The organism is Hyphococcus sp. D3-15 (genome assembly GCF_055809375.1).
Genome location: NZ_CM147910.1, coordinates 1,341,326 through 1,398,996, shown reverse-complemented (window position 1 = coordinate 1,398,996; position 57,671 = coordinate 1,341,326). Strand labels below are relative to the sequence as shown.

The 57,671-nt window shown below is 58.7% G+C and carries 48 protein-coding genes, 2 tRNA genes and 3 pseudogenes (2 of these 53 running past the window's edge); 32 read left to right on the top strand and 21 right to left on the bottom strand.

From position 1 onward, the window contains the following. On the top strand, positions 1-1,738 hold the 3' portion of the coding sequence (locus AC0L8G_RS06905) for an ABC transporter ATP-binding protein (RefSeq protein ID WP_473387918.1). Its footprint begins 23 nt before the window's first position; only the last 1,738 of its 1,761 coding nucleotides appear in the window; its start codon lies beyond the left edge, outside the window; it ends in the stop codon at positions 1,736-1,738. Between the two features lie 239 nt (positions 1,739-1,977). Here the strand turns inward: AC0L8G_RS06905 and AC0L8G_RS06900 are convergent, their stop codons facing one another. Next, entirely contained in the window at positions 1,978-2,439 is a 462-nt protein-coding gene (locus AC0L8G_RS06900; protein WP_473387917.1) for a hypothetical protein, read from the bottom strand. Between AC0L8G_RS06900 and AC0L8G_RS06895 the strand changes: the two genes are divergently transcribed. The 7 genes and pseudogenes from AC0L8G_RS06895 to AC0L8G_RS06865 all read left to right on the top strand — a co-directional run bounded on the left by AC0L8G_RS06895 (position 2,438) and on the right by AC0L8G_RS06865 (position 12,090). Continuing rightward, entirely contained in the window at positions 2,438-3,229 is a 792-nt protein-coding gene (locus AC0L8G_RS06895; protein WP_473387914.1) for a hypothetical protein, read from the top strand. The genes AC0L8G_RS06900 and AC0L8G_RS06895 overlap by 2 nt on opposite strands. Continuing rightward, positions 3,169-5,591 (top strand): annotated as a pseudogene (gene nirB / locus AC0L8G_RS06890) (nitrite reductase large subunit NirB). Before AC0L8G_RS06895 ends, nirB begins: the two are co-directional and overlap by 61 nt. 17 nt (positions 5,592-5,608) lie before the next feature. Continuing rightward, positions 5,609-5,968, top strand: coding sequence for a nitrite reductase small subunit NirD (gene nirD, locus AC0L8G_RS06885; RefSeq protein ID WP_473388823.1), 360 nt, complete (start codon positions 5,609-5,611; stop codon positions 5,966-5,968). A gap of 51 nt (positions 5,969-6,019) precedes the next feature. Continuing rightward, the gene (locus AC0L8G_RS06880) at positions 6,020-8,695 is read left to right on the top strand and encodes a nitrate reductase (RefSeq protein ID WP_473387913.1); all 2,676 of its coding nucleotides are present in this window, start codon (positions 6,020-6,022) and stop codon (positions 8,693-8,695) included. Continuing rightward, positions 8,688-10,142 carry a siroheme synthase CysG gene (cysG, locus tag AC0L8G_RS06875; protein ID WP_473387911.1) on the top strand — a complete coding sequence of 485 codons (1,455 nt, stop codon included), beginning with the start codon at positions 8,688-8,690 and terminating at the stop codon, positions 10,140-10,142. Before AC0L8G_RS06880 ends, cysG begins: the two co-directional genes overlap by 8 nt. Positions 10,143-10,249: 107 nt before the next feature. Next, positions 10,250-10,810 carry an ANTAR domain-containing response regulator gene (locus AC0L8G_RS06870; RefSeq protein ID WP_473387910.1) on the top strand — a complete coding sequence of 187 codons (561 nt, stop codon included), beginning with the start codon at positions 10,250-10,252 and terminating at the stop codon, positions 10,808-10,810. 11 nt (positions 10,811-10,821) lie between these two features. Beyond that, positions 10,822-12,090 (top strand): CmpA/NrtA family ABC transporter substrate-binding protein, encoded by a 1,269-nt coding sequence (locus tag AC0L8G_RS06865; protein ID WP_473387909.1) that lies wholly within the window; start codon positions 10,822-10,824, stop codon positions 12,088-12,090. Between the two features lie 102 nt (positions 12,091-12,192). Here AC0L8G_RS06865 and AC0L8G_RS06860 read toward each other — a convergent pair whose 3' ends face one another. The 8 genes from AC0L8G_RS06860 to AC0L8G_RS06825 form a co-directional block, all read right to left on the bottom strand. Then, positions 12,193-12,846, bottom strand: a complete 654-nt coding sequence (locus AC0L8G_RS06860; protein ID WP_473387908.1) for a VPLPA-CTERM sorting domain-containing protein — start codon at positions 12,844-12,846, stop codon at positions 12,193-12,195. A gap of 217 nt (positions 12,847-13,063) precedes the next feature. Continuing rightward, positions 13,064-15,463: a serine/threonine-protein kinase gene (locus tag AC0L8G_RS06855; protein WP_473387907.1), complete on the bottom strand. Its 2,400-nt coding sequence runs from the start codon at positions 15,461-15,463 to the stop codon at positions 13,064-13,066. Then, a complete protein-coding gene (locus AC0L8G_RS06850; protein ID WP_473387906.1) occupies positions 15,453-16,046 on the bottom strand; it encodes an ECF-type sigma factor in 594 nt (197 codons plus the stop codon). The genes AC0L8G_RS06855 and AC0L8G_RS06850 overlap by 11 nt, the downstream gene beginning before the upstream one ends. 276 nt (positions 16,047-16,322) lie before the next feature. After that, entirely contained in the window at positions 16,323-16,763 is a 441-nt protein-coding gene (locus AC0L8G_RS06845; RefSeq protein WP_473387905.1) for an SRPBCC family protein, read from the bottom strand. An 11-nt stretch (positions 16,764-16,774) separates the two neighbouring features. Next, positions 16,775-17,821 (bottom strand): aromatic ring-hydroxylating oxygenase subunit alpha, encoded by a 1,047-nt coding sequence (locus AC0L8G_RS06840; RefSeq protein ID WP_473387903.1) that lies wholly within the window; start codon positions 17,819-17,821, stop codon positions 16,775-16,777. A 23-nt stretch (positions 17,822-17,844) separates the two neighbouring features. Further along, positions 17,845-18,318 carry an SRPBCC family protein gene (locus tag AC0L8G_RS06835; protein WP_473387901.1) on the bottom strand — a complete coding sequence of 158 codons (474 nt, stop codon included), beginning with the start codon at positions 18,316-18,318 and terminating at the stop codon, positions 17,845-17,847. After that, complete coding sequence (locus tag AC0L8G_RS06830; RefSeq protein WP_473387899.1) at positions 18,306-20,627, bottom strand: TonB-dependent receptor; 2,322 nt, start codon at positions 20,625-20,627, stop codon at positions 18,306-18,308. Before AC0L8G_RS06830 ends, AC0L8G_RS06835 begins: the two co-directional genes overlap by 13 nt. Positions 20,628-20,779: 152 nt before the next feature. Next, the gene (locus tag AC0L8G_RS06825; RefSeq protein ID WP_473387897.1) at positions 20,780-21,352 is read right to left on the bottom strand and encodes a TetR/AcrR family transcriptional regulator; all 573 of its coding nucleotides are present in this window, start codon (positions 21,350-21,352) and stop codon (positions 20,780-20,782) included. A gap of 192 nt (positions 21,353-21,544) precedes the next feature. Between AC0L8G_RS06825 and AC0L8G_RS06820 the strand changes: the two genes are divergently transcribed. The 4 genes from AC0L8G_RS06820 to AC0L8G_RS06805 are packed head-to-tail and all read left to right on the top strand — an operon-like array spanning position 21,545 to position 24,230. Beyond that, positions 21,545-21,937 (top strand): RidA family protein, encoded by a 393-nt coding sequence (locus AC0L8G_RS06820; protein WP_473387896.1) that lies wholly within the window; start codon positions 21,545-21,547, stop codon positions 21,935-21,937. A gap of 45 nt (positions 21,938-21,982) precedes the next feature. Further along, positions 21,983-22,969: a thiamine pyrophosphate-dependent dehydrogenase E1 component subunit alpha gene (locus AC0L8G_RS06815; protein ID WP_473387894.1), complete on the top strand. Its 987-nt coding sequence runs from the start codon at positions 21,983-21,985 to the stop codon at positions 22,967-22,969. 7 nt (positions 22,970-22,976) lie between these two features. Continuing rightward, complete coding sequence (locus AC0L8G_RS06810) at positions 22,977-23,993, top strand: alpha-ketoacid dehydrogenase subunit beta (protein WP_473387892.1); 1,017 nt, start codon at positions 22,977-22,979, stop codon at positions 23,991-23,993. Between the two features lie 15 nt (positions 23,994-24,008). Further along, positions 24,009-24,230, top strand: coding sequence for a biotin/lipoyl-containing protein (locus AC0L8G_RS06805; RefSeq protein WP_473387891.1), 222 nt, complete (start codon positions 24,009-24,011; stop codon positions 24,228-24,230). A gap of 248 nt (positions 24,231-24,478) precedes the next feature. Here the strand turns inward: AC0L8G_RS06805 and AC0L8G_RS06800 are convergent. Further along, positions 24,479-24,554: transfer RNA gene (locus tag AC0L8G_RS06800), tRNA-Phe, on the bottom strand. 280 nt (positions 24,555-24,834) lie between these two features. Here AC0L8G_RS06800 and queF point away from each other — a divergent pair. From queF to AC0L8G_RS06755, 9 genes and pseudogenes are all read left to right on the top strand, one after another. Further along, a complete protein-coding gene (queF, locus tag AC0L8G_RS06795) occupies positions 24,835-25,332 on the top strand; it encodes a preQ(1) synthase (protein ID WP_473388822.1) in 498 nt (165 codons plus the stop codon). Positions 25,333-25,342: 10 nt separating this feature from the next. After that, on the top strand, positions 25,343-26,251 hold the full coding sequence (locus AC0L8G_RS06790) for a peptidylprolyl isomerase (RefSeq protein ID WP_473387889.1): 909 nt from the start codon (positions 25,343-25,345) through the stop codon (positions 26,249-26,251). Further along, complete coding sequence (locus tag AC0L8G_RS06785) at positions 26,248-26,856, top strand: NUDIX domain-containing protein (protein ID WP_473387888.1); 609 nt, start codon at positions 26,248-26,250, stop codon at positions 26,854-26,856. Before AC0L8G_RS06790 ends, AC0L8G_RS06785 begins: the two co-directional genes overlap by 4 nt. 27 nt (positions 26,857-26,883) lie before the next feature. After that, positions 26,884-27,732 carry a serine O-acetyltransferase gene (cysE, locus tag AC0L8G_RS06780; RefSeq protein ID WP_473387886.1) on the top strand — a complete coding sequence of 283 codons (849 nt, stop codon included), beginning with the start codon at positions 26,884-26,886 and terminating at the stop codon, positions 27,730-27,732. Positions 27,733-27,795: 63 nt separating this feature from the next. Then, positions 27,796-28,788: an LLM class flavin-dependent oxidoreductase gene (locus tag AC0L8G_RS06775; RefSeq protein ID WP_473387884.1), complete on the top strand. Its 993-nt coding sequence runs from the start codon at positions 27,796-27,798 to the stop codon at positions 28,786-28,788. An 18-nt stretch (positions 28,789-28,806) separates the two neighbouring features. Beyond that, positions 28,807-29,867 (top strand): annotated as a pseudogene (gene queA / locus AC0L8G_RS06770) (tRNA preQ1(34) S-adenosylmethionine ribosyltransferase-isomerase QueA). Further along, positions 29,864-30,205 (top strand): tRNA-binding protein, encoded by a 342-nt coding sequence (locus AC0L8G_RS06765; RefSeq protein WP_473387882.1) that lies wholly within the window; start codon positions 29,864-29,866, stop codon positions 30,203-30,205. Before queA ends, AC0L8G_RS06765 begins: the two are co-directional and overlap by 4 nt. Beyond that, entirely contained in the window at positions 30,202-31,329 is a 1,128-nt protein-coding gene (tgt, locus tag AC0L8G_RS06760; protein ID WP_473387881.1) for a tRNA guanosine(34) transglycosylase Tgt, read from the top strand. Before AC0L8G_RS06765 ends, tgt begins: the two co-directional genes overlap by 4 nt. A gap of 156 nt (positions 31,330-31,485) precedes the next feature. Further along, positions 31,486-31,561: transfer RNA gene (locus AC0L8G_RS06755), tRNA-Lys, on the top strand. 113 nt (positions 31,562-31,674) lie between these two features. Here the strand turns inward: AC0L8G_RS06755 and AC0L8G_RS06750 are convergent. The 4 genes from AC0L8G_RS06750 to AC0L8G_RS06735 all read right to left on the bottom strand — a co-directional run bounded on the left by AC0L8G_RS06750 (position 31,675) and on the right by AC0L8G_RS06735 (position 38,504). Beyond that, the gene (locus AC0L8G_RS06750; RefSeq protein ID WP_473387879.1) at positions 31,675-32,157 is read right to left on the bottom strand and encodes a MarR family winged helix-turn-helix transcriptional regulator; all 483 of its coding nucleotides are present in this window, start codon (positions 32,155-32,157) and stop codon (positions 31,675-31,677) included. 36 nt (positions 32,158-32,193) lie between these two features. After that, positions 32,194-33,771, bottom strand: coding sequence for a BCCT family transporter (locus AC0L8G_RS06745; protein WP_473388820.1), 1,578 nt, complete (start codon positions 33,769-33,771; stop codon positions 32,194-32,196). 17 nt (positions 33,772-33,788) lie between these two features. Next, on the bottom strand, positions 33,789-35,732 hold the full coding sequence (locus AC0L8G_RS06740; protein WP_473388819.1) for a tetratricopeptide repeat-containing sulfotransferase family protein: 1,944 nt from the start codon (positions 35,730-35,732) through the stop codon (positions 33,789-33,791). A gap of 141 nt (positions 35,733-35,873) precedes the next feature. Then, the gene (locus AC0L8G_RS06735; RefSeq protein ID WP_473387878.1) at positions 35,874-38,504 is read right to left on the bottom strand and encodes a TonB-dependent receptor; all 2,631 of its coding nucleotides are present in this window, start codon (positions 38,502-38,504) and stop codon (positions 35,874-35,876) included. Positions 38,505-38,934: 430 nt separating this feature from the next. On the opposite strand from AC0L8G_RS06735, the gene AC0L8G_RS06730 reads away from it, so the two are divergent. From AC0L8G_RS06730 to AC0L8G_RS06715, 4 genes are all read left to right on the top strand, one after another. Continuing rightward, positions 38,935-39,366 (top strand): hypothetical protein, encoded by a 432-nt coding sequence (locus AC0L8G_RS06730; RefSeq protein WP_473387877.1) that lies wholly within the window; start codon positions 38,935-38,937, stop codon positions 39,364-39,366. A gap of 77 nt (positions 39,367-39,443) precedes the next feature. Further along, a complete protein-coding gene (locus AC0L8G_RS06725) occupies positions 39,444-39,953 on the top strand; it encodes a copper-binding protein (protein WP_473387875.1) in 510 nt (169 codons plus the stop codon). Positions 39,954-39,977: 24 nt separating this feature from the next. Then, complete coding sequence (locus AC0L8G_RS06720; protein ID WP_473387874.1) at positions 39,978-41,774, top strand: copper resistance system multicopper oxidase; 1,797 nt, start codon at positions 39,978-39,980, stop codon at positions 41,772-41,774. A gap of 2 nt (positions 41,775-41,776) precedes the next feature. Then, the gene (locus tag AC0L8G_RS06715; protein WP_473387872.1) at positions 41,777-42,574 is read left to right on the top strand and encodes a copper resistance protein B; all 798 of its coding nucleotides are present in this window, start codon (positions 41,777-41,779) and stop codon (positions 42,572-42,574) included. Between the two features lie 18 nt (positions 42,575-42,592). Here AC0L8G_RS06715 and AC0L8G_RS06710 read toward each other — a convergent pair whose 3' ends face one another. Continuing rightward, on the bottom strand, positions 42,593-43,660 hold the full coding sequence (locus AC0L8G_RS06710) for a DUF481 domain-containing protein (protein ID WP_473387870.1): 1,068 nt from the start codon (positions 43,658-43,660) through the stop codon (positions 42,593-42,595). Positions 43,661-43,753: 93 nt separating this feature from the next. After that, entirely contained in the window at positions 43,754-44,740 is a 987-nt protein-coding gene (gene yghU / locus AC0L8G_RS06705; protein WP_473387867.1) for a glutathione-dependent disulfide-bond oxidoreductase, read from the bottom strand. 391 nt (positions 44,741-45,131) lie between these two features. On the opposite strand from yghU, the gene AC0L8G_RS06700 reads away from it, so the two are divergent. The 3 genes from AC0L8G_RS06700 (at position 45,132) to AC0L8G_RS06690 (ending at position 49,802) form a co-directional block, all read left to right on the top strand. Next, the gene (locus AC0L8G_RS06700) at positions 45,132-46,811 is read left to right on the top strand and encodes a hypothetical protein (RefSeq protein WP_473387865.1); all 1,680 of its coding nucleotides are present in this window, start codon (positions 45,132-45,134) and stop codon (positions 46,809-46,811) included. Between the two features lie 23 nt (positions 46,812-46,834). Continuing rightward, complete coding sequence (locus tag AC0L8G_RS06695) at positions 46,835-49,045, top strand: AAA family ATPase (protein WP_473387863.1); 2,211 nt, start codon at positions 46,835-46,837, stop codon at positions 49,043-49,045. A gap of 163 nt (positions 49,046-49,208) precedes the next feature. Beyond that, the gene (locus AC0L8G_RS06690) at positions 49,209-49,802 is read left to right on the top strand and encodes a hypothetical protein (protein ID WP_473387861.1); all 594 of its coding nucleotides are present in this window, start codon (positions 49,209-49,211) and stop codon (positions 49,800-49,802) included. Between the two features lie 3 nt (positions 49,803-49,805). Here the strand turns inward: AC0L8G_RS06690 and AC0L8G_RS06685 are convergent, their stop codons facing one another. Beyond that, positions 49,806-50,699: a sulfotransferase domain-containing protein gene (locus AC0L8G_RS06685; protein ID WP_473387859.1), complete on the bottom strand. Its 894-nt coding sequence runs from the start codon at positions 50,697-50,699 to the stop codon at positions 49,806-49,808. Positions 50,700-50,910: 211 nt separating this feature from the next. Between AC0L8G_RS06685 and AC0L8G_RS06680 the strand changes: the two are divergent. Continuing rightward, positions 50,911-51,754, top strand: a pseudogene (locus tag AC0L8G_RS06680) (ATPase). 6 nt (positions 51,755-51,760) lie between these two features. On the opposite strand, the gene AC0L8G_RS06675 reads toward AC0L8G_RS06680, so the two are convergent. Next, entirely contained in the window at positions 51,761-52,834 is a 1,074-nt protein-coding gene (locus tag AC0L8G_RS06675) for a helix-turn-helix transcriptional regulator (RefSeq protein WP_473387858.1), read from the bottom strand. Between the two features lie 179 nt (positions 52,835-53,013). Beyond that, the gene (locus tag AC0L8G_RS06670; RefSeq protein ID WP_473387856.1) at positions 53,014-53,445 is read right to left on the bottom strand and encodes a hypothetical protein; all 432 of its coding nucleotides are present in this window, start codon (positions 53,443-53,445) and stop codon (positions 53,014-53,016) included. A gap of 234 nt (positions 53,446-53,679) precedes the next feature. On the opposite strand from AC0L8G_RS06670, the gene AC0L8G_RS06665 reads away from it, so the two are divergent. Continuing rightward, entirely contained in the window at positions 53,680-53,964 is a 285-nt protein-coding gene (locus AC0L8G_RS06665) for a GIY-YIG nuclease family protein (protein ID WP_473387854.1), read from the top strand. 168 nt (positions 53,965-54,132) lie between these two features. Here AC0L8G_RS06665 and AC0L8G_RS06660 read toward each other — a convergent pair whose 3' ends face one another. Together AC0L8G_RS06660 and AC0L8G_RS06655 are read right to left on the bottom strand one after the other, a co-directional pair. Further along, positions 54,133-54,633 (bottom strand): GNAT family N-acetyltransferase, encoded by a 501-nt coding sequence (locus AC0L8G_RS06660; protein WP_473388818.1) that lies wholly within the window; start codon positions 54,631-54,633, stop codon positions 54,133-54,135. Continuing rightward, entirely contained in the window at positions 54,633-56,177 is a 1,545-nt protein-coding gene (locus tag AC0L8G_RS06655) for a UbiD family decarboxylase (protein ID WP_473387853.1), read from the bottom strand. The genes AC0L8G_RS06660 and AC0L8G_RS06655 overlap by 1 nt, the downstream gene beginning before the upstream one ends. Before the next feature lie 269 nt (positions 56,178-56,446). On the opposite strand from AC0L8G_RS06655, the gene AC0L8G_RS06650 reads away from it, so the two are divergent. After that, entirely contained in the window at positions 56,447-56,716 is a 270-nt protein-coding gene (locus tag AC0L8G_RS06650; RefSeq protein WP_473387851.1) for a PGPGW domain-containing protein, read from the top strand. A gap of 75 nt (positions 56,717-56,791) precedes the next feature. Then, positions 56,792-57,671: the 5' portion of an amidohydrolase family protein gene (locus tag AC0L8G_RS06645; RefSeq protein ID WP_473387849.1), read on the top strand. It continues 119 nt past the right edge of the window; only the first 880 of its 999 coding nucleotides appear in the window; the start codon lies at positions 56,792-56,794; the stop codon falls past the right edge of the window.

Genomic DNA, 57,671 nt, shown 5'->3' with positions numbered 1-57,671 from the left:
CGTCACCAAGTCTTATGGCGGTGAAACGATCCTCAATGACATCAATATCGATATTGAGGAAAACGAGTTTGTCGCGATTGTCGGCTTTTCAGGCAGCGGCAAGACCACATTGATCTCATTGATCGCCGGCCTTACGGAACCGGACCAGGGTGAAATCAGCTTTGACGGCGCCGCCATTTCCGGCGCATCGCCAGACCGCGGCGTGGTGTTTCAAAATTACTCTCTGATGCCGTGGCTGTCCGTTGCCGGCAATATCCGCCTCGCCGTCGACGCGGTGTTTCCCAAAATGCCGGCGGAGGAAAAAGCCGAACGCATCGCGCATTACATCGACATGGTCGGTCTCTCCCATGCGAAGGACCGGCGTCCGTCGGAATTGTCCGGCGGCATGCGCCAGCGGGTGAATGTTGCGCGCGCCCTCGCCATCCAACCGAAAATGCTGCTGCTCGATGAACCTTTGAGTGCGCTCGACGCCCTGACGCGCGCGAACTTGCAAGATGAGATTGAACAGATCTGGCAGAAAGAACGCAAAACCGTCATCCTCATCACCAATGATGTTGATGAGGCGCTGCTGCTCGCCGACAGAATCATCCCCCTCACCCCCGGCCCCGCGGCGACTTTCGGACCGGAGTTCCGAGTCACGCTCAACCGGCCGAGAGATCGCAAAGCCGTCAATCACGACCCGGAATTTATACGCCTGCGCAAAGACATCACTGACTATTTGATGCAGATCGGCATGTCTCGTCCCTATGACGCATCGAGAGCCATCCTGCCTGATGTTTCGCCACTGACCTCCACAAAGGGCGGATTGAAGAACGGCCGCAAAGAAGCAAACGCCGCGCGCGCGCAAAAAACCGCCGAAGTGATTCCGCATCCGGCCGCCGACACGACGGACCCCAATCTGCCGACGCCGGTCAAAGAAGCCGCACGCCCGCACACGCAAAATCTAGCCAAATATGTCGAATTTTTCAAAGCCACTAAAATCTATCCGACGCCAAAGGGCCCATTGACCGTTGTTGACGATTTCAATCTCGACTTGCGCAAGGGTGAATTTGTTTCGCTCATCGGGCATTCGGGATGTGGCAAATCAACCGTGTTGTCCATGGCGGCCGGGCTGACCTCGATTTCAGGCGGCGGGATCGTGTTGGACGGGTCGGAAATTGACGGCGCAGGACCGGACCGCGGCGTCGTATTTCAATCGCCAAGTCTCTTCCCCTGGATGACAGCTTTTGAAAATGTCGCGCTGGGCGTTGAACGTGTCTATCCGCACGCCTCCAAATCCGAACGCCGGAAAATCGCGGAATATTATCTGGGCAAGGTTGGCCTGGGGGACGCGATGAAGAAACGCGCCAGCGACCTTTCCAACGGCATGCAACAACGCGTCGGCATCGCCCGCGCCTTTGCGCTGTCGCCGAAACTGTTATTGCTCGATGAGCCTTTTGGCATGCTCGATTCCCTGACGCGCTGGGAATTGCAGGAAGTGCTGATGGATGTCTGGACGCGAACCCAGGTGACGGCGATCTGCGTCACCCATGATGTGGACGAAGCAATCCTTGTCGCCGACCGCGTCATCATGATGACAAACGGACCGCATGCGCGCGTCGGCAAGATCATGGAAGTCGATCTGCCCCGTCCGCGCTCGCGCAAAGCGCTGCTTGAGCATCCAGATTACTACAAATATCGCGAAAAGCTTCTGACCTTCCTTGAGGAATACGAAGTTCACGACAAGAGCGCCGCCTGATCAGCGACGCCTATGGGTCAATGGCGACCCTTCAAAATCCGCGACGCAGCGGACTCCGAATGAAACAGGCGCTTCGCGCCAGGGTTTATTTTTGAAGGGATAAAACCGTGCCTCGATCCAGGAGACTTCTAAAATCCAGCTTGTCCGCCGCCTTGCTCGCTCTTGCGCCGTTCGGCGCAGCATCCGCAGAAGAACCGGTCACGCCCGAACAATCCGCACTTGTAAAAGCGATCGCGGAATCAAAAATTCTGTTTAACGGCCGGCTTCGCTATGAAGCAGTGTCGCAGGATGGGTTCGCCCAGAATGCAGACGCCCTCACCTATCGCATTCGCGCCGGGTTTGAGACCGGAAAATTGTGGGACACATCGTTCCTCATCGAATTCGATCATGTCGATGACCTCGTCGACGACTTCAACAGCACAATTAATGGCGCCACGCAGTTTCCTGTCGTCGCCGATCCTGACGCCACCGAACTCAATCGCCTGCAATTGACCAACACATCCTTGCCGGACACGAAAATCACGCTCGGCCGCCAGCGCATCAAAATCGACAATGACCGCTTTGTCGGCAATGTCGGCTGGCGCCAGAACGAACAGACATTCGATGCAGTGCGGGTCGAGAACGCCAGCATCAAGGGGTTGAAACTCGACCTTACCTATATTGATCAGGTCAATCGCATTTTCGGCGACGATCTCGCCCATGGGACGCTGGGAAAGCGACAGCTGGCTTCTCAATGGCAAATACACATTGCCGATCGAAGGTGTGAAAGTCGCGCTGGGCGGCTTTGCCTATCTTCTGGATTTCGACAATGCGCCGGGTGCGTCGTCGCAAACCTATGGCGTCAACGCCTTGTTGTCGAAAGGTCCCGTAAATCTCAAAGCGAGCTATGCGGCGCAAAGCGAATATGCGAGCCAGCCTGTCTCTTACAATGCTGACTACTACAATATCGAGGGCGGCGTTTCCAAAAACGGCTTTAGCGCAGGCGTCGGCTATGAAGTTCTGACCGGAGATGGCGTTATTGGATTCTCTACGCCGCTCGCCACGCTCCACGCTTTCAATGGATGGACCGATGTCTTTCTGGCGACGCCCGCCAATGGTCTCAAAGATCTTTATGTCAACGCAGGGTACGCGACGAAATCGGCAGGCCCCTTTTCGCTGCTTAAACTCGGCGTCGTCTATCACGACTTTTCCGCTGAAAATATCGACGCCGATTACGGTTCAGAGATCGGCGTGGTTGGCGTGGCGAAATTTGATCGCCTCACATTTCTAGCAAAATACGCAAACTACAATTCCGACGGCTTCGCCTCTGATCGCAACAAGCTGTGGCTTGAGGTGAGTGTCGGTTTTAACCGCCTGCATGCCGGGACGATGACTGCAAAACCAATTGGAGACGCCCAAATGAGAAAAAATTGGTCATTATCGGAAACGGCATGGCGCCGGGTCGCGTGCTCGATGAATTATTCGAGCGCGCGCCCGGCCAGTTTGACGTGACGATCTTTAACGCCGAGCCGCGGGTCAACTATGACCGGATCATGTTGTCTCCGGTGCTTTCCGGCGAAAAAAATACGAAGACATCGTTATCCACGGCGACAATTGGTATGTGGATCATGGGGTCACGCTGCTCAAAGGGCAAAAGGTCGTCAAAATCGATCGCGACGCAAAGACGGTGACCTCCGACTCCGGCGTTACGGCGCCCTATGACACATTGCTGATCGCAACCGGTTCGATGCCCGTCATCATTCCGGTGCCCGGTCATGAATTGGCCGGCGTGTTGACCTATCGCGACCTTGACGATGTCACCGCGATGTTGCTGGCGGCGCAATCCGGCGGCGACGCCGTCGTCATTGGCGGCGGGCTCCTTGGCCTTGAAGCGGCGGCGGGCCTGAAAGAACGCGGCATGAATGTAACCGTATTGCATTTGATGCCGACGCTTATGGAGCGCCAGCTCGACCCAACCGCCGGCCATTTGCTGCAATCAACATTGGAGGCGCGCGGCATCAATGTGCTCACGGGCGCCAACACCGCAGAGATTGTGGCCAGTAGCGACGGAAAAGCAGTGAACGCCGTCAAGCTTGATGACGGACGGGAAATTCCGGCGAAGCTTGTTGTTATGGCGGTCGGCATTCGGCCAAATGCGCAGCTCGCGAAAGAAGCTGGCCTTGCTGTCAATCGCGGCATTCTTGTCGATCAATTCATGCGAACGTCTGATCCGGACATTTTCGCAGTCGGCGAATGCGTTGAACATCAAGACAAAGTCTATGGCCTTGTTGCACCGCTCTATCAGATGGCGGGGATTATCGCAAAGGAATTGACCGGAGAGGAAAATCCGGGATTCAGCGACAGCGCTTTGGCGACAAAACTGAAAGTCACCGGCGTCGATCTTTATTCCGCTGGCGACTTCGCTGAGGGCCACGGACGCGAGGAGATTGTCCTGCGTGATGCTGCGCGCGGCGTTTACAAACGGCTTGTGCTGGAAGAGCAAAAAATCGTCGGCGTCGTGCTTTATGGCGACACCGCCGACGGGGCGTGGTTCTTTCAACAGCTAAAAGACCAGACCGATATATCCGACATGCGCGAGACCTTGATTTTCGGGCCCTCCTTCGCGGGAGGCGAACCGCTGGACCCTATGGCGGCCGTTGCAGCATTGTCCGATAACACAGAAATCTGTGGCTGCAACGGCGTATGCAAGGGCAAGATCATTTCGACGATCACCGAGAAATCACTGACCACGCTTGACGACGTTCGCGCCCACACAAAGGCGTCTTCATCCTGCGGCACCTGCACCGGCCTGGTTGAACAATTAATGAGCCTCACCCTTGGCGATGCGTTCAACCCAAACGCCGTCAAACCGGTTTGCGGGTGCACGACGCTTTCCCATGACGATGTGCGCCGCCTGATCAAGGCGAAGGAACTGAAAACCATTCCCGCCGTCATGCAGGCGCTGGAATGGAGCACTTCAAGCGGTTGCGCGAAGTGCAGGCCGGCGCTGAACTACTATCTCGTTTGCGACTGGCCTGATGAATACGCCGATGACTACCAGTCGCGTTTCATCAATGAACGCGTCCACGCCAATATCCAGAAAGACGGCACCTATTCGGTCGTTCCGCGCATGTGGGGCGGACAAACCTCTTCAAAAGAGCTGCGCGCCATCGCCGATGTGGTCGATAAATTCAACATACCGACCGTGAAAGTCACGGGCGGCCAGCGCATCGACATGCTCGGCATCAAAAAAGAGGACCTCCCCGCGGTCTGGGCCAATCTCGGCGAGGCGGGGTTTGTTTCCGGCCATGCTTACGCAAAAGGCCTGCGCACTGTGAAAACCTGCGTCGGCACAGACTGGTGCCGTTTCGGCACCCAGGACTCAACCGGTTTTGGCGTGCGCATCGAAAAATTCATGTGGGGATCATGGACGCCGGCGAAAGTCAAAATGGCCGTATCCGGTTGCCCGCGCAATTGTTCTGAAGCCACTTGCAAAGATGTGGGCGTGGTCTGTGTCGACAGCGGCTATGAGATACATTTCGCCGGCGCCGCCGGACTCGACATCAAAGGCACCGAAGTGCTCGGCCTGGTCGAGTCGGAGGACGACGCGCTCGAACATATCGTCGCCCTCGTCCAGATGTATCGCGAACAAGGCCACTATCTTGAGCGCATCTATAAATGGGCGAAACGCATCGGCTATGACGAAGTGCGCCGCCAGATTTTGCACGATCCCGCAAAGCGCCGATCATATTACGACCGCTTCGTATTCTCCCAAAAATTTGCGCAGGTAGATCCATGGTCGGAGCGCGTCTCCGGCAAAGACAAACATGAGTTCAAACCGATGGCGACTTTGGCCTTGCAGGCGGCGGAATGAACAACGGAGCAGCTCAAATGAATGCATTGGCGGATAGCTGGATAGCCATTGGCGCGCTGGATGACATTCCGCGTCTTGGCGCGCGCAGGATCGTCATGGGGGAAACGACGATCGCCGTGTTCCGCACCAACGACGATGCAGTTCACGCGATTGAGGACAAATGCCCCCATCGCAACGGACCGCTGAGCCAGGGCATCGTTCATGATGGATGCGTCACCTGCCCCTTGCATAATTGGGTGATTTCTCTGGAGACCGGACAAGCCCAGGGCGCCGACGTAGGTTCTGTGCGGGTTTTTCGCGTGCAGCTGGGCGAAGCCAATGAAATCTTGCTGCATGCAGATGAATTGAAACCCGTCGCGCCAGAGCCAGGCCTTTAGGCTGTGGCGCTCGACGCGACATATTCTTCGGAAGCAAATGATCCGGGCGGTATGTCACCGAACGGCGTGTGCACGACTTGCCCCTATTGCGGCGTCGGCTGCGGCGTGCTCATCAAAAAGCAAGGCGCGAAGATCACGGTTGAAGGCGACCCGGATCATCCGGCGAATTTCGGGCGGTTATGTTCCAAAGGGTCTGCCCTCGCAGATACGCTCGGCCCTGAAGAACGCCTGCTTTATCCGAGCATTGACGGCGAACGGGTGAGCTGGGACTGCGCGACCGATGCAATCGCCAAAAAATTTCAGTCTGTCATCGCCGAACATGGTCCCGGCGCCGTGGCCTTTTATGTCTCCGGACAAATCCTGACGGAAGACTATTACATCGCCAACAAATTGATGAAGGGCTATATCGGCTCCGCCAATATCGACACCAATTCGCGATTGTGCATGGCGTCATCCGTTGCGGGGCACAAACGCGCATTCGGCGCAGATATTGTGCCGGGATGCTATGAAGATCTCGAACTGGCGGACCTCATTATTCTGACCGGCTCAAATCTCGCCTGGTGCCATCCGGTTCTCCATCAACGCATCCTGGCGGCGAAAGAAAACCGCCCTTCACTCAAAATCATCGTGATCGACCCGCGCCGAACCGCGACATGCGATCTCGCTGACATGCATTTGCCGATCGCGCCTGACAGCGACGTCGCCCTGTTTCAGGGTCTGCTGCGCTATCTAGGCGAAAATGGCGGACGCAATGACGCCTTCATATCGGCGCATACCGAGAATGCTGAATCCGCATTGCGCGCTGCGGGAGCGTTCGACCTTTCTCGTGTCTCGAAAGAGACCAGCATAAGCGAAACTCAGCTTCGCGAGTTTTACGAACTGTTTCTCACAACCGAAAAGTCCGTGACGGTCTACTCCCAGGGCGTCAATCAGGCGGTGAACGGTTCAGACCGCGTCAACGCAATCATCAATTGTCACTTGTTGACAGGGCGCATCGGCAAGCCCGGCATGGGTCCGTTTTCCGTCACCGGCCAACCCAATGCCATGGGCGGGCGTGAGGTTGGCGGGCTCGCCAACCAGCTTGCCGCGCATATGGAACTGGATAACCCGGACCATCGCGATCTCGTTCAACGGTTCTGGCGTTCGCCTACAATCGCAGCGTCACAAGGCCTTAAAGCCGTCGATCTTTTTGACGCGGTGCATGCGGGCGATGTCAAAGCCATATGGATCATGGCGACCAATCCGGTCGCCAGCATGCCCAATGCAGACCGGGTGCGCGAGGCGCTCGAAAAATGCGAGCTGGTGGTCCTGTCCGACGTGGTCAGAACCACCGACACCGCCGCCGTCGCGAATATCTTGCTGCCGTCTACCAGTTGGGGTGAAAAGGACGGTACTGTCACCAATTCCGAACGGCGCATTTCACGTCAGCGCCGCTTCCTTCCGCCGCCCGGCGAGGCCCGCGATGACTGGCGCCAGTTCTGCGACGTGGCGGCGAAGATGGGCTGGGGCGACGCTTTCGCTTTTGAAAGCGCTGATGCGGTGTTTCGCGAATATGCGTCTCTCTCCTCATTTGAGAATAATGGCGAGCGCGATTTGGACCTCGGCGCGCTGAAGCACATTGCGCGGCGCGATTATGACGCGCTCACGCCGGTGCAATGGCCAATTCCGACGGGTGCAAGAGAAGGCCAGAAACGCTTCTTTGCAGATGGCGCGTTTTTCACGCCGGACAAACGCGCGAATTTCGTCACGCCGGGCGCTGAGCAGTCCGCACAGACCACGCCCGACTTTCCATTTACGCTGAATACGGGCCGCCTGCGCGATCAGTGGCACACCATGACCAGAACCGGCCGGAGCGCTCGCCTCAGCCAGCACTATAGCGAACCCTTTGTTGAGGTGTCGCCGCAAGACGCCGCAAGGTTGGGCCTTCAGGATGCAGGGCTCGCGCGCCTTACATCCGCTTTCGGAGACATGTCAGCGCGAATTTTGGTGACGCCGCGCCAGCAGGAAGGTTCGCTCTTCGCGCCAATGCACTGGACCGATCAATTTGCGCGAGATGGCCGCGTTGATTCACTTGTAGCGCCGCAGGTCGATCCGCTTTCGGGCCAACCGGCGCTCAAGTCTGCTGCTGTGCGCATCGAACCCTTGAATGTCGGCTGGTATGGCTTTGGCGTGCTTAAAACCGACGATTTTGCAGGCGTAACAGCGCCGGATGACGCTATGTATTGGGCGAAAGCGCGGATCGAGGGCGGGCTCAGGGCCGAGCTCGCAGGCCTCTCGCTTGACGATCATGGACGCCGCGTCGCTGACGCGTTCTTTGCGGCGCAACTTGAAGCCTGCCCCGCTGACATTCAAATCGTTCAATATGCCGATGAACAGCGTGGCGCTTATCGGTTCGCCTTGTTCGCCGGAGATATCTTGCTGGCGGCGCTGTTTATTGCGCGCGAACCCGTCGGCGTTTCGCGAAGCTGGGCGAGCGAGCTGCCGGGCCGCGCATTCGCGCCCCATGAACGCCAGCGCGTGCTCGCCGGACGCCCCGGCGGCGATGCGCCTGATCGCGGCGCCATTATCTGTTCCTGCATGAATGTCGGCGCCCGCGAGATTTCCGCCGCAATTGCACGCGGATGCGCTTCCATTGCCGATGTCGGAGCTGCGACCGGCGCCGGCACGAATTGCGGGTCGTGCCGAAGTGAAATCAGTCAGTTCTTGCTGGAGACGAGCGATGCGTAAACCGGAAACTATCGACAGGCCGCGCCTTGCGCCATTGCCGGTTCTGCCGGTGTTTTTCAACTTGCAGGATCGACATGTGCTTTTGGCGGGCGCAGGCCCGGCCGCCGCCTGGAAAGCGGAACTCCTCGCGGCGGCCGGCGCCCTTGTTCGCATCGCTTCGCCTTCGTCATGTCCGGAACTCGAAGCATTGATCCGCAACAATCCCGAGCACTATGAAATTTTAGGTAGAGCGTGGCGTGAGACAGACTTTGACGGCGCCGCCATCGCGATCGGTGTTTTCGACGATGATATTTCAGCGCAAAAATTCGCAGCAACCGCGCGGAAGCGGCGCGTGCCTGTCAATATTGTGGACACCCCTTCCCTGTGCGACTTTCAATTCGGATCAATCGTCAATCGCGCGCCGGTCGTCATTTCGATTTCAACAGATGGCGCCGCGCCGGTGCTCGGACAGGCTATCCGCCGGCGCATAGAAACGCTTTTGCCGACAGCGATTTCGGATTGGGCGAGCGCCGCGAAGAAACTGCGGGCGCGATTGCGCCGCCAGATCCCTGACGCCGCCGGGCGCGCGCATTTCTGGCGGTGCTTTTCAGAAGCCGCCTTTACAAAGCCCGCAAATGAAATCGAGAAAACAGTGAGCCGCATCATGGCGCAAAACGCTGGCGCGCAAGGGCGCGTCACGCTGGTCGGCGCCGGGCCGGGCGATGCGGAAATGCTGACGATCAAGGCGGTCCGCGCATTGCAGTCCGCCGACATCATTTTGTTTGATGATCTTGTGTCTGACGATGTGCTTGATCTCGCTCGCCGCGAGGCAAAGCGCATGCTGGTCGGAAAGCGCGGCGGCCGCGCTTCATGCAAACAGGACGACATCAACGAAACCATGCTTCGTCTCGCGCGGCAGGGAAAACATGTGGTCCGTTTAAAGTCCGGCGACCCGATGATCTTCGGCCGCGCTGGCGAAGAAATCGCGATGCTGGAATCTGCGGGCGTCCCCGTGGACGTGGCGCCGGGCGTCACCTCTGCACTCGCCATGGCGGCGCGGCTGAAAACATCATTGACCCATCGCGATTGCGCCCAGGGCGTTAAATTCATCACCGCCCATGCACGCGACGGCGCCTTGCCCGCTATTGACTGGCGAAACGCCGCCGATCCGAACATCACCTTGATGGTTTATATGGGCGCGCGCAAAGCGCCGGAATTCGCCGCGCGTCTCTTGAGCGAAGGGCTGGCTGCGCAAACCCCGGTGATTGTGGCTGCCGCCCTCACCCGGCCCGGCGAACAATTACGAGGCCTCACGCTGGGCGGGCTGGCCGGCCTGTCGCTGGACCCGAAAGACCCCATTCTCATCGGGATCGGCGAGGTTTTCCGCTCAGCCGCCAATCGCCACGATCTGACGGCGGATGAGGGTATTTCCTGCGCAGAATCAACAAAATTAGCCGATTATGCCTAATATGAAGCGCTGGATGTTGCGATGCAGCAATGCTACTTTGTGCGACGCAACATCAAACCATCGGAATAATGCAACAGCAGGCTGCACCTCCTTTAATCGTCCTCCTTGTGGACAGTAATCCTGAACGCGCGAAAATCGTCGAACAGGGGCTGCGCGGCTCCGCCGTGGTTCAGCAGGCGGCGTCGCTGCATGGGGTTGAACTGCTGACAATGATTGAGCGTCTGCAGCCGGACGCGATCATCATCGATTGCGAAAGCCCGGATCGCGACACGATCGAAAACCTGCAACTGGTGGCGCGGAAAAATCCGAAGCCTGTCGTCATGTTTGTTGAGAATGGCGACGGCGCTCTCGCCAAGGAAGCGGTTCGCGCCGGCGTCAGCGCCTATATCGTGGACGGTCTGTCGGAACGGCGCGTCTTACCGGTTGTCGAGATCGCAATCGAGCGATTTAGAATGTTCGACGCGCTCTGGCGCGACCTTGAAAAATCGAAACGGGATCTGGAGGCGCGAAAATCCATTGAGCGGGCCAAGGGCCTTCTCATGGAAAAACGGAACCTGAGCGAGAATGACGCCTATGCCGCCATGCGAACAATGGCCATGAAGCAAAAGGTTTCCATCAAAGACGTCGCCGACAATATTTTATCCGTAGCCAGCCTGTTCGACGAGTAACCCGAAACATCATGACGCCCGAAAAACATACCCTCCGGATCGGCTTTGTGCCGCTGATCGATTCAGCGCCGCTCGTCGCCGCGAAGGAAAAGGGGTTGTTTGAAAAATACGGGCTTGATGTTGAACTCGACAAGCAGAATTCCTGGTCGCAAATTCGCGACAAGCTCGCGGTTGGCGCGCTGGACGCCGCCCATATGCTCGCCCCGATGGCGCCGGCGAGCTGGCTCGACAATGCCTACGCAAACGAGCGCTTTGTCACTGCATTGTCGCTCAATTTAAACGGCAATGCGATCACCGTTTCCGAAAAGCTCTATGCGGAAATGGTGGAGGCTGACCCCGAAGCGATGTTTGAACGGCCCACATCCGCGCGCGCGCTGCGGAAAGCCATCGCCAACCGGCTGGTCGCGGGCAAAGAAACGATCAGCATCGGATCTGTTTTTCCTTTCTCGTCCCATAATTACGCCATTCGTTACTGGCTCGGCGCCGAAGGGCTTAATCCGGACCGGGATGTGCGCATGGTCGTCGCGCCGCCGCCTTATATGGTCGAGCACCTGAAGGAAGGAAAGCTCGACGCTTTTTGTGTCGGCGAACCGTGGAACACATTGGCGGAGCTGGACGGCGTTGGCCGCACCATTGTCCGTTCGGCTGAAATCTGGCGGCACATGCCGGAGAAGATTCTGGGCGTCAGAAAAAGCTGGGCCGATGAAAATCCGCAGACCCACACCGCCCTGGTCTGCGCGGTGCTGGAAGCGCTCACCTGGCTCGACCGGCGCGAGAACCGTCTGGAGATGGCCGAAATCCTGTCGCATACGGACTATATCGGCTTGGGCGCGCGCTTTTTAATGCCCGCCTTGGTGAGCAAGGGCATGCTCGCCAGCCGCAAGAGCATCATCGAGGCGAGCGACTATCTGATTTTCAATCACTATGCGGCCAGTTTTCCCTGGCGCTCCCATGCGATCTGGTTCCTTACGCAAATGGTGCGATGGGGACAGGTGGTCAGCCCGACCGATATCCGCGACATCGCAAACAGCGCCTATCTGCCCGACGTCTATCGGGGCGCCGCCAGGCAACTCGGCCTGCCCTTCCCGACCATAGATGAGAAAGTCGAAGGCGACCGCGACCATAGTTGGGTGCTGACAGATGCGTCAGAACCGCTGGCGATGTCGTCCGGGACTTTTATCGATGGCATGAGCTTCGATCCCAACGCAGCCACCGCTTATCTTGAAGGCTTTTTCAGACACAATTTGCGGATTAATCCGGCGGACGTGAAACCGGCCTAGCGCGCCCGCCCCCAATCACCAAGTCGGCGCCGCCTCACAAAAGAGACGGCGCCGATGTGTCTTGATGCTGGCTCGCGCTGGTGGCCCGGCGCCGAACCCGGTCTATGCTTTTCGTCTTTTTGCGACGCCCAGGCCCGCAAGGCCGGAAAGCATGAGCACCAACGCGCCGGGGACCGGCACTTCCGAAGGCGGCTCAACAACCATCGAAGGCGAAAACAACGCCCAAGTTCTGTTTGCAATTCCGGCAGTGTCCTGGTCGCGATAGACCGAAAAGCTTTCGCTGACGATCAGATCGTTCATGAGCCCGGCCAATAGATAGAGGCCGAATCCGCTCGCCGAGCCTGCGCCCGCCAAATTGATGTTCGAAAGCGACATCACATAACAATCAACAGAGGATTCACACCCGGCGAAACTTGTCGGGTCGTCAATGTCGCCGAGAAACGCCGCAAGCGCATCGAAGGTGTCATTGCGCAAGACCGCATTCGCGAATGGCAAGTCATCCCCGTTGAAGTCACACCCGGTATAGAGGTCGATGCAGGTTCCCTCGACAAATTCCACGTCATAAGTGGCGACCAAATCCCCACTCACGGAATTATAGACTTCAAGGCCGTTGACGCCCTGGATTTGGCCGGAACCATCCGTGACCAGCACAGCTGCGGCGCTTGCAGCCTGCGGAGACGCCCATATGCCCGCCATAGCGAGCAAGCCGACGCCAGCCACTTTCAAACGCCGCGATATCCTACGAAACAAAACCATACAAATCCCCATTTCCAGTCGCGGCCCGCGAATGGCGACCGCAATTCCCACTCTTGTGAGAGGATCCCCCTGCTGCAGAAGCGTCCTCAATTACAAAAGCGACGCATCGACGGAAAATGACTCATATTTTTTTAAAGTTTTTTCGCAGCCGTGCCGCTGACGACGGAAATGTTGGTTTCGCTCGCGTCGAAGCAAACCATCACAACCATAGGGCGTGTTACAAGACGCCTCGCTCGGCGCATTGAGCGACAGTTTCCTTGGCGCTGTCCCGCTCGCTGACGCCGACCTCGCCAAGTACAGGCTGGTGCTCGGCATATTTGTCCCATGTTACGAGGGTGTCGCTGCTTACCGCACAAGCATTGGGCCAGTCATCGGTCTCAAGATAAAGCTGCGCCAACACAATTTGGCTGTTGGCCAGCTCTTTCAGGAAATTGGGGTTCTCGGGATTTTGCTCAACGCGCTGCCTTCTGCGCGCGACCGCTTCGCGCCCGGCGCTGATCGCCTCGGCCGCGCGGCCAAGACTGAACAAGCACTCGCTTTTCTGGAGGATTACAAAGGTAAGCAATTCATTTAAGCGATCGTTTTTCGGATTCTTGACGATCAAGCCCCGGAGTGTCGCCGCCGCTTCCTGTAAATCGGCCAGCCCCTGTTCCGCGCGCATTTCCATATAACAGGTGGTATTGGCGCGCTTCAGCAAGCTGATCGCGACATGCGTTTTCATTTCAAGATTTGCATCAGGCGAGCCCGCAAGATCCCGCGACAGATCTACGGCGGCGTCGAAATAAGGCATGGTCGTTTCATAATCGCCATTCGTGTAATAAATATTCCACGCCATTGCTTCGCCATACGTCACATTGGCGCGCGCCAGCTCGAACCGGGCCCGATCACTGTCTGGAAATTGCACGGACAGCGCATTTGTTTTTTCCAGTCCGGTTTTTATTTGCGCTAACCCGGCCTCGCTTTCGCCACGCGCGCGCAAAAAATATCCGGTGACAACATCGGCGCGCGCGCCGTTCAACAGATCATCGGAATTCGCCTGATTTTGTTCGATCAAGGTCGCAACCGCCGCCTTCGCCAGCTTCATCGCTTCGACAGCCTTTTGCGGATCGTTATTGGAGAGCCCCTCCTGTACGCTTCGCGCGATCAGGATCTCCGCCGTCGCTCGCAATACCGCTGTATTTTCAGGGTTTTCTTCATACAGCGCTACAATCTGATCCGCCGCCTTTTCAAGCAGCGCATCAGCTTCTTCGCGGCGCCCGAGATTTGCGACGCCCGGATTCCCCGTGACATCGGACAAGCGCTTATAGCCTTGTGCAATTTCAATTCTGAGATCGATTGACGGGTTTGGCGTGGCGCTCAGCGCGTCAAGATAATCGAGTGAGGTTTCAACCAGCACCGCGCGCGCGGGCGCAGACCCTTCCAGCACCGCGACCTGATCATGCAGATCGAACATGACGAGATGCGCCAGTTCGCGGACTTCGTTGAAGCGCTGTGTCGCATGGGCCTCCGCAGATTGCGCGCGCACATAAAGCGCCGATAGGGCGATGCTGGTCGCGAAAGCGGCGAACACCGCCAGGCCGCCCGCTCCAAGCGCTAATCTGCGCCGGCCGACAAAACGGGCGAGGTGGTATGTCCATCCGCCATTTACCGCAGCAACAGAATCGCGCCGGCGATACGCCCGCAAATCATCCGCCAACGCATCGACAGTCAGATAGCGATTTTCCGGTTCGCGGGCATGCGCTTTCGCTGCGATCGCCGCCAGGTCCTTACTCCTTGGCGCGTCAATGCCCTTGGTGATCTCCGCCAGGATGACGCCCAGGGAATAGATATCGGTCATGGTGGAAGCGGGAACGCCCTGTTCTCGCTCCGGCGCCCCATAGCCTTTCGTCATGGTCATTTGCGGCATTGCGCCCTGCGCAGCGATGTCATCATCGAGGCTGTGCGAGATGCCAAAGTCGATAAGCTTTACATGCCCGCCATCGGAAACGAGCATGTTCGCAGGCGACAAATCGCGATGTATGACGAGATTTCGATGCGCATATGAAACCGCGTCGCAAGCCTGTTGAAAGAGATCGAGCCGCTCATTCAAGGAAACGTCCTGATCGGCAAGATACGCGCCCAGCGGAGCGCCCGAGACAAACTCCATGACAAAATACGGCGCGTTGTTTTCTGTCTCGCCGCCATCATACATCTGAGCGATATTCGGGTGTTTGAGCCGCGCCAGCGTACGGCGCTCCGCCCTCAGCCGTTCAACGAGGCGAGGCGTTGCGACATCTGCGCGAACGACCTTTATCGCCGCGATATGTTCGAAGTCATCCGTCACGCGCCGCCCGACATAGACCGCGCCCATTCCGCCGCGACCGATTTCGCGTTCTATTCGATAGCCGCCAATCAGCTCTGGCATTTCTTCTTCCGGCGCAAATGCTTGCGCGCCGCCTGTCAGCAGCGCGGAAGCACCGCCCTGCGCGGCGAGGATTGAAAACACCCGTTCACGCAATTTTGGCTGTCCGGTGGTGCGCTCCGTCACAAAGGCGCGCCTTTGTTTCGGATCGCATTCGAGCGCATCCTCTACCAGCGCGAGCGCGCGACGTTCGAGCTCTGTCTCCTCAGATGTCATTTTTCAGCGCATCCAGAAGCCAAAGCCGCGCCGCGGCCCAACTGCGATTCACGGTAGCGGGCGCCACGCCTTGCACCTCTGCAATTTCCTGCACGGTCATGCCTGCAAAATACCGCATCTCAACAATATCCGCGCGCGCCGGGTCTATGGCGCTTAATCTCAGCAGGGCGCGCTCAAGGGCGAGCAAGTCCATATCCACGCCATCAGGATTGAGATTGGACTGGGTCATTGTGACATTCACGCCTTTGCGCTTCTGCCGTCCTCGACTCTTTGCAGCATCCAAAAGCACATGGCGCATCACGCGCGCCGACAATGCAAGCAGGTGATTCTTGTCGCTGACCTGCAAGTCGGTCGACTGGAGGAGCCGAACGATCGCTTCGTTGACGAGGTCGCCTGTCGCCAAGGATATCTGTCCGTGCTCGCGATTGAGCAATAAAGAGGCGATTGTTTTCAACTCATCATAGAGCAACGCAAACAGACGGTCGCGGGCGGACTCATCGCCGCTGCGCCATGCGTCCAACAACGCTGCACCGTCAGCTCCGTCCGTCACAATTTCCGGTTTCTTCCCCTGCGATTCCTGCATGAGTTTGCTGTCTGGCCCCCGTTGCAACAGCCAACGCTAACAAGCCCCGCGCATCAGATAAACCGGTTGGCGCCCGTCTGTCGCCAAATTTCTGGCCGGATGCCCCAACTATCGGCAAGCGCAAAGCTTCGCCAAGGGGTCTACCGCAACTCTCCCAGTCGATTCTGAGGCTCAGAGGGGAAGCGTCAGGTCAGAAAAAAGGCGGCGCCCGATGCACCGCCTTTCCTGACACTCGTGGAATTCGCTAACCGGCAATGCCGGTGCGCGAGGCAACAATCAAACGCCCAATTTATCCTTCAGCCGCGCCACATCCATCAGGGCATGGGTGACCCAGATATGGCGGCACTCTTCGTCAGAAATATCCAGCGGCGTGATATCGACCGAAAACTTGATCGCACACGCCTCGGGACCGCAAGGCGTCACGACAATCACGCCGCTATAATCCGTCCATGGCAGCGGCCCGTTGTCGGCCAGTCTGTATTCGTAGTAACGCCGCTTCTCATCCATCACCACGAGTTCTTCGATGATGGAGCCGCCGCCAAGACGTTCGCGATCCAGATGAAAGATGCGCTGCGCCCCGACGCCGTCGCCTTCAAAAGTAACGCCTTCCATTTGCCCCGGAATGGGCATGAGATCCGCGCAGCCCTTCCAGTTCGCCAACGCCCAGACCTTGTCTGCGGGCGCGTTGATTTTCTTGGCGATGATTGCGACCACCATATTTTGTCCCTTTATTTAATGAACGCGCCAGACGGATGAGCCCGCGGGAAGCGCCGCAAATATTGCAAAAACTTGCCCAGCGTCCGGTCGCCCGCAGTCAACGTGCCGGGCCGGTATTTGATAGTGTTCAAAATATCGATGTCCTCGCCAATCGTGCGGGTCATCAACATTTCCGCGGTTGCGAACCGCTCATCGAGCAACGCTTCCGCCTCCGGACTTCCATCGCCTTTTTCAAGCGCCAGCACGGCGAAAAGTTCATGCTTGCCTGGACGCGGCAGTCCGAAGCCGACCATGCCGCCGATCCAGAAGTCGCCATAAGGGCCTTCCTGCCAAAAGATGCTGGAGCCGCGAATGCCGACTGTCCATTCAATCGGAACGCCTTGCTGGTGCGCTGCAATGACTTTGTAGCGGAACCCGTGATCATCCCAGGTTACGGAATCATGCGGGTCGTCAGTGGCGAACTCGGTTTTATGCACGACCTTGAAATGCTGCATGTCCGGCGTATTCGCAGCGAACACCCATGGATCGCAATTCAGCAATTCAGGAAAGCGAAACACCCGGATGGCGAGCCGGTCGTCGTCATATTCAAAGTTCGGAATATCAAAATCCGGCTCTTCACCATTGAAGGCCCAGATCACGCCATATTGTTCCTTTGTCGGAAACTTGAACAAGCGCGCTTTTTCCGGCGCCGGATCGCCAATCGCGGTTTTCACGCATGCGCCGTCGCCGCCATATTCCCATTTGTGGAAAGCGCATTGAACATGATTGCCGACGACATCGCCGATCGACAGATCGGCGCCGAGATGCGGACAATAAGCGCTCATCACGCGGGCGACGCCATCATCGCCGCGAAAGACAATAACCTTGCCGTCCAGAAACGCTTCACCGCGCACTTTCCCTATCGGCACATCCGAGGACAGGCAAACCGGAAACCATGACTGCGTAAACAGACCGCCCTCGCCTTCCGCCGGCATCAGCTTGCCAACACGCTCTGTCGGGTTGCCGTCTGGAAGATCAATATCGGTGCGCGTCAGTTTTGAAATTGTTTGCGTGGCCATAGCCGTCGTCCTCCTGAAAATCGTTAGTCCGCCACTGGCGCCTCAAGCGCCTCTTTGAGATTTTTCTCGATCAGTTCCAGCAGCAATCTGGATTGCGCCTTCATTTCCTGCGCAAGCATCGGGGATGTGCGATACCGATTAAGCCAAATCACCCGACAGCTATTCTCGTCGACCGGCGCCACATGAGCGGAGCCATAATAATCCGTAAACGGCATGTCTCCAGGATCAACCAGTTCATAGGCGTAGTACATGCCGCGATCATCGCGTCCGGTTTGTCGCTCAAGAACAACGCCGCCGGTAATGTTGTCCGTCATGTGCAGCGTGCGCACCGCACCCACCCCCTCGCCTTCGACCGTCACATGGGAGACAAATCCCTTCCCAAGCGCGGGATCTGCAAAGGCGCCGACCATCGCCCAGACATTTTGCGCCGGCGCCTGTATTTTCATGTCGGCGATCAAATAGACCTGTTCCAGCGGGTCTTCGTTTAGAACGCCCATTTCGCCATCACGCCCCATTCGCGCGGGCGCCCGAAGGTCGCATCCGTAGAGCCCAGCGTGTCAAACTGACTGAGCCCGTTCGTGATATAAAGCTCATCGGTCATGTTGGTTCCGAACACCGCGATCTCCCACGGGCCGTCATTCGGCGCAAAGGACAATCGCAGATTCAGCAAGCCATATGCATCCTGCGTCAGTAAGGGATTATTGTCCGCCACATGCTGGGTTCTCGTTCGGTAGGAGTAATCCGCACGCAGCGTGGTGCCGAAGTCAGCTCCAAGCGGGAGCGTATATTCGCCGCCGAAATTCAGCGTCCATTTCGGCGTTTTGACCAATTCGCTATCGAGATTGATCGCCGTCACATTGTCGTCAAGCTGCGTATATTTGGCGTCGATGAACCCGACCCCCGCATCGATACGCAGATTGCGCACCGGCACAGCGTTCAGCTCCAACTCAAAACCCTTGATCTCGGCGGCGCCGGCGTTTTCGACAAGCGCGACAATGCCGCCGAAATCGTCCATGGAAATCGCCAGGAGCTGCATGTTTGTGTAGTCGGAAAAGAACATGGCGCCGTTCAGCACCAGCCGCCGGTCAGCGGTCGATGACTTAAAGCCGGCTTCATATGTCCACACATATTCCGGATCAAAAGGCTGCATGGCGACGAATGAATTTGTCGGCCGGCCGTTAAAGCCGCCGGACTTGAACCCGCGCGCGGCGGACACATAAGTCATCACATTGTCGTTCCAGCGATAGTCGATCCCGAATTTCGGCGTCCATGCGCTCCAATTGTCTTCGATGGAAATGTCATGCGTGACGACGCCCGCTTCAAAACGCTCGAGCACGGAGTCATAGCCCTTGGTGTCATCGGTGTATCGGATGCCGCCGGAAATGCTCAGCTTGTCGGTGATGTCGAAGCTCGTATGCATGAACGCCGCGTAGCTGTCATTGTCGATGCCGGCGGAAACTGCGCCGTTGAAATCAAGCCCCGGATGGATCGGATTGCCCATGCCGCCAAGCCCGGGAATGATGCCGGTCGGCAGCATCTCCAGCGCCCCGAACAGCCCCGGCGTGAAGATGATGCGGTAAGCGCTCAGGCCTTCTTCATGAAAATACAGCGCCCCAAGCACCCAATCGAGGCGGTCGTCCCAATGGCTGCCATTGATCTGGAACTCCTGTGAGAATTGTTCCTGATCATCCTTCACCGTCTGTTCAAAAAACGTCAGCGGCGAATGATCTGAATCATGTCCGAAATACGCGTCTTGATTGCGATAGGACGTCACGGATTTGAAGGTGAAGTCTCCGCTGCGCCAGGTCGCGACGCCTGACACGCCCCACAAATCGAGATCGGAAAAATTCGGCCCAGTGCTGTTGGTTACAAACGGATCATCCGTGATGTAGCTGTCATCATAGAAAACCCCCAGGCCGGGAGCGACAAAGCCGTTCCACAGGCCGATCAGGCTGCCGGTTTGATCCACATCGATCAGCGTGTTGGCGATGGCGTCATCGCGATGGCGGGTGTAATCACCGGTTAGCAAAAGGTCGAAATCGCTTCCGGGCGTCCAAAGGACCTGACCGCGCACGCCTTTGGAGTCGACGCCGCCCAGCGTGTCGCCCGCCAATTGGCGCTCCACATAGCCATCGCGATCTTGCGAAGAAACCGCAATCGAGGCGGCCAGCGTATCCTCGACAAGCGGCACATTCAGATGCGCGCGCACATCGATGCGATCGAAGCTGCCATAGATCGCTTCAACCCCGCCCTCTAATTCATTGCCGGGTTTTTTCGAAACGATGTTGATGGCGCCGCCGACGCTGTTCTTGCCGAAGAGCGTGCCTTGCGGGCCCTTCAGCACTTCAATTCTTTCGAAGTTCACCAAATCCATGATCGAACCGATGGATCGCGGAATATAGACGCCGTCCACATAGACGCCGACGCCCGGTTCGGTGGTGAAAAGGAAGTCGGCCTGGCCGATGCCGCGAATATATATCTGCGTGCTGGTGCTGCCGCCGGTGCCGCCATTGCCTTTGTCGAAAACGAGGTTCGGCGTGTAGTCGCCAATGCCGTCCAGCGTGACCACATTGCGTTTCGCGAGATCGCCCGCGGTAAACGCAGTAATCGCGATCGGCGTGTCTTGCAGGTTCTCTTCGCGCTTGCGCGCCGTGACGACGATATTGTCGATCCCCGCTACCGGCGCGCCCTGCGCAGACGCTGCTCCGCCGCCGCTGAACATCACCGCCGCCAGCGCGATCGCGCTCGCCCCGCTGGAAAACGTCTCGCCCCGCAACAGCGACCGAAAAATGTGTCGTTTCGTCATTTGCCCCTCCAGAAAACAACCAGCGCGCTACACGCCGAAAAGGAGCGTATGTTATTTTTATAATATTCGCAATCGTATTCTATTTTTAAATGGCGCGTCGACATATTTCCCATTGATTTCACGAATTTATAAGCCCGGCAGGCGTCATTTCTCTAGGGTGTTTCGATCCATGACTCGAAAATCATGCGCATGCGCCGGTGCGTATCGACGAGGATTTCCTCATAGGTTTGCGTGTTCGAAAGCTTCACATGGGCGTTAAAGGCAGTGCGCAGGAGATTGTACAAAATGAACGCGCCATCCTCGACATCGAGGCTTTTTCGCACCCGGCCCAGCTCCTGAAGCTTGACCAGCATCTTCGCCATCTGTGCGCTGAGCTTTGTGTCAAAGGCCTCTGTCACCTGCTGCAAATTCTCGTCGAGCTCCCCGAAACGAGGATCGAAAGCGCGCAGAATATTGACGTGTTTCCACTCATTGGTGAACCTGTAGGCCTCATATAACGCGGCTATTGCGTCCACTGCGCGTTTTGGCGGATTGGCGATGACCGCCTCGCCCTTGGCCAGCATGTCGTCTATGACCGGCTCCATCAGCGCGCGCATGATGCCGCTTTTGGACCCGAAATAGGTATACATGGTGCCGATGCTCACATCAGCCTCGCTGGCGATTTCTTCAATCGTCGTGCGGTCATAGCCTTGCCGCCGAAACAATGTCTCCGCAGCGTCCAGCACCAGGTCCCATCGTCTCTGTTTAGATCGCGCCCGTAATCCGGTCATCATTTCCTCTACACACTCATATTATCTGAACCCGTATTAACAGAGTTTGCCGAGCGATGTGATGCGACGGATATTACAACATTCTTGTGTTGATTATATTTTTATAATCCGAGATAATATATTTTATTATTTTCTCGGGAGAGGGTCATGCCGATAGAGAGACGTCACGTTCACGAAGCCGCAGAACGCCAGATGGGGTTTTGCCAATGCGTTCGCATTGGAGATCTTGTCTTCCTTTCCGGCGCCGTAAGCTGGGATGAAAATTTTCAGCCGCTGCATCCCGGCGATATGGCCGCGCAGATCGACCAGATTTACCAGAATCTGACAAAGGCGCTGAAGCGGTTCGATCTCGACTTCGACCATGTCGTGAAGGAAACCGGCTTCACCACCAATATGGATGCGACGCTTGGCGCGCTCGCAGCGCGCGCAAAATATTACGCCAGCGGCGCGCTGCCCGCTGCAACCTGGGTCGAGGTGACGCGGCTCGCACATCCTGACTTGCTGCTCGAGATCGAGCTCATCGCCAGCATCTCGAAATAGCCAGGCCGCGCACAAAAATCAGCACCGCGTTGAGGGAGGAAGCCAATGGAGCCCGACGCATCACAACAACTCGCGATGTACAAAATGATGGTGACCAGCCGTCAGTATGAGGACGCAATTCAGGCGGCCTATTTCGAAGGCAAACTGCCGAACTTCAACATGGCGAACGGACCGATCCCCGGGGAAATGCATTTGTCCAGTGGTCAGGAACCCTGCGCCGCCGGTGTCTGCGCGCATCTGACAAAGGACGACTATGTTTCCGCCACCCACCGCGCGCATCACATCGCCATCGCCAAAGGCGTCGATCTCGACCGGATGACCGCAGAGATTTTCGGGCGTTCAACCGGTCTGAGCGGCGGGCGCGGCGGACATATGCATCTGTTCGACACCGCAGTGAATTTCATGTCGAGCGGCATTGTCGGCGAAGGCATCGCTCCTGCCGTGGGCGCCGCGCTTTCTTTTCAGATGCGCGGCCTCCCCCATGTCGCCGTCGCCTTTATCGGTGAAGGCGCGGCCAATCAGGGCGCCTTTCATGAAGCGCTCAACCTCGCCGGGCTCTGGAAAGTTCCCTTCGTCTGCATCATTGAAGACAACAGCTATGGCATTTCGGTCGACAAAAAGAGCTCAACCGCCGTGCCGCGCAATGATGTCCGCGCCGCCGGTTACAACATGCCGGGCTTTTACATTCACAATAACGACCCGCTGGCGATTTACGCCATCGCCGGACAAGCGATTGACCGCGCGCGCAAGGGCGGCGGACCGAGCCTGATCGAAATCGAAACCGACAGGCTGACGGGGCATTTCACCGGCGATCCGGAAACCTACCGGCCCGAAGGCGAAAAAGAATCGATCACCAAACGCGACGCCCTGCCGATGATGCGTGCGCGCATGATCAAGGACGGCCTGGCGACGGCTGACGATTTCGACGCCGCCGAAAACGATGCCAGCGAAAGGGTGGCGCAAGCGCTCGCCTTTGCGCGCGCCGCGCCCGAACCGGCGCCGGAAGAAGCAATGAACATGGTTTTTGTGTGAGGCGACAATGACAACAGCAACAAACACCCGAAAACTGACGATCGCCAAAGCCATGGCCGAAGCGCTGGGCGAAGCGATGGGCGCAGATGAACGCATCTTCGTCATGGGCGAAGATATCGGCAAGCTCGGCGGGGCCTTTGGCAACACGGCGGGCCTTTACGATCAGTTCGGCGCCCAGCGTGTGCGCGACACGCCGATTTCCGAAACAGGCTTTATCGGCGCGGCGGTCGGCGCCGCCGCCTGCGGCATGCGCCCGGTGGTCGAGTTGATGTTTGTCGACTTCTTCGGCGTTTGCATGGATGCGATCTACAATCTCGCCGCCAAGAACGCCTATTTTTCCGGCGGCCAGCAACCGGTTCCCATGGTGCTGATGAGCGCCATTGGCGGCGGCTATGGCGACGCCGGTCAGCATTCGCAAACGCTTTATGGCACCTTCGCGCATTTGCCGGGCATGAAAGTTGTCGCGCCCTCCAACGCCTATGACGCGAAGGGGCTGATGCATGCGGCGCTGAAAGACGACAATCCGGTCATCTATCTGTTTCACAAGGCGCTGCACGGTCTCGCCTGGCTCGGCACCACGCCGGGCTCCATCACCCATACGCCGACCGAGCCTTATGAAGTCCCGCTGGGCAAGGCGGCGGTGCTGCGCGAAGGGACCGACGTCACCATTGTCGGCCTGAGCTGGCCGGTGCATCTGGCGCTCGCCGCCGCAGAAGATCTCGCCGCGCAAGGCGTGTCAGCGGAAGTGATCGACCTGCGATCGCTTGTGCCGCTGGACAAGGAATGCATCCTCTCCTCCGTGCGCAAAACCGGGCGTCTGGTCGTGGTCGATGACGACTATCAAAGCTTCGGCGTCACCGGCGAAATCATCGCCATCGCCGCCAATGAGGCTTTTGATGCGCTGAAAGCCGCGCCGCAGCGCGTCGCACATCCCGATATTCCGGTTCCCTTCGCGCGGCCCATGGAGCAATTCGCGCTCCCCAATAAAGACAAGATCATCGCCAGCGTGCGCGCAACTTTGTAAGTGTGGCAGGAACTCATGAATATCATCATCGACATGTGGACGAATGAAGACGAAGGCGCGCTCAGCAAATGGTTTGTGAGCGACGGCGACAGCGTGCGCGAAGGCGACATGATCGCCACCATCGCGCTCGAGAAAACAGAATTTGAAGTGAACGCCCCCGCATCGGGCACGATTTCAATTCTGGCGAAGGAAGACGCGGTCCTGCGCTCCGGCGATGTGATCGCCAGGGTGCTGTAGCCGGACCGACCGGACAGCGATGCGCGGCCCGGGCGACGAGCTGTGCGTCCAAAGGGGCCGCGCCGCGCGTTCAGGCTTGTTTTCAAACAAATCTGAAGCTGACGCCAGCGGCCACGCCTGGCGAGGTTTTTCTGCGCCCGATGAGGGAGAAAGTTGGAACACTTCTCGAAGCGTCCGACCGGACGTCGGCCGGCCAGGCCGCCCTATCGGAGGCGTGAGTGAAACGAACTGCCGCGAGATATGGAAAATGGTGCCCGGGGGCGGATTTGAACCACCGACACGCGGATTTTCAATCCGCTGCTCTACCAACTGAGCTACCCGGGCGCGGGGGCCGGATTCAGGCCCCGCAGATCCCGCCGGGCGGCGCAGCCGGTCCAGCGGAGCGCGGCTTATAAATCAGGACGGGCGCGCTTGTCCATGGCTGGAGCGCTGAAAATCAGCCCCTTTCCGCCGCCAATTCTCTCGCGGCGCGCCGATGGCTTTGCGGCAGGCGGCGGGCGCGGCTATGGATGGAAAAAAAGGGTAGTTCCATGACACAGAAATCCCGCACCCGTTCGGCGAAATCAGCCCCCGCAAAGCCGCCACCCTGGAAGCGCTCGGCGCGATCGACCGGGGAAGGGCCGCGAAGACCAAGGTAAAGACCAAAAGCGCCGCCCCCACCCTCACCCAGCTTGGCGCGGCGTCCGCCCCCGCCGCCTCTCCTGAAGAGGCGACGCTGGAAACCGCGCCCAACCCGCAAACCGGTGAGAACTATGTGGCGCGCTTCACCGCGCCGGAATTCACCTCGCTTTGTCCGGTGACCGGCCAGCCGGATTTCGCCCATCTCGTCATCGATTATGTGCCGTCGAAACTGATCGTTGAATCGAAATCGCTCAAGCTGTTCCTGACGTCGTTCCGCAATCACGGCGCCTTTCACGAGGACTGCACCGTCTATGTCGCCAAGCGCATCATCGCGGCGACAAAACCGAAATGGCTGCGCATCGCCGGCTATTGGTATCCGCGTGGCGGCATTCCGATTGATGTCTTCTACCAGACCGGCGAACCGCCAAAGGGCGTGTGGCTGCCGGACACAGGCGTCGCGCCCTATCGCGGCCGCGGCTGAAGGAATTTTTATGCGCCGTTATTTGTCTTTGTTGGGATTTGCGTTCGCCGCCGCCTGCACACAAACCGAATCCGCAGACCCTGCAAGCGCCGCGGATGCGGATGCGCCAAAACGCGGACCCGCTGAGATCATCGCCGAAGCCGCGCCCGAAGACTGGCGCGCGCTTGATCCGGAAAACCTGCTGGTGATCGAGCTGGAGCGCGGAAGCGTGATCGTCGCGCTATCTGAAAAGCTGGCGCAAAATCATACGACGCAGATCAAGGCGCTGGCCCGCGAAGGATTTTATGACGGGCTTTCCTTCTACCGGGTGATTGACGGCTTTGTCGCACAGGGCGGCGATGCGTTTGAAACCCGTGACATCAAGACAGCACAGAAAACCCTGGACGCGATGTTTGACCAGCCGCTGACCGCTCATATGGGCTTTGCACCGATCAAGGATGCGGATGGTTACGCCGCACAGGTTGGCTTTCTCGACGGACAGCCCGTCGGCGCCGATGCGGGCAGCGCGACGATCTGGGGCCTGCATTGCACCGGCGCCATGGCGATGGCCCGCAATGTTGAGAAAAACACCGGCGGCACGGAATTTTACATCACGCTGCAGCCGCAACGTTATCTCGACCGCAACCTCACCGTCTTCGGCAATGTCGTGGAGGGCATGGAGCATCTGCAGGCCTTGCGCCGGGTGCAACCGCCGGAAACGCCGGAAGACGATCTTGGCGAAACAATCATTTCCATGCGCGTCGCCGCTGACCTGCCCGAGCTTGAACGTCCCGCGCTGGAAATCATGCGCACCGACACCGCGACTTTTGCGGCCTATGTGGAAGCACGGCGCAACCGGCCGGAAGATTTCTTTTATTTCCGTCCCGACCACGCAGATGTCTGTGCGCTGACGATCCCTGTTCGCTCTTCCGCCGAATGACCAAAGACAAAAAAGTCGGGCCCTGGCGGGTCTCCAGCGTGCGCGAGATCTTTGACAATCCGTGGATCAACATCGCTGACCACAAGGTCACGCACCCGGACGGGTCGCCCGGCGAATATGGCGTCGTGCGTTTTAAAAATCTCGCAATCGGGATTCTGCCGATCAGTGACAAAGGCAAAGTGATGCTGGTGGGCCAGCACCGCTTTCCCCATGACAAATATAGCTGGGAGCTGCCCGAGGGCGGCGGCAAGCTGGATGTTGCGCCGCTCGACAGCGCCAAACGCGAACTGGCGGAAGAAACAGGCCTGCGCGCTGAAGAATGGGCGGAGCTGACCGCCTTCGATATTTCAAATTCAGTGACCGATGAACGCGCCGTTTGCTTTCTCGCCTGGGGGTTGCGCGAAGGCGATGCGGCGCCCGAGCCATCGGAAGCGTTAACGCTAAAAGAGGTTTTCTTTAAAGACCTTTTAGAAATGGTTATGTCGGGCGAGATATCAGACAGTCTCACAATTGTGATGGTGCTGACCGCATGGGCAAAGGCCTTGCGCGGCGAACTTCCGGCGCCTATTTGCGCCCTCATACTTGCGGGGCTTTCCGGAAAATAGGAAACTCGCGGCGGAGAGGAACACGCCATGAGCCAGACATCGGCAAGCAAACCATCTGCGGAAGCAACCAATGTTGTTCCGTTGACCAAGGATCAGACCTGGGCGCGCATGCGCGTCGAGGCGGCGTCGGCGGCCGCCGCCGAGCCCGTGCTTGCAAGCTTTCTGCACGCCACCATCCTCAATCATTCCTCTTTCGATGTCGCGCTTTCCTACCGGCTGGCGCAAAAGCTTTCCGATGCGGAAATGAACGCCATGTTGTGGCGAGAAGTTTGCGCCGAGGCCTATGAGAGCGAGCCGAAGATTGTTGAATCAGCGCTGCATGACTTGCGCGCCGTATTTGATCGCGATCCCGCCTGCCACGAGTACATGCAGCCATTCCTCTATTTCAAAGGCTATTTGTCCTTGCAGGCGCAGCGCGTCGCCAACTGGCTGTGGCGTCATGACCGGCAAGCGCTGGCGGCGTATCTGCAAAGCCGCATGTCGGAACTGTTCGCCGTCGATATTCATCCGGCGGTGAAATTCGGCAAGGGCGTGTTCATCGACCACGCAACCGGCATTGTGATCGGCGAGACCGCGGTGATCGATGACGATGTGTCGATCCTGCAAAATGTAACGCTCGGCGGCACCGGCAAAGAGACCGGCGATCGTCATCCGAAAATCCGCCGCGGCGCCTTGATCAGCGTCGGCGCGAAAGTGCTCGGCAATATCGAAATCGGCGAAGGCGCGAAGATTGCGGCGGGCAGCGTCGTGCTGAAGGCGGTTGCGCCCCATTGCACCGTCGCCGGGGTGCCCGCGAAACCGGTCGGCGCCTGCAAGGAATCCTCACCGTCGGAAACGATGGATCAGGACTTCAACTACGACACCTATTCGATCTAGATTCACAAACCGCCTTTGCACGCCTGCTTTGCGATATAGGGCGCGCAAGCCTATGGTTTCATCATGATCCCGATTTCAGTTCTCGATCTTTGTCCGATCATCGAAGGCGGCGACGCCGGCCTCGCCTTGCGCAATTCGCGCGACCTGGCGCAATGCGCGGAAGCCGCCGGTTACAAACGCTTCTGGCTCGCCGAACATCACAACATCGCCAGCGTCGCCAGCGCCGCAACGTCAGTGGTCATCGGCTATGTGGCGGACGGCACGAAAACCATTCGCGTCGGCGCCGGCGGCATCATGCTGCCCAACCATGCGCCGCTGATCATCGCCGAACAATTCGGCACGCTCGCATCGCTCTATCCGGAGCGGATCGATCTCGGGATCGGACGCGCGCCGGGCGGCGACATGGCGTCGATCCGCGCGCTGCGCCGGCCCATGCGCGATGGCGGCGAAGATCAGTTCCCGCATGATCTGGCTGAGCTGCAATATTTTTTCGCCCCGCCGGAAGAAGGAAAACTGCAAGCCGTGCCGGGCGCAGGAACCAATGTGCCGATCTGGATTCTCGGCTCCAGCCTTTATGGCGCGCAGCTCGCGGCGCATTTCGGCCTGCCCTATGCCTTCGCTTCGCATTTCGCGCCAGCAGAACTGGAAAATGCGATCCGCATTTATCGCGACCGATATCAACCATCGGAGCGATGGCCGAAACCGCATCTGATGCTCGCCGCCAATGTGGTCGCCGCCAATACGGATGAAGATGCTGAACTGCTCGCCACCTCGCTGCAACAGGCCTTCGTCAATCTGCGCACGGGCCGCGCCGGCACGCTCTTGCAGCCGCCCGTCGCGGGCTATCTCGACACGCTCGACCCGATGGCCCAGTCCATGCTGCGCCAGGTTCTTTCCTGCACTTTCATTGGCGGGCCGGACAAGATTTCCCACGAGTTGAAAGCGTTTATTGAGCGCCACCAGCCCGATGAGATGATTTTCGCGGGCCAGATTTTCGACCATGAGGCGCGCAAACGCTCCTTCGAGATCGCTGCGGATTGCGTTTCCCGGCTTTAGGCGGCATGACCTCGCCTCATGCGCGTAGATGATTTCGATTTTGAGCTTCCGCCCGAGCGAATAGCGCTGGCGCCCGCGAACCCGCGCGATTCCGCGCGGCTCCTCTGCGTGCGCGGGGCTGGCCTCGCCGACCGGGTCGTGCGCGATCTCCCGTCCCTCTTGCGCCCCGGCGATCTGCTGGTCGCCAATGATACGAAAGTCATCCCGGCGCAGCTTTTCGGCCAGCGCGACGCCCGCGACAAAAATCAGGGCGGCGGCGAACCGGTGTCCATCGAGGCGACCTTGCACAAGGATCTCGGCGGCGATGTCTGGCGCGCTTTCGTGCGACCGGCAAAGCGCGTGCGCGAAGGCGATTTGGTGCGTTTCGGCGATGCGCTCACCGCGACAGTGCGCGATCGCGACGGCGCGGAGGCGACGCTTGCCTTCGACGCGGCCGGCGAAAATTTCTTCGCAGCGCTCGACAAAGCGGGCGTCATGCCGCTTCCCCCTATATTGCACGCAAACGCCCGGCCGGCGATGACGACAAGGCGAACTATCAGACCATGTTCGCAGAAGAGGAAGGCTCCGTCGCCGCGCCGACGGCGGGACTGCATTTTACGCCGGACCTTGTCGCCGCCTTGAAAGACAAAGGCGTCAAGCAAACCACCATCACTTTGCATGTGGGCGCGGGCACGTTTTTGCCGGTGAGCGTAGACGACACCGCCGATCACAAAATGCACAGCGAATGGGGCGAAATCACCGAAGCTCAGGCGCGCGAAATCAATGACGCGCGCGCGGCAGGCGGGCGGATCATCGCGGTCGGCACGACCTCCCTGCGCCTGCTGGAAAGCGCGGCGGCGGAAGACGGAACACTCAATCCCTTCGCGAGCGAGACCGACATCTTTATAACGCCCGGCTACCGGTTTAAGGCGGTAGACATGCTGATGACGAATTTTCACCTGCCGCGATCTACGCTGTTCATGCTGGTTTGCGCCTTCGCCGGAACCGAGGCGATGAAAGCCGCCTACGCCCATGCGATTGAACAGCAATACCGATTTTATTCCTATGGCGACGCCTGTTTGCTGGAGTGCAAATCATGACCGATCAAATTTCCTTCGACGATTTCCTGAAAGTCGACATCCGCACCGGCGTGATTGAAAAGGTCGAGCCTTTTCCGAAAGCGCGCAAACCAGCGTGGAAATTATGGGTCGATTTCGGACCGGAGATCGGCGTCAAAAAATCCTCCGCGCAGATCACTGTGCATTACAAGGAAGAAGACCTTGTGGGCCGTCAGGTGATCGCGGTTGTGAATTTCCCGCCGCGCCAGATCGCAGACTTCATGTCGGAAGTTCTGGTGCTCGGCCTGCCTGACGAAAATGGCGAAGTGGTTTTGCTCGGACCGTCGCAGAACGTGCCCAAGGGCGGGAGATTGTTTTGAGCGCTGATTTCTCCTTTTCCCTCCACGCCACCGATGGCGGCGCGCGCACCGGCCAGATCGACACGGCGCGCGGGGAAATCCGCACGCCCGCTTTCATGCCCGTGGGCACCGCCGGCACCGTCAAGGCGATGCTGATCGATCATGTGCGCGCCACCGGCGCCGATATCGTTCTCGGCAATACTTATCATCTTATGTTGCGGCCCACGGCGGAACGCGTCGCATCGCTTGGCGGCCTGCATAAATTCATGAACTGGCCGCGCCCGATCCTCACCGATAGCGGCGGGTTTCAGGTGATGTCCCTGTCAAAGCTCCGCAAGCTGACGGAAGAAGGCGTATCCTTTCAGTCGCATATTGACGGTTCGAAGCATATGCTGACGCCGGAACGCTCCATCGAGATTCAATGTCTCCTGGGTTCTGACATTCAGATGCAACTCGATGAATGTCCGGCGATCCCGATCGAGCATGACAAGGCGCGCGAGTCGATGCTCCTTTCCGCGCGCTGGGCCGAACGCTCCAAGCGCGCCTTTGAAGAAAAATCGCAACCGGGACAAGCGCTGTTCGGCATCGTCCAGGGCGCCAATTACGAAGATCTCCGCCGCGAGAGCCTCGACAAGCTGCTGGAAATCGGCTTCCCCGGCTATTCCATCGGCGGGCTGGCGGTCGGTGAAGGCCGCGAGGAAATGTTCCGCGTGCTTGAGTTCACCACGCCCCATATGGACGCCCATAAGCCGCGCTATCTGATGGGCGTCGGCAAGCCGGCGGATATTGTCGGCGCGGTCGCCCGCGGGGTCGACATGTTCGACTGCGTCGCGCCGACGCGCTCCGGCCGTCATGGCCAGGCCTGGACCAAGGCGGGCGCGATCAACATCAAGAACGCCCAATATGCGGATGACCTGGCGCCGCTCGACCCGGACAGCGCCTGCCCGGCCAGCCGCGACTATTCAAAAGCCTATCTCCACCATCTCTTCCGGGCCGGGGAATATCTCGGGCCGATGCTGCTGACCTGGCACAATCTGCAATATTATCAGGATCTTATGGCCGGCATGCGCGCCGCCATCGCGGCCGGGCGCTTCGCCGATTTCGTGGCGGATTTCCGCGCCGAGACCGGCGAAAACCTTGTGTGAAATTGGCGCGATTTTCCCGCCTCGAATCGGTTGACCGCGGGATAGGCCGCCCCTATGTTCCGCGCCTTCCAAGGCGGTTGCCGCTTCACGAAGCTCGTGGGCGGCTTTTCTTTGCCGGGTATCGCATTCTTGTCTCGCGCTGCCCGTCGCCGTTGTGGGCCCTTAGCTCAGCCGGTAGAGCAACTGACTTTTAATCAGTAGGTCGATGGTTCGAACCCATCAGGGCTCACCACTTTTCCTTATGTAATTCATGACATTAGGAGCCCCGCCCCGGCGGCGCGCGCGACAGCGCGCCTCGCGGCGGTTGCCCGTCTTTGAAAGTCACAGCGGCCAGCGGGCTATCGCTTATTCAGCGGGTTCGCAAATCGCGCCCACATCCAGCATCGGCGCCGCGTCCAGCCCTTCCGCATCGAGCAGCGCCGCCGTACGCTCAAGCGCGGCGACCAGAAAAGACTGCTCCCACTCTTCAAGCTTTGCAAAGCCACGCTCAAAGCGCTGCTGCAAAATGCTCGGCGCGCGGTCGAGCATGGCGACGCCGGCATCGGTCAACGTGACAATGATGCGGCGCTTGTCGCTTTCATCGGGCGTGCGCTTGAGCAGTCCACGCGCTTCCAGCTTGTCGATCAGCGCCGTCACCGTGGCCTGGCTCAGCGAAATGTCTTTCGCCAGCATGCTGGGCGCGGCGCCGCCGGATTTCGCGATCATCTCCATCAAGATGAGTTGCGACGGCGTCAGCCCGCATTGTTTCGCAAGCGCGCGGGAGCTGATCTCCGTTGCGCGCAAAATCTGGCGCAATGCGATCAGGGCGTGATCATTCCGGCTCGTCATGAGATTGCATCCCCTTCAGCAAAACCGGCCCCTTCCCTAACCAGCCGTTTCCTCCCTTAAGCCGAGGTACAGGCTGACGCAACACGCCAGCAATACGACCGTAAAGGGCAGCCCCGCCGTAATCGCGCCCGCCTGCATCGAAGACAATGCCGCCGCGCCGCCGCCCACAAGCAGCACAATGGCGATCAGCCCTTCCATTGTCGCCCAGAAAATACGTTGCGGGATCGGCGCATGGAGTTTGCCGCCGGCGGTGATGCTGTCGATGACCAGGGAGCCGGAGTCAGACGATGTCACAAAGAACACCATCAGCAGCGTTATTGCGAAGAACGACGCGAACTCCGCCAGCGGCATGTTCTCCAGCATCTGGAACAGGACAAGCGAGACATCGGAAACGCCCGCAGGCAAGGCGCCGACGCCTTGCTTCACCTGATCGATCGCGGTGACGCCGAAGGAACTGAACCACACCACAGCGACAATCACCGGCACAACCATCACGGCGAGCAGGAATTCGCGAATGGTCCGCCCGCGCGAAACCCGCGCAATGAACATGCCCACAAAAGGCGACCAGGAAATCCACCATGCCCAGTAAAAGATCGTCCAGCCATGGAACCATTCCGTATCCTCGCGGCCGATCCAGTTGCTGAGGCGTAAGCTGTCGGTGACATAAGACAGCGTATTGACGCCGTAGCTCTTCAAGATGGCGAGGGTCGGCCCGGCGATGATGACAAAAGCGAGCAGCGCAAGCGCCAACACCACATTGATGTTGCTCAAAATCCGGACGCCCTGATCAAGCCCGCGCACAACCGAAAAAATCGCCATGGATGTTATGCCCGCGATCACGATGATCTGCGTGCCGAGCCCGCCATCAATACCGAAGAGAAAATGCAGTCCGCTCGCTGCTTGTTTGGCGCCAAGCCCGAGGGAGGTGGCCAGGCCGAATATGGTGGCGATCACCGCAAGCAGGTCGATGACATGCCCCGGCCAGCCCCAGACCCGTTCCCCCAAAAGCGGATAGAAGATTGAGCGAATGGTCAGCGGCAAACCCTTGTTGAAGGTGAAGAACGCCAGCGACAGGCCCATCACCGCATAGATCGCCCATGGGGTCACGCCCCAGTGAAAAATCGTGGCGCTGAAGGCGAGGCGTTCGGCTTCCGGCGTGCGCGCCGCCACATCGAGCGGCGTGCCGAACCAGTCCGTATAATAGGCCGTCGGTTCCGCCGCGCCGTAAAACACCATGCCGATGCCGACCCCGGCCGAAAACAACATGGACAACCAGGAGAGCGTGCCGAAATCGGGCCGCGCATCCGGCCCGCCCAACCGGATTTTTCCCATGGGCGAAAGACCGAGAAAGACACAGAAAAGAAAAACGACATTGCTCGCGAGTACAAAGAACCAGTCGAAATGCTGAAGCGTCCAGTCGCGTGCATGAACCAGCATGCCGCCAGCGCTTTCAGGAAAGAGCAATACCGATCCGGCGAAACTCAAGATCAACGCAGCGCTGGTGAAGAAGACCGGGTTGTGAATATCAAGGCCCAAAAACTCGATATTGTCCTGCCCGGTCGTGTAATCCGTTTCATAAACGGACTCTTCCGGCGCCAGTTCTTCCGGCAGCATGTCTTCATTCTCATTTGTCACGCGCGATACTCCGTCAGCGCAGATCCGAGCGCCTGTTTCAATGGATCAAGAAAGGGTTCAAACCGCCGCCATTGATCGACGCCGGATTTGTTGATGGGCTTGCGCACCTGTTCAGAACTCGCCGTGCGCACGGAACGCTCGGTCTTGTGAAAATCGAGACAGGCCGGCTCGAATGGCAGACCGCAAAAATCGAGCATCCGGCGCACCTGGCCTTCAAGATCGTCGATCACGTCTTCATGCTGCACACGCAGCACCTTGCCGGGCAGCGTCGCATCCCAATGGCGCATCAGTTCCACATAGCCGCGATAATAACGCCCGATATCGTCCAGCCCGTAGGTGAACTCCTGGCCTTCCGCGAATAATTGCTTGAAGCCGCTGAAGCAGCAGGCCATGGGTTCGCGGCGCGCATCGATAATCTTTGCGCCCGGCAGGATCAGATGAATGAGCCCCACATGGCGGAAATTGTTGGGCATCTTGTCGATAAAGAACGGCGCGCCCTGACGGTGGATGCGCGTATCTTCGATATACGTCTCGCCCATCTGCGCGAGTTTTTCCGCCGATAAGCTCTGCAGAATTTTCGGATAATCAGACTCGCCGCTCGCCCGCCGGCGCCCTCGCAGGCTCTGCGACAGCGACAAAATATTCGGCAGCTCCAATGTGCCGTCAATCTGGCTGTGCGAGGCGAGGATCTGCTCCAGCAAGGTCGAGCCCGCCCGCGGCAGACCGACAATGAAAATCGGGTCCGGCGCATGATGGCCTTGCTCCGCGCGGGACTTGAAAAGCTCCGGCGTGCAGACTTCCATCTGCGCGCGAAACTCCTTGTCCATATCGTCGGCGCTGTATGCGCTTTTGAGGCGCTTCAGCTCATTGCCGCGCGCATAATAGGCGAAGGCCGTTTCCACATCGCCGCGATCTTCATAGGCCTTGCCAAGCGCGAAGCTGAGATGAAAGCGGTCCTGATAGGCGATGTCGCCGCGCGCTTCCTGTGCGCGCATCGCTTCTATCTCGCTGTCGCTGAATTTATAGGTTTTGAGATTGGCGAGCGCGTAATAGGCGTCGCCCTGTTCCGGTTTTGCAGCGAACGCCGCGCGGTAAGATTGGATCGCTTCGTCACTGCGCCCGCATGTTTTCAAGGCGTGACCGCGCGAGGTCAGGGTCGCCGGATCGTTCGGGATCGTCTCCAGCACCTTGTCGAACAAGGCAAGCGCCTGTTCGAAATCGCCGGTTTGCAGAGTCTCAATTGCGTAATGCGACTGGAATAAAGGATTGCCCGGATCGCGGTCATAGAGCGTTTTCGCCTGATCAAGCGCCGCCTCGAATTTCTGCCGCTTGCGCAGCAGCTGAATGAAGTCGAGGCGAAGCTGGATATTGTCCGGCTCGAAGGCGATGGCGCTTTCAAGCAGAAACTCCGCATCATCGAGAACGCCGAGACGCGCGCCCACATCGGCGAGCAGGCGCATCCCCTCCACATGGCGCGGATGCGCCTGAAGAAAGCGGCGGCAAAGATTTTCCGCCTTGATGAGCTTTCCCTCATGAATGAAATTCGTAACCGCGAGGAGTTCCCGCGGAAGGTTTGCAAGCCTTTCCGCCTGGGCTTTCGCCTGCGCCGCTTCTTCAGGACGCCCGAGCCCGCGCAAAATCTCATCTTGCGCGCGCCAGCTTGCTTCAAGCGCCGGATTGGCCCGCACCGCCTGCGCAAAGGCCGACAGCGCCGCCTCCGTCTTGCCAAGTGAACGGGCGAGATGCCCCTCCTCCTGAAACGCCCGGCCAAAATCCGGCGAAACCGATTTCAGCTTTTGCAGCAGCCCTGCGGCGCGTTCGGGATGTTTCAAATAACGCTCGCACACCGCGCCCATATAGAGCGCGTCAATGGAGTCCGGCGCCGCGTGGAGCACCGGCGCCAACAGCGCACGCGCCTCTTCAAACCGCCGGGCGGTCATCAACCGCTGCGCGTCTCGAAATACGGCTTCCGTGTTTTCCTCTGCTGTCGACAAATGCGCCGCCTCTAGGTGAAAAAGCGCCCCTTTTTTGAGGGGCGCTCTTTGGAAGTGGTTACTCGCCGGCTCTCACCAGCGCCGCCCTTAGTAAGTGTAGCCGAACCGAACGCCGATCGTGCGCGGACGCAGGACTGTCGTGCGATGGCGGTCGTAAACGAAGTTGTTCGCCAGCTCGCCATGGGTGTTGCCGAGATTTTCACCAAAAAGCTCAAGCGACCATTGTTCGCCGGCGACGCCGACAGACGCGCTCACCGTGCGCCAGGCGTTCACTTTCGCCTTGTTGATTTCGATGATGTCGCTGAAGGACGATCCCGAATAAACAAGTTGCGACTGCAGATGCGCGCTGAGGTCCGAGGACAGGTTCCATTCATAGCGGGCGCGGATATTGCCCTGGAATGTCGGCGCATAAGCAAGCTCGCCGCCGACGATCACGTCATCGGTCGGCGTCAGCACTTCGGTGATTTCCGTGTCGAGTACGGAATAGGCGCCGGTCAGCGTCAACCCTTCCACGGCGGCCGGGGCGAAGATCACATCGCCCTCGACGCCGCGAATTTCCGCATTCGCAGCATTATCCGAGAAGAAGAGGTTGGTGATGCTGGGGTCGAAAATCGTTGTCTGCAGGCGCTCGATTTCAACGTAGAAAGCATTGCCGTTGATTTGAAGCTGGTTATCAAACAACTGCGTCTTCCAGCCAATTTCATAATTGGTGACTTCGTCGGTATCGATCGCGAAGGGAACAGTGTAGCCGCTGCCATTGGTGGCGCCGCCGGGACGATTGAGCAGACCCGGACGGAAGCCCTGGGAATATGTTGCGTAGAACAACAGATCATCCGTTGGCGTCCAGCTGACATTGCCTTTGAAGATGAAGCCGTTTGTCGACGCCGTATCCGGCGCGCCCAGGGCGTTGAAGATCTGCGTCGCTTGCGCTTCCGACAAAAGCGGGTCCGCCGCCATGATGTCGGCGACAGACTGGCCTTGGGTGTAGGTCAGGTGACGGCTGGTGTCGCAGGTCCCGCGGAAGGTGACTTCGCCATCGCCATTATAGATGTCGCTGATATCCGTGCCGAACGCATTCGCATCCGCCTGAAAGGAGTTGCAGAAGGACGAGTTCGCGCTGCCTTCGAAATCAACTTCAATATCGTAATAGCGCGTGCCGAAAGTGAGCGTCAGCGTATCCGGCACAAGCTCGAAGCTCGCTTCGCCGAAGAAGCCGAGCTGTTTGTCGGTGCGGCGAATGTCGTTTCTGAAAATCACATCCGCCGGGAACGGGCCGTCATCTGAGGTGAAGCCGGTCGTGAAGGGGAAGTTCGGCGCAAAGCCGTTATTCGGATGACCGGCGACCGGCTGACCGAAGACATCGGCGAGGACCGAGCCCGGATAGGTGAAGTCGTTGCGCTCTTCCAGAGTCAGATCGCTGTAGAAACCGCCGACCGTCGCGCGCAGGCGTTTGTCCGCCGGCGTGTTGAAGCGCAGCTCATGGGTGAAGACCTGCGTCTGCGTGACAGAATCAACAAACAGGTTCGGCGCCTGACATGTGCCCGCCGGCGCGCCGCCCGGATAGGAGACGCCGCCGTCGCAGATGTAATAAGGCAGATACTGGCCCACATAGAGATAGTCGGAATAGTCGACGCGCTGATTGGTGTCGCGATCGGTAAAGGCGCCGGTGTAAAGCGCTTCCAGCGCGCCAAGGCGGCCTTCAACGGTCCAGCTTGTATTGTGGAAGTCGTCTTCGAGGCGGTCTTCTTCAAAACGCTGAATCTCGTAATCGCCAAGCTCGGGGTCGGTGAAGAACACGCCGTCGGAATCGAGGTTCTGGCGCGCATGCGCAACCGTGATGCGCCAGTCATCATTCACTTCATACAGCATCGAAGCACGGAAGCCGGTGTATTTCGTGTCGTTGAAGTCTTCCTCAACCAGATTGGCGTTGTCGGCGTCGAGGAAGGTCACGCCGGAAAGATCGGCCGTGGACTGGAAGCCTGCGCGTTGTGCGGAAACCGGAACGCCATTGGCGCGAACTGTCCCCTCTGGGCGGAAGCGAGCTGAATCCGATGCGTTGCGCGTGCCGGCGACATTATCGATATACCCGCCGGCGTCATCGACATAGCCGACGATGCGCAAAGCGACATTGTCCGCAACCGGAAGATTGAGCATGCCCTGGAACTGGTTGCTGATCTCGCCGCCTTTCGTCGTCGAAAGGCCCGCCATGGCGGATGCCTGAAGTTCGCCGAGGCGCGGCTTGTTGGTGATCAGGCGGATCGTGCCGGCCTGAGAGCTTGCGCCGAACAACGTGCCTTGCGGCCCGGGAAGAACCTCAACGCGCTCAAGGTCGACTGCATACACATCGAGATTGCGGCCCGGCTGCGCCAGCGGCTGCTCATCAAGATAGAGCGCGACATTCGGCGCCAGGCCCGCCACCCCCGCGGTGGTCAGGTTCGGCGTCGTTGAGGCGAGACCGCGAATGTAAATCGTGTTTTGTCCCGGCCCGCTGCCGCCGGCGGTGACGCCTGGCAATTGCACCAGATAGTCGGAGAAATTATCGACGCGCAGCTCATCGAGATTTTCCGAACCAAGCGCCTGAACAGCGACAGGAATGTCTTGCGCGTTCTCGGCCCGCTTGGTGGCCGTCACAACGATCTGGTCCACCTGCGCATAGGCGGCGGTGGAAAGGACGGCGGAAACGGCGATGATAGAAGCGCCGGTCAGGTACTTTTTCACTAAATTATCCCTCGAATTGGTTGCCCCGCCTTGCTTTGGCGGGCTTTTGAACGCCGGGACGCGAAGACGCTCGAAAAGCGCCTCAACGCGACTCACACCGGCAATGTGATGGTGATGCGGGTCGTTATAGAGATTATTTCGAGAAACGAAACATATTCCGCCAGACAGATCGCATATATCGCTAAAGCGCTGTTATATATGTGTTATTTTCCGCACCATCGCCTTCTGGCGAAATTTATTTCGGATTTCGATATAAATACCCGCTCGCGCAGATACTGACCGGCCGCCGCCCGGCGCTTTTTCAGGGCCCGGCGCATGAAGGTCCGGCGCACAATCGAGAGAGCAGGCTGGTTGCTGGCGACCCCCGCCGCTACATGATAGAAATCCGGCAGAATATGAGGATGGAACCCGCCGAATAATGATGCGCCCCGTGACACATGTGGTTCTTGCGGTGATGTTCGCCCTTATGGGCGCGCTGCAAGCCGCCTGCGCCTGCGCGCCGCATATCTCCGCCCCGGCGATGGATCACGGATCTGCAGCGCATCACGCCGCCGGTCCCGCCATGCAATCCGGCCATGATCATGGCGCTATGGCGGCGCATGACTCCCACGCAAATGAAACGCCGCCGCATGAATGCGGCGACGGTTTCGACTGCACGGCGCAAGCGAGCTTCGACATTATTCAAGGCGCGCGCGCGGACGCAACAATCGCCGCGACCGTCAAGACAACGACAGCGATCCTCGCCTCCGCGACGCATTTCCACGCGCCGCCCCAACGCGCAAACAGCCTTCATGCGCCCCCGCATTGGTCGGCGCCGCCGCGCTCCTCGCCGGTTTCCCTGAAAACCCGTCTCCGCACCTGATCGGGCCCGCGCTGCTTTGACCCTTACGCAGGGTCGCATGCGTTCACGCCCTCAATCAGATTTATGGAGACATCCAGATGAAGCTATCTTTTTTCAATGCGCTTTGCGCAGCTCTGCTCGCCGCGTCTGCCGCGCAAGCCCAATCCGCCCATGACACTATGAGCCATGAAGGTCATGGCGAGTCGCGAACGATGAGCGGCCCCGAAGCAACAGGCGAAAATGAATGCGTCATGCCCATGGGCGCAGGCGTGATCGATGCGCTGGACGTGAAAAACGCCACAGCGAAGCTGACGCTCGACCCCATCGACATGCTCAACTGGGACGCCTCTACACGCGATCTTCCGGTTGAAAGCGCAATGGTCGACCTCGCCGCATTCTATCAGGGCGAGAAAGTGCACCTCATGCTGAAGCCCGCCAAGAAAGACGCATGGTCAATCGCCATCATGTGCTCGGTTGAAATCGACGAAGGCGCGCATCAGGCCTGCATGACGAAAATGGGCGAAGAGCAAGTGAGGCTCGCGACCGCCGCCGGGAAAGATTGCAGCAATGCAAAAACCGACGCGTCGCACCATCACGGCCATCACTAGCGCCACCGCTCAAGGAATATTTGAATGTTTACGAGACGACATTTGTTGCAAGGCGCGACTGGCGGCGGGCTCTATGCCGGCGCGTTAAGCCTCCTGCCCGCATGGGCGCAATCCGACCATCATGGACATGGCGCGCGACAAAGCCCCGCCGCGCTCACCGGTCCGAATTTCGACCTCGCCATCGGCCATTCGAAAGCGATGATCGACGGACGCGAAGGGCATGCGGTGACAGTGAACGGAACATTGCCGGCGCCGTTGATCCGCTTCCGCGAAGGCGAACGCGTGACCATGACGGTGCGCAATACGCTGGATGAGGACACCTCCATTCACTGGCATGGCTTGCTGGTGCCGTTTTACATGGACGGCGTGCCAGGCGTTTCCTTTCCGGGCATCAAGCCGAAGCAAAGCTTCACCTATGAGTTCGCCGTTCCGCAAAGCGGCACCTATTGGTATCACTCGCATTCGGGTCTTCAGGAACAAAGCGGGCTTTACGGGCCGATCATCATTGACCCGGCGGGCGCAGACCCGGTCGCCTATGACCGCGAATATGTGGTGGTGTTGTCAGACTGGCTGTTTGAACATCCGCACAAAGTCTACGCCAAGCTGAAGAAGAACAATGAAGTCTTCAACATGCAGGAACGCACCGCCGCGGATTTCCTGCACGATGCAAAGGACAACGGCCTCGGCGCCACCATCAAAGACCGCGCCATGTGGGGACAGATGCGCATGTCGGCGACCGATATCGCAGACGTGACCGGCGCCGCCTACACCTATCTGATCAACGGACATTCCACGGAGGATAACTGGACAGCGCTGTTTGAAACCGGCGAACGCATTCGCCTGCGGATCATCAATGCATCGGCGATGACGATTTTCAATTTCCGCATTCCAGGCCTGCCGATGAGTGTGGTGCAAGCGGATGGCCTTCCGGTGCGGCCCGTCGACACGGATGAATTTCAGATCGGCGTCGCCGAAACCTATGACGTTATCGTTGAGCCGACGCGCGCGCGTCCCTTCGCCCTGGTCGCGGAATCGATTGACCGCTCGGGACAGGCCGTCGCGACGCTGGCGCCGCGCCCGGATATGCGCGCCACGGCGCCCTTGCTGCGCGAACGCCCGATCCTGACACATAAAGATATGGCGATGGATCATGGAAACATGGGCGAGATGGCCGGGATGGATCACAGCGCCCATCAAATGGGATCGGCGCCCGCGAAACAGGAACATCACCACAAAACCGGAATCGGCGTCGACATGGTGGCGGCTGCCCCGACAAACCGGTTGAACGAACCCGGTCTCGGACTGGAAAATGTTCCCCATCGCGCCTTGCGCTATACCCAGCTCAACGCCCTTGCGCCCAATCCGGACCCGCGCCCGCCAGAGCGGGAAATTGAAATTCATCTCACCGGCAATATGGAACGCTTCATGTGGGGCTTTGACGGCGTCAAATTCTCCGCCATCGAAAAACCCATCACGCTCCATGAGGGCGAGCGCGTGCGCTTCACCCTCGTCAACGATACGATGATGACGCATCCCATCCATTTGCACGGCATGTTCTTCGATCTCATCACCGAAGACAGCAATCATCGCCCGCGCAAACATACGGTGAATGTAAAGCCCGGCGAAAAACTGTCATTCGATGTGAGCGCCGATCATGTGGGCGACTGGGCGTTTCATTGCCATCTCCTGTTCCACATGCATGCGGGCATGATGCAAGTGGTGTCTGTCCTGCCGAAAGGCGAAGGCGCACGGGCGACTGCGATGGATCATGGCGATATGCCAATGCCTGAACAAACCAGCCATCAGCATGGGGAGCATTGATCATGACCTATCGTGAAATATGCACCGCCCTGCTCTTCGCCTGCTCATTTTCCGGCGCCGCACTGGCGGAAGAAGAGAGCAACCCGCCATGGGCACAGGCGGACGCCTATCACGACGCCGGCGAGATGGCGGCGTCGCGCCGCGCCGTTCTGAAAGAACATGGCGCCGGCACGGCCTATTATGTTCTCGGCGACCGGCTGGAAATCCAGACCGGCGAAGGCGATCCGGCGCTGGTCTTTGAAGGACAAGCCTGGTGGGGCGGCGACCGCAACAAGCTGCGTCTCAAGACCGAGACGGAATATTCCTTCGACGACGACGCCTTTGAAGAAGCGGAGCTACAGGCGCTGTGGTCGCGCGCCATCTCCCGCTATTTCGATTTCCAGGCGGGCATCCGCCATGATTTCAGCCCCGACCCGTCGCGCAGTTACGCGGTTGTCGGCGTGCAAGGCCTCGCCCCTTATTGGTTCGAAGTCGACGCCGCGCTTTTCGTCAGCAACAAAGGCGATGTCAGTGCTCGGTTAAAGGCTGAATATGAACTGATGCTGACCCAGCGACTGGTGTTGCAGCCCAGCGCGGAGGCCGACATTTCATTTCAGCAGGTCGATGCGTTGGAAACCGGCGCGGGCCTGTCGGCAATCGAACTCGGCGCGCGGCTTCGCTATGAGATCAAACGCGAATTCGCGCCCTATATCGGAGTCAACTGGTCGCGCCAGACCGGCGGAACCGCCGACTTCACCCGCGCCAATGGCGAAGACCCATCCGCCCTGTCGCTTGTCGGCGGCGTCAGGTTCTGGTTCTAGCGCGCTCGCGGCTTCGCGTTAGAAGTCGTAATTCAGATTAACCCGGAAGGTCGTGTCGGTTTTGACGCGGCCATCCGGCGGGTCAGTTTCATAACGATAGGTGTAGGAAATCCCGGTCGACAGCGTGTCGGTGAACGCCGTCGTCAGCGCGGTGTTCGACAGCAGCGTCGTTGTCGGCTCCGTCCATGTTGCGTCGAAATTCTGCTCGAATTTAAGCCCGTCGCGTATGACCTGATGAAACTTGGCGGCGCTGTAAAAGGCGAAGTGACTGTCGGTTTCGCGCGTGTCGTCGATCGGCGCATATTGGTAGCCCGGTCCGCCCTCAAGGCTGAGCGCCGTCTTTTCAGAACGAATGAGCCAATGCCCGGCGCCAAGCCCGGCGAACAGGCGGTAGTCGAATCCTGAAAACTCATCCTCATCGTACGAGAACCGCCCATAGGCGAAGCTGTCTTCGCTGACCGCATAGTCGAGCTTGTAGGACCCGCCCCAGCGCTGCTGGGTTTTGACGCCCTTTGACCGGCCGTAATCGAAAAACATTTTCAGATTATGGGTGAAATCGCCATCGGGAAGCTTGGCGTCGACAAGGAGACCCGCCGCCGAGTTGCGCGAATTGCCGGTCGAGATGACGCCCGAGGCGCCGACCTTGCCGGTCCAGTCGCCAAGGCCGAGAAATTTCGGCGCCGGCGCGGGCTGGACCGATTGTTCGGCGGTGCGCGGTTTGACCTTGGGCGCCGCCGCGTCCTGCTTCGGCTTATAGCGCACGACCAGCCGGTCATAGTCGCCATCAAGCGGCATGATCAGCGCGCGCAGATAATCGCTGTAAAGGCGAATGGCTTCTGCATGTTCGGGATAGACCTCCCGCGTCGCATAGGCGACCGCCCCCACCTGGGAGGCGTCATCGGTCTTCGCGGCGACATCGAGCATGGCGCGAATGCCGGCGGGCAGCGTGTCCCGCGCCGCCGCGACCTCCGGGGCCGGCGCAACGATATAGCTTGCGGTGATTTTGTCCTGGGGCTCGGCGGCCCATGCCGGCGCAACGGCGGCGACTGTAATTCCCAAAATCGTCCATATCCGGCGCAGCGACATGTGACGGGCCTTTCACGCTTACTCGATTACATTTTTGAACCGCCGGCAAAATACACAAAATCGCACGCCTTCCAAACGGTCTGAGGCTAAATTTCAGCGTATAAAAAACGCGCCTTCGCCGGATGGCGAAAGCGCGTTGACAGGCTTGGCTTTAACAGGGACGCGAAAAATCAGATCTCGCTTGCCGCCCCGCGCGATGACCATGTCCTCGCGGTTATTTTCGAAGTCGCTGGCGCTGTGGCGTTCGCGCAATTGCGTATCCGGCTCGCCGAAGGTGCGGTTGACCATTGCGCCGCGCTTGACCGCCGGACGCTCGCCAATCAGATCGACCCAACGGTCGAGATTTTTATATTCATGCACGGAGAGGAATTCCTGCGCCCCATAGGCCGCACGCATCATCGAGCCATACCAGGGCCAGATCGCCATATCGGCAATGGTGTATTCGTCCCCCGCCATATATTTGTTTTTCGCAAGATGCGTGTCGAGCACATGCATCTGGCGCTTGGTCTCCATTGCATAGCGGTCGATCGCATATTGAATTTTGAACGGCGCATAATTGTAGAAATGTCCGAAGCCGCCGCCGACAAAAGGCGCTGAGCCCATCTGCCACATCAGCCAGTTCATCGTTTCGGCGCGCTTGTAATGCTCGGTCGGCAGGAAGGCGCCGAATTTTTCCGCCAAATAAAACAGCATCGAGCCGCTTTCGAACAGGCGCGTCACCGGGTCGGTAGAGTGGTCCGCCATGGCGGGAATTTTCGAATTCGGATTGATCTCGACAAAGCCGCTGCCGAACTGATCGCCGGCGCCAATGCTGATCATCCAGGCGTCATACTCCGCACCCGCATGACCGGCGGCCAGCAACTCTTCGAGCATGATGGTGACCTTCACGCCGTTGGGTGTGCCGAGCGAATAAAGCTGCAGCGGATGCTCGCCCACGGGCAGCACCTTTTCACTGGTCGCGCCGGAGATCGGCCGGTTGATGCTGGCGAACTCGCCGCCATTCGCCGCGTCCCATGTCCAGACCTTGGGCGGAACATAGCCCGTAGGCAGGTTTTTTGACGGATCGTTATTGTCGCTCATGGGGCCTCATTCCTCTTCTTCATGTGCTCGTCTAGATAGCGGCTGGGGCACCCTAAGCGAACACACAAAGCGTTGATCGACTAAATTGGAAGTGCTTCCTTGCCTATGAAGCGCAAGCGGGCCCATGCGCCCTCGCCGCGCCCTGGTGGCCAATAATCCGGCCCGAAATCTTGAAACGCGATTTGCCGCACCTCATATCCTTGTCATGGGAGAGGGAAGTAAGGGCTGATCCCAGCAAATACGGGCGATTAATAGTAGATTATTGCATTTCATCACGAGCGGCGCACAATCTTCACGCGCGCCGCCGGCAGCGGAACTGCGCCCGATTGCAGGCAAGGTGGATTGGCCTTAACGATTCCCACGGGAACACGAGCAGCAAAGGGGGCCCCGGATGGCGGCTGATGACGACCTCACAAACCGGTTCGAAGCAGTAAGAGCGCGCTTGCGCGAAACCCAGAGCGAAGCGGCGGAGAAAACCCGCCGCACCGTGAAGACCAGCCTCAGCGGCGAAGTCGAAACGGCGGAGCGCACCTCTATTGAGGAAACCGAAGCCTTCCGCATTCTGACGGATGCAAGCCTTGATCCGCGCCAGAAGATTGAAGCACTGACGGCGCTGCTCACCTTTGACGAGGAAGACCTTGAGGGCAATGTTCAGCGCCTGAACGAGAACCGCGCCATCGTCGCCGCCCTGCTCGCCGATTTCACCCAGCACAATAAAGAGAGCATCGAACTGGTTCGTGACAACCCGCTGTCGCATCTCCGCACCGGCATCAAGGATGTGTTCGAGGAATATCACTCGCTGGTCGGCGACCGCGCGGACCTCAAAGCCAAGCTGGAACTGATCGACGAGCTGATCGAACAGAAAGGCGGACCGCAAGGGCTGATCGACGCCATGCTCGCCGCCCGCGACAAAGAGCTTGAAAAGAACGCGCTGGAAAAGGCGCTGAACGAAGCGACAGGCGCCGTCGAAGGCTTGAACGAGTTTCTCGCCGGCCAGGCCGCGAGCGTGAAAGCCCTGTCGCGCGCCATTGAAACCGATGAAAAAGACGCCTTCCTGTTCTTCAAGGGCGAGAAGAAGAAGCTCCTCACCCGCCGGCGCGAACAGCGCACCGTGGCGGAAGCCGCCATTGAAAAGAAAAAGACGGAACTGGTTCACGCTTCCGAAGCGCTGGAAGAGCGCGCAGCCGCTTATCAAGGCTTTATCGACACCGATGACTGGCGCATCAATGAAAAGATTCTTGAAATCCTCGATATCGGCAATGAGGAATTCATCGAGCGGGTCAAGGCGCTGTCGGATCTGACCTTGTCTTACATCGACAACACCGAAGAAACCCTGACCGGCGTGCGCGAACAATTGGAGTCGCTTCTGCAGCGCGTCACCGGCGTGCACACGCTGACGCACAACACCAAGGAAAATGTCGCGGTGCTGCTCGATGCGCAGCGCGACGCGCAGGAAAAGAACGCCCATGCGTTGAAAGCCTTTGAGGCTGCGCCGGAAGCGACCGGCGTCGATGCGCTGACCCATGAAAAGAAAAAGCGCGCCATCAACCAGCACATTTCCGCCATCGACAAGACCATTCAGTCGACAGCCGCCGTTTCCGGCGAGCTTGGCAAAATCGAATCGAGCCTGACCAATTTCAAAGACCAGATGGAAGAAGGCCTTGCCGACGCCATTGAACAGCAAATGCTGGCGGTCGGCTCTGCGGCGGTCTCCGGCAACAACACGCTGATGCGCGTTGAGGGGCTGGCTACTTTTGTTCAGTCGGTCATCACCAAGGGCCAGTACACCAAAGAATCCGAGGCCGCGCTGGGCGATCTCGCCAAAGAAATGGAGCGCGCGCTGATGGGCCGGATGGCGAAAAACGCCTCGATCCGCGACCTCAATGCGACGCTGAAAGAAATGGCCGACTCGATCGACGTTAAAAACGACGTGGTCCTTGAGATCGCCGAAGAGCGCAAGGCGCTGATCGACAAGCTTATCGAGCAGTCGGAAAATCTCGCCCGCGCCAATGAAGACGCCCTCGCCATCGAAGCGACGGTAAACAAAAAGCTCTATACGGAGGATGAATAGAGACCGGGCAATCGCGGGAGGGAATGATGGAAAACAAGCTGCTCTTTGATCTTGAAGACTATCTTGACCTGGTCGAGCCCGGTTTCGAGTTTGTCGGCGAAGGTGATATCGAGAAAATCTCGAGCATTCTTGGTCAGAACCAATATTCGAATCTGATCTATGCAGGCCGTTCCGGCGTCGGCAAGACCGCCAATCTTTACGGCATCATCCAGAAGAAAAAGAAGACCATCGAAGGCAAGATCGGGCCGAATGAAAAGCGCCTGCCCTTGCATATGATCGACCGGCGTTTTGTGCTGCTCGACACCAACACGCTGTTTGACAGCAACGACCCGCAGAAAATCGAAAAGAACATCAAGCTGGTTTTCGCCGAACTCGACAAGCCCGGCGATCATGTGCTTCTCGTCGAGGACGGCAACGATCTGTTGCGCGGCATTGACGACAATCAGGTGCAGGGGCTGATTTCCATTCTGGTGCGCGAGCTGAAAAAACGCTCCTTCCATTGCATATTGATGGTCCGCGACGAGCCGGGCAAAAACAAGCTTGGCGAAATTCTCAATTGCCATTCCGACATCGCCGAACTCTTCACCGTGCTGGAGAAAAAGCCGCCGGCGCGCGAAGAAATTCTTGAAATCATGACGCGCTCAAAGCCGGCGATTGAAAAGCATTTCGACAATCTGACGATCAGCGACGACGCCAATACAGAAATCGTCAATCTGACGCTGCAATTCCCCAATCTGTCGATGTATATGCGCCATCAACCGGCGCGCGCACTCAGAATGCGCGATCGCGTCGCCAGCCAGTTTGTCTCGCGCCGCCAGGCCCGCCCGCCGGAGCTTGATGCGCTGGAAAAGAAACTCGTCGCGCTTGAAGACAGCCCGGCGAATGCGTCCGAACGCGCGAAACTCTCCAAACAGGTCGATGACATCACCCGACTGTGGGAAGAGCGCGCCCGCGCATTGGGCGCCGCCTATCTGGAAAAACGCAAACATGAACGCGGCCTTGAAGAACTAAATCTCGAACTCGCCAAGGCGACTGACGCGCTGCGCGCCGCCTTTCACGAGGCTCATGGACGTGAGGCGAGCGAACGCGATCTCGCCGCGCATAAGACCGTCGAAATCAAGGATGTCGAAAAATATATCCGCGAGACGACGCGCCTGCTTGAAGAGGCAGACAAACGCGCCCGCGCCGTCCGCAGCGAAAACAACGAAACGCTTGAACTCACCGTCGCCGATGTGCGCGACTTTTTCAGCGAGATGTCCGGCATCCCGACAAAAGACCTGAACGCCGATGAAGCGACGCGCGCCCTGGGACTGGAAAGCCGCCTGAAAGAAAAAATATTCGGTCAGGATGATGCGGTCGCCACCATCGCCGACGCGGTGCTCACCGCAAAGGCCGGGCTGAACAATCCCGAAGCGCCCATCGGTTCCTTCATCGCAGTCGGTTCCTCCGGCGTCGGCAAGACCTATTCCGCTGAGTGTCTCGCAGAAGATTTGTTCGATGATGCGGACGCCCTCACCGTTTTCGACATGTCTGAATTCATGGAAAAACACACGGTCGCGCGGCTCATTGGCGCGCCGCCGGGCTATGCCGGTTATGGCGAAGGCGGCATGCTGACCAATGCGGTGCGCCGGCGCCCCTATCAGGTGATCCTGCTCGACGAGGTGGAAAAGGCCCATCCGGACGTATTCAAGATCCTGCTGCAATTGCTCGACAAGGGCCGCCTCAGCGACGAACTCGGCACGGTGGATTTTAAAAACACCTTGTTCATCATGACGACCAATCTCGCGCAGCATTTGAGTTTTGACGCGGCGCGCACTTCGGAAAACTCCAGCGAGGATATCAAGAGCGAGATCCGCAAGATCTTCCCGCAGGAATTGATCAACCGCGTCGATGCGTTCCTCTTGTTCAAGGCGCTGTCGCATGAAGACATTGCGCGCATCGTCAAGCGCCTCATCGCCAAAAAGAATGACAATCTGAAGCGCCAGAAAAAAGCCATCGAGATCAACCTGCCCGATGAGGACATCGCCGAAATCGTCGCGCGAAAATATCTGCAGGAAGAAGGCGCGCGGCAGGTGCAGAAATTCGTTCAGAACAATCTCATCAACGAAGCGGCGAAAATCGTGCTCACCCATTCCGGCGATGCGGCGGGCGGCGCGATCAATGCGACATTCAACCCGGCGGATGACAGCTTTTCCTGGGACTTTGCGCCGGCCCGCGCGGAGGCGGCTGAATGAGCGGCGATGACGCCCTGAACGCCGCCCGCGCGGCGCAAAAAAGGCGCGCGCGGCGGCGCAAGAAACCATCGCGCCAAAACGGGAAAAGCAATCCGCCGCGGGCAAGATCGCGAGCGCGACGAGACTGCTCGCGCTCTGGAATAAAATCGAAGCCCTGTTCGACATGGTCTGGAATGGCTGGCTGAAACCGGTGACGCGTTTTCTCTCGCCGATCACGAAGCGCGTTGTCGGCTTTTATCGCTGGAGCTTTGCGAGTTTCGCCTATAAAGGGCCGAAAGAAGCACGCGAACTTTCCCACAATCGCGCCGGGGTCACCGTGCTGGCGCTAGCCGTCATCACCATCGCCGCGCCCTTTGTTCTGGTGCAGCAAATCATCCCGACAATTTCGCGCACGATCTATGATGCGGGCATGCTGGCGACCATGAAAGAAGATCACCTTTTTCTGGGCCGCCCCGACCTGATCAATCCGGAGCGCGAATTGTTTCAGGTGATGGGCTGCCGCGACATTACGGGCTGCGACGGCGGCGACAACACGATCTATTACCGCCTGCGCGACAACATCATCATGGACGTCAAATACTGGACGACGCGGTTTGAGCCCTATGACCCGGCGGAAATCGCCGGGGCCATGGTGAGCGAATTGAATGACTGCACGATCCGCTATTATGGCCGCCGGGTGAAGGCTTTCGGCTGGTATCCCTATATTGTCAACGCATCCTGCGTGCCCGTGGGCGCAAGGCCGCAAAGCGCGCCCTGACGCTTACGCCCAGCCGCCTTTTTCAAGCCATGCGGCGCATTCGGGTCCGAGTTCTTCAAGCGCTCTGGCTTCGTAGCGCGCGGAGTCTTCCGCCGTTAAACCGTCGCGCCAGCGCCCGTTCGAGCCTTTGTTGATGAAGGTCTTGGCGCCGCCTTCCCAGAATACACCGCCGCCGGGCGCGCAGGTGTCGGCATTCGCTTTCATATAATCAAAGGTGCAGTGCTCGAGAATGGCAGGCCATTTATCCGCACCCGGCTCAATATCAAGGAAGTTAGCGACGCGCCGGATCGAACCTTCAAGGTCTGCTTTCATATCGTTGAAATGAATGAGCATGACATTGGGCATTTCGCGAATCTCCCACCAACTGCGCACATTCTCCCACATATCCCAGACCGGAAAGCCGTTCTCGTCGAGCCATTCAAGGAAATACTGGCGCGGGTCTTCCGTCGGCGGCGCAAGCGGCGGCCCGACAAGATCGGGCACGGCGTTCAGCATGTCGTAAAATTCCGGCGTGAACGCCTGGTGATGATGATGCATGCTCCAGATCATGTCGCGGCCGTCGCGCGCGATGTAGAGATGTTTGATCTCCGGGCGGAAAACGAAGGCGTCCACCGGCAGATGCGTTTTCAGAAACCGGCGATGGGTTTGCGCTTCCAGCGCGGGCAACTTCACCTCGCGCGGCGGCAGACGCAAATCGACCCAGGGCGACAACTCCGGCACGTCGATTCCCTCTTCCCCCTCAAACACAAGCTGCGAGACGATCTGCTGCATCCAGGTCGTTCCGGCCTTGGCGAAAGTGGCGATGATGATGTCGTCATCGCGGAACGGAAAATCATTCCAGATGGTCAGAATCCATATGGTTATTGTGGATTTCGCGGGTTTTGACCGGCAGCTCATGTGATGGGGCGTTCATAGGGGCCTCTCTCCATTTCACCGCGACCTTCTACGACCGGGGCGGGCGCCAGCCTAGCCCAGCCAAAGCGATTCGCCGCATCCGGCGCACGTTTTAACCCGTTCTTTGCCGGGGGCATGCTAGCCTTCGGCCAGGGGTTTGGCGGCGCGCCCATTTGCGGTTATGGGAGGGGCGCGGCAAGCAGAACGGGCGATCATGAAGAACTATAAACGCGGCAAACCGATTGCGGTTTTGGGCATGTCCGGCGTCGGCAAGACGCGCATCGCCTCAATGCTGCGCGCCCAGGAACGCTGGTTTCATTACTCTGTCGATTACCGCATCGGCACCCGCTATATGGACGAAGCGATTGAGGACAATTTCAAGCGCGAGGCCATGAAGGCGCCGCTGCTGCGCGATCTCCTGCTCTCTGATTCTGATTTACATCTCGTCGAACATCACCTTTGACAATCTTGAACCCTTGTCGACCTATCTCGGCAAGCCGGGCGATCCGGCCAAGGGCGGCATTCCCTTCGACGAATATGTGCGCCGCCAGCGCCAGCACCGCGAGGCGGAAATCAGCGCCATGCTCGACACGACGCTGTTTATCGAAAAAGCGCGCACGGTTTACGGCTATGACAAGTTCATCTGCGACACATCCGGCTCGATCTGTGAAGTGGTCGACCCGGAAGACAAAAACGATCCGGTGCTGAGCGCCCTGTCCGAAAGCTGCCTGATCATCTATATCGCCGGCGATGAAGCCCATAAGGAAGCGCTGAAGGCGCGCTTCGACCGCGCGCCCAAGCCGATGTATTACAATGAAGACTTCCTGCGCCAATGCTGGGCGGACTATCTCGCCGCGACCGGCGTTTCGGAAACGCAAGTCGATCCGGATGCGTTTATCCGCTGGGGCTTTGCGCGGCTCATTGACTGGCGCGCGCCGCGCTATGAAGCGGTGGCGAAAAACTGGGGCGTGAAAATCGCCGCAACCGATATCGAAAAAGTTCAGACGCCGGATGAGTTCCTGAACCTTGTGGACGCGGCGGTAAAGACGCAGCGCTAAGCCGCGCTAATGCGGCAAGGTCAGGTTTGAAATCAGCGACACCACTTCCGGCAGGCGATTGCAGCCGGTTTTCTCGATGATTTTACGGATCTGCGTGCGCACGGTGTTTATCGATACGCCGCCTTCTTCCGCAATCTTTTCTACGGACACGCCCGCGCCAAGCTCGCGCGCGACGCTCGCTTCCGCCGCCGTCAGATCAAACAGCGAGCGCAGCAAGTCGGCAGAGGGCCGTATCTTGTTGTTGAGCGGATTGAACACCAGCAGCGCATAGCCTTTGGCGAAAATGTCATGGGCCGACCCGCTAATGGGCACGATATGGGCCACATGAGTGGGGCGACCATCGACATCCTTGATCGCGAAGGACTGCACGGCGGAGCGCTTGTCGAGGGAGGCGAGCGACGCCTGCAACATTTCATTCGCGTCATTGTCTTTCAACACGACGCGTTCATTGGCGCCCCAGCGGACGATGCCGGACATTTGCGCCGCGTCGTCGCTGCATTCCACGCCGACGCCATTGAGGTCGAGCAGGATTACCGGGACGGAGAGTTTCGAGAACGCGTCTTTCGCGCTTGTCGCGGTTTGCAGCCCCATGCGCGCGGCGACCATCGAAGCGCGGGCGAGATGCGGGCGCAGCGAATTGAGCAGCTCGATATAAGACTCCTCAATCGGGCCGCGCTCATGATTGCGCTCGACGCTGACGACAATGTGGTCGCCCGTGGGCATGACAAGCCCGGTGCCCGCCGACCAGCCGAGATCGCGCGGATAGAAAAATTCCTGATAGATTTCGTTTTTCTCAAGCTCGTCTTCGGTCCAGTAATCGAGCTCGGTCAAAAACGCGGAATGCGCCTTTTCCAGAAGACAGACCCGCCGGCCGCAGCGGCGAAACCAACCGCCCTGAAGATATTCGTCAAAGGCGCCATAGACGCTGTCGCTCGCGGTCCAGTTGAGGGTTTTCTGCTTTGTCGACAGCAACAACCCGCCCCTGGACTCGGTCATGTCGGCGAGGTCTTTCAAGATGGCGGGCCACATATCCGGAACGAAGGAGGCCTCGTAAATACGGTCGATAAATTCTGAACTCATGACGCCCCCAGGCATAGGCTACGCATTTGCAACGCCGCCATTTTGCGCGAAGGGCAATGCCCGGCGCCATGCGACAAGTGCGCCGGGACACGCGGAAAAGCGCATCGCCGCGAACAGCGATGCGCCTCATGGTTCATGTGGATAAGCGGGCCGGCGGTTAACCGCGCCCGCGCGCCGCTTTACTCGGCGGCGGCAGGCTGCGCGGCGCAGGCTTTGCCGTGATAGAGCCCGACCATATAGAGCCAGCGTTTTTCCGCGACGATCTTTTCTTCGGCTTCGCGTTTTTTCTTTTTCTTGGAGGAAGAGCCGAGAAGCCCGCCGACCTTGCCGATGGCGCCCACCGCCGCGCCGCCGGCGCCGGCGGAGATCGCGGCTTGTTGCGCATAGCCGGTTCCGATGCCCGCAAGCTGTTCGCCGTCCATCAGCGATTGCGACGGGTCGCCGCCAAGGCGCGCTTCCATGGCGCCGACTTCATCGACGATTTCCGCGCAGCTCATCGCCTGGTCGCCAAATTTCATCGGTTGCGTCAAGGGCGGCGCCTCGTCATCGGCGTGGGCGAAGCTGGCGCTCATGACTGTAAGAGCGATGGCGGCGGCGATTGATTTGCGCATTGGGAGATCCCCTTCCTAAGGCTTGATGCGATATCCGGCGCCTTCAGCGCATGAGCCGAGCAGCTGCTATCGCCGCCCTCCCCCGCTATGCGCTGAAGACCGGGCCACAATAAGAAGACCGAAATTCCCGGCATCATCAAAATTGATGATGGGGCGCGGCACCCTCAAATTTCCGCCCATCCCGGCGAAGGCCGGGATCTCCCGAAACAGACGCTACCATGGTAAACTCGCGACATGGCTTTCTATGTTTATATCGTCACCAACAAGCCGGAAGGCGTGCTCTATACGGGCATGACCGACGATATAAACCGCCGGGCAGAGGAGCATCGGACACATCTTCGGCGCGGCTTCACAGACAAATATAATTGCGAAATGCTGGTCTGGTATGAACCTCATGAAACGCGCGAAGGCGCTTTTCGTCGTGAGCGTCAGATTAAGGAATGGAAGCGCGAATGGAAATTGCGCCTCATTCTGGAGATGAACCCGAATTGGCGCGATTTGGGAGAGCACTTGATTTGACGAGGCGCCATTGCCGACTGAGATCCCGGCCTTCGCCGGGATGAGCGGAGTTTAGGTTTAGCCTACTTCCAAATCCCTTTGCCGCTTCCCGGCAGGCCGTGCATTAGCAATCAATCGACTAGTGCATCGCCAGCCTTATTGACCGCAAAGACTTCCAGGGGCGCGTGTTTATCTAATATTTAGCTGATAGTTTTTAGACACCTCATCGAACCCAACACTTTTCAGAAGTGATTCAGACGCGGCGTTTACCAACCAAACTTGCGCAGAAAGGGATGCGACGCCCTCGGCCGCAAGTCTATTTTTCAGTTCCGCAAGTAGCATGCTGGCAATGCCAGTCCGTTTATGTGTTTCTGAAACAGCAATATCCCAAAGAACCGCAAACTTATGTCCCTTCAAGCCCATACCGATAACGTCGTTATAGGTCATATAGAGCAGATACCCGCATAGTTCGCCTTCAAGCTCCCAGCCGATTCCTTTGCCATAGGATCGTTTTACGATCAGCCCCTGTGGAATAAAGTGAGAAAGCGTTTTGCGCACATCACGAGCATCTCTATCCCCATCGAAGATATCAGGCATGCGAGCTGCATGCGCGTGATGGGTCAGTAAATGTAGCTTGGTCATCGTATCGAGATGCGCTTTTTGCAGCTCGACGAGATTTCCCCGTAGCATCACTTCCAAATCCCTTTGCCGCTTCCCGGCAGGCCGAGCTTGCCCCACATCTCATCGACCTTTTTCACCACCGCCTCATCCATGCGGATTTCTTCGCCCCACTCGCGCTTGGTTTCGGGCGGGAGCTTGTCGGTGGCGTCGAGGCCGATCTTGGAGCCGAGCGAGGCTTCCGGCGATGCGAAGTCGAGATAGTCGATCGGCGTGTTTTCGATCACAGTGATGTCGCGCGCCGGGTCCATCTTGGTGGAGACCGCCCACATCACGTCTTTCCAGTCGCGCGCATCAATGTCGTCATCCACGACGATGATCCATTTGGTGTACATGAACTGGCGCAGATAAGACCACGCGCCCATCATCACGCGCTTGGCGTGACCGGGATAGGCTTTCTTCATGGAGATCACCGCGATGCGGTAGGAACAGCCCTCGGGCGGCAGCCAGAAATCGGTGATCTCGGGAAATTGCTGCTGCAATAACGGAATGAACACCTCGTTTAAGGCTTCGCCCAGCACTGACGGCTCATCAGGCGGGCGGCCGGTAAAGGTCGAGAGATAAATTGGGTCCTTGCGATGCGTGATCGCGGTGATAGTAAACACCGGAAACCGCTCAACGGAATTATAGTAGCCGGTGTGATCGCCATAGGGGCCTTCATCAGCATACTGATCGAGAGAGACATAGCCTTCAAGCACGATCTCCGCTTCGGCGGGCACTTTCAACGGCACGGTCTTGCAATCGACCAGTTCGACCTTTTTCCCGCGCAGCAATCCGGCGAAATGATACTCCGACAATGTGTCCGGCACCGGCGTCACGGCGGCGAGGATGGTGCCCGGGTCAGCGCCGATGACGGCGGCGACGGGAAGCGGCTCGCGTTTTTCCTTGCCCCAGCGCGCATGATGTTGCGCGCCGCCGCGATGTTTAAGCCAGCGCATGATGGTCTGGCCGCGCCCGAGCTTTTGCATGCGGTAAATGCCGAGATTGTAATCGTCCTCGCGCTTCGTCCCCGGTCCCTTGGTGACCACCAGCGGCCAGGTGATGAGCGGCGCCGGCTCGCCCGGCCAGCAAGTCTGGATCGGCAGCTCGTCGAGATTGATCTCGTCGCCGGTCTTCACCACTTCCTGACAGGGCGCGCCCCAATCGCGGTTTGAGGGCTTCATGGCCATCACGGTCTTGGCGAGGGGCAGCATCTCCATCACGTCTTTGAGCCCGCCCGGCGGCTCCGGCTGGCGCAGAAAGGCGAGCAACTCGCCGACCTCGCGCAGATCTTCGCCGGTCGCCCGCGCCTTGCCGTCCAGGGTGACGCCCATGGCGACGCGCTTCACCGTGCCGAAGAGGTTCACCAGCACCGGCATGGGCGAGACCGACCCGTCATCCATCAGGGGCTGCTCGAACAGCACCGCCGGGCCGCCTTCAGCGAGCAGGCGGGTCTGGATTTCGGTCATTTCGAGCTTCACCGAGACCGGCTCGGCGACGCGGACCAGCTCTCCAGCTGATTCGAGGCGGGCGATGAAGTCGCGCAGGGACTGACAGGCTTCAGCGGATTTGGGCATGCATCTTCCTATCTTATGGGGGCCGGCCTTCCCATGTGGCGCCGCGCCGCCCCAAAATCGACAAAGCCTCGCCGCGTTAACGTCTTGCTCACCAAAAAGTAAGCCAGAGCTTAATCTATTTTTTCCGCCTGCCCTTTACGGTTAGCGCCCTGAAGCATACTTTATCGCAGCGCCGCAAATAAACGGGGCGCTCATTGTCAGTCACCCAGCGCCGCCCCGGCCAATCGCCGGAAGCATCGCAAAAGGGGTTTCGGGGAGTTCAGTTCGGCATGTTGCCGATAGTGCATCAGGTGTTCGGATCGTTGCTGGTCGTTGCGGGTCTTATTATCCTGCCGCTGCCGATCCCGTTCGGCCTGATCATGCTGACCATCGGCTTCGCCCTTCTCGCCCCCTATATCCCGGTCGTGCAGCGTCTGGTCCGCTATATGCGCAGCAAATGGCCCGATCTCGACACTAAGCTGCGCCAGTGGCGTCACCGCATGCCGCCGGTGATCAAGTCGACCATCGACAAAACGCATCCCTTCACCCCGGCTGAATAAGCCCGCCATAGGCGCTAAAAAGACATCCGCGCATTATTGTGCTAAAGTCCCGCGAGCGGAAATCGGGGGAATTTCATGCGCATACTCACTTTTCTGACCTGTCTTCTGACGCTGGCGGCGCTGACCAGCGGCGCGAGCGCGGGCGACAAGGCCCATCGCGCCTATAAGGGCCCAATCATCGACATGCATCTGCACGTCTATCCGGCGGACGGCAACGGCCCGCCGGGGATTGGCGTTTGCGTCGGCGTCGCCGCCGATCTGAAATACGACCCGGCGGAGCCATGGCCCGTCTTCTTCACGCGCCTGTCGCAAGACCCGCCCTGTGAAGAACCGATCTGGGGGTCGCAAACTGATGACGGCGTGCGCGACCAGACCATCGCCGCCATGCGCAAGCACAATATTAAAGGCGTCCTCAGCGGCGCGCCGGAAGAGGTCGCAGCATGGCAGGCCAAGGCGCCGGGGCTTTTCATCGCCGGACGCGCACTCAACATAAAACGCGATGCAGTTTCCGCCGAACAACTTGAGGCGGAGTTTGTAAATGGCGGTTTCAAAGTCCTGGCCGAAGTCAGCAATCAATATAGCGGCGTCCTCGCTGATGATCCCGGCTTCGATGATTACTGGGCCGCGGCGGCCAAGCACGATATTCCGGTCGGCATTCATATCGGCGTTGGCCCGCCGGGAAGCCCCATGCTCTATCCGGACTTTCGAGCGCAAAGCCCGCTACGCATAGAAGAGATCCTCAACCGCCATCCAAACCTTCGCGTCTACCTGATGCATGCGGGCTTTCCGTTTACGGATGATATGAAGGCCATGCTCTATCTGTACCCGCAATTCTATGTGGATGTGGGCGTTTTGCAGATCGCGACGCCGCGCGATGATTATTACGCTTTTCTCGAAGAATTGGTGCGCGCCGGCTATGGCGACCGCATCATGTTCGGCTCTGACCAGATGAACT

Coding starts and splice junctions, on each gene's coding strand:
- AC0L8G_RS06895 (WP_473387914.1), top strand. CDS start 2,438: ATGGGACGCTGGGAAAGCGACAGCTGGCTTCTCAATGGCAAATACACA.
- AC0L8G_RS06900 (WP_473387917.1), bottom strand. CDS start 2,439: ATGGGCGAGATCGTCGCCGAAAATGCGATTGACCTGATCAATATAGGT.
- nirD (WP_473388823.1), top strand. CDS start 5,609: ATGAATGCATTGGCGGATAGCTGGATAGCCATTGGCGCGCTGGATGAC.
- AC0L8G_RS06880 (WP_473387913.1), top strand. CDS start 6,020: ATGTCACCGAACGGCGTGTGCACGACTTGCCCCTATTGCGGCGTCGGC.
- cysG (WP_473387911.1), top strand. CDS start 8,688: ATGCGTAAACCGGAAACTATCGACAGGCCGCGCCTTGCGCCATTGCCG.
- AC0L8G_RS06865 (WP_473387909.1), top strand. CDS start 10,822: ATGACGCCCGAAAAACATACCCTCCGGATCGGCTTTGTGCCGCTGATC.
- AC0L8G_RS06860 (WP_473387908.1), bottom strand. CDS start 12,846: ATGGTTTTGTTTCGTAGGATATCGCGGCGTTTGAAAGTGGCTGGCGTC.
- AC0L8G_RS06855 (WP_473387907.1), bottom strand. CDS start 15,463: ATGACATCTGAGGAGACAGAGCTCGAACGTCGCGCGCTCGCGCTGGTA.
- AC0L8G_RS06850 (WP_473387906.1), bottom strand. CDS start 16,046: ATGCAGGAATCGCAGGGGAAGAAACCGGAAATTGTGACGGACGGAGCT.
- AC0L8G_RS06845 (WP_473387905.1), bottom strand. CDS start 16,763: ATGGTGGTCGCAATCATCGCCAAGAAAATCAACGCGCCCGCAGACAAG.
- AC0L8G_RS06840 (WP_473387903.1), bottom strand. CDS start 17,821: ATGGCCACGCAAACAATTTCAAAACTGACGCGCACCGATATTGATCTT.
- AC0L8G_RS06835 (WP_473387901.1), bottom strand. CDS start 18,318: ATGGGCGTTCTAAACGAAGACCCGCTGGAACAGGTCTATTTGATCGCC.
- AC0L8G_RS06830 (WP_473387899.1), bottom strand. CDS start 20,627: ATGACGAAACGACACATTTTTCGGTCGCTGTTGCGGGGCGAGACGTTT.
- AC0L8G_RS06820 (WP_473387896.1), top strand. CDS start 21,545: ATGCCGATAGAGAGACGTCACGTTCACGAAGCCGCAGAACGCCAGATG.
- AC0L8G_RS06815 (WP_473387894.1), top strand. CDS start 21,983: ATGGAGCCCGACGCATCACAACAACTCGCGATGTACAAAATGATGGTG.
- AC0L8G_RS06810 (WP_473387892.1), top strand. CDS start 22,977: ATGACAACAGCAACAAACACCCGAAAACTGACGATCGCCAAAGCCATG.
- AC0L8G_RS06805 (WP_473387891.1), top strand. CDS start 24,009: ATGAATATCATCATCGACATGTGGACGAATGAAGACGAAGGCGCGCTC.
- AC0L8G_RS06790 (WP_473387889.1), top strand. CDS start 25,343: ATGCGCCGTTATTTGTCTTTGTTGGGATTTGCGTTCGCCGCCGCCTGC.
- AC0L8G_RS06785 (WP_473387888.1), top strand. CDS start 26,248: ATGACCAAAGACAAAAAAGTCGGGCCCTGGCGGGTCTCCAGCGTGCGC.
- cysE (WP_473387886.1), top strand. CDS start 26,884: ATGAGCCAGACATCGGCAAGCAAACCATCTGCGGAAGCAACCAATGTT.
- AC0L8G_RS06775 (WP_473387884.1), top strand. CDS start 27,796: ATGATCCCGATTTCAGTTCTCGATCTTTGTCCGATCATCGAAGGCGGC.
- AC0L8G_RS06765 (WP_473387882.1), top strand. CDS start 29,864: ATGACCGATCAAATTTCCTTCGACGATTTCCTGAAAGTCGACATCCGC.
- AC0L8G_RS06750 (WP_473387879.1), bottom strand. CDS start 32,157: ATGACGAGCCGGAATGATCACGCCCTGATCGCATTGCGCCAGATTTTG.
- AC0L8G_RS06745 (WP_473388820.1), bottom strand. CDS start 33,771: ATGCTGCCGGAAGAACTGGCGCCGGAAGAGTCCGTTTATGAAACGGAT.
- AC0L8G_RS06740 (WP_473388819.1), bottom strand. CDS start 35,732: ATGACCGCCCGGCGGTTTGAAGAGGCGCGTGCGCTGTTGGCGCCGGTG.
- AC0L8G_RS06725 (WP_473387875.1), top strand. CDS start 39,444: ATGAAGCTATCTTTTTTCAATGCGCTTTGCGCAGCTCTGCTCGCCGCG.
- AC0L8G_RS06720 (WP_473387874.1), top strand. CDS start 39,978: ATGTTTACGAGACGACATTTGTTGCAAGGCGCGACTGGCGGCGGGCTC.
- AC0L8G_RS06715 (WP_473387872.1), top strand. CDS start 41,777: ATGACCTATCGTGAAATATGCACCGCCCTGCTCTTCGCCTGCTCATTT.
- AC0L8G_RS06710 (WP_473387870.1), bottom strand. CDS start 43,660: ATGTCGCTGCGCCGGATATGGACGATTTTGGGAATTACAGTCGCCGCC.
- yghU (WP_473387867.1), bottom strand. CDS start 44,740: ATGAGCGACAATAACGATCCGTCAAAAAACCTGCCTACGGGCTATGTT.
- AC0L8G_RS06700 (WP_473387865.1), top strand. CDS start 45,132: ATGGCGGCTGATGACGACCTCACAAACCGGTTCGAAGCAGTAAGAGCG.
- AC0L8G_RS06695 (WP_473387863.1), top strand. CDS start 46,835: ATGATGGAAAACAAGCTGCTCTTTGATCTTGAAGACTATCTTGACCTG.
- AC0L8G_RS06690 (WP_473387861.1), top strand. CDS start 49,209: ATGGTCTGGAATGGCTGGCTGAAACCGGTGACGCGTTTTCTCTCGCCG.
- AC0L8G_RS06685 (WP_473387859.1), bottom strand. CDS start 50,699: ATGAGCTGCCGGTCAAAACCCGCGAAATCCACAATAACCATATGGATT.
- AC0L8G_RS06675 (WP_473387858.1), bottom strand. CDS start 52,834: ATGAGTTCAGAATTTATCGACCGTATTTACGAGGCCTCCTTCGTTCCG.
- AC0L8G_RS06670 (WP_473387856.1), bottom strand. CDS start 53,445: ATGCGCAAATCAATCGCCGCCGCCATCGCTCTTACAGTCATGAGCGCC.
- AC0L8G_RS06665 (WP_473387854.1), top strand. CDS start 53,680: ATGGCTTTCTATGTTTATATCGTCACCAACAAGCCGGAAGGCGTGCTC.
- AC0L8G_RS06660 (WP_473388818.1), bottom strand. CDS start 54,633: ATGCTACGGGGAAATCTCGTCGAGCTGCAAAAAGCGCATCTCGATACG.
- AC0L8G_RS06655 (WP_473387853.1), bottom strand. CDS start 56,177: ATGCCCAAATCCGCTGAAGCCTGTCAGTCCCTGCGCGACTTCATCGCC.
- AC0L8G_RS06650 (WP_473387851.1), top strand. CDS start 56,447: ATGTTGCCGATAGTGCATCAGGTGTTCGGATCGTTGCTGGTCGTTGCG.